The 55328-nt window shown below is 62.7% G+C and carries 60 protein-coding genes and 1 tRNA gene (2 of these 61 running past the window's edge); 43 read left to right on the top strand and 18 right to left on the bottom strand.

What is annotated here, in order from left to right; genetic code table 11:
- Both ASG39_RS14900 and serA read left to right on the top strand, forming a co-directional pair.
- Window positions 1-829, top strand: the 3' portion of a protein-coding gene (locus ASG39_RS14900; RefSeq protein ID WP_062595760.1) for a phosphoserine transaminase. Its footprint begins 350 nt before the window's first position; 829 of the gene's 1179 nt are visible here — the last part of the coding sequence; its start codon lies off the left edge, out of view; the stop codon is at window positions 827-829.
- A gap of 99 nt (window positions 830-928) precedes the next feature.
- Window positions 929-2524 carry a phosphoglycerate dehydrogenase gene (gene serA, locus ASG39_RS14895; protein WP_062595759.1) on the top strand — a complete coding sequence of 532 codons (1596 nt, stop codon included), beginning with the start codon at window positions 929-931 and terminating at the stop codon, window positions 2522-2524.
- A 157-nt stretch (window positions 2525-2681) separates the two neighbouring features.
- Here serA and ASG39_RS14890 read toward each other — a convergent pair whose 3' ends face one another.
- Entirely contained in the window at window positions 2682-3572 is an 891-nt protein-coding gene (locus ASG39_RS14890; RefSeq protein ID WP_062595758.1) for a DMT family transporter, read from the bottom strand.
- A gap of 295 nt (window positions 3573-3867) precedes the next feature.
- Between ASG39_RS14890 and ASG39_RS14885 the strand changes: the two genes are divergently transcribed.
- Complete coding sequence (locus ASG39_RS14885) at window positions 3868-5166, top strand: adenylosuccinate synthase (protein ID WP_062595757.1); 1299 nt, start codon at window positions 3868-3870, stop codon at window positions 5164-5166.
- A gap of 241 nt (window positions 5167-5407) precedes the next feature.
- Window positions 5408-8140, top strand: a complete 2733-nt coding sequence (locus ASG39_RS24250; protein WP_062595756.1) for a hypothetical protein — start codon at window positions 5408-5410, stop codon at window positions 8138-8140.
- Here ASG39_RS24250 and ASG39_RS14875 read toward each other — a convergent pair.
- Window positions 8137-8652, bottom strand: a complete 516-nt coding sequence (locus ASG39_RS14875; protein WP_244481246.1) for a hypothetical protein — start codon at window positions 8650-8652, stop codon at window positions 8137-8139. The two genes, ASG39_RS24250 and ASG39_RS14875, sit on opposite strands and share 4 nt — an antisense overlap.
- 156 nt (window positions 8653-8808) lie before the next feature.
- A complete protein-coding gene (locus ASG39_RS14870; RefSeq protein ID WP_062595755.1) occupies window positions 8809-9561 on the bottom strand; it encodes an outer membrane beta-barrel protein in 753 nt (250 codons plus the stop codon).
- A gap of 311 nt (window positions 9562-9872) precedes the next feature.
- Here ASG39_RS14870 and ASG39_RS14865 point away from each other — a divergent pair, with 311 nt between their 5' ends.
- Together ASG39_RS14865 and ASG39_RS14860 are read left to right on the top strand one after the other, a co-directional pair.
- Window positions 9873-11051 carry an alpha/beta fold hydrolase gene (locus tag ASG39_RS14865; RefSeq protein WP_062595995.1) on the top strand — a complete coding sequence of 393 codons (1179 nt, stop codon included), beginning with the start codon at window positions 9873-9875 and terminating at the stop codon, window positions 11049-11051.
- Between the two features lie 196 nt (window positions 11052-11247).
- Entirely contained in the window at window positions 11248-12324 is a 1077-nt protein-coding gene (locus ASG39_RS14860; protein WP_062595754.1) for a DUF4105 domain-containing protein, read from the top strand.
- 13 nt (window positions 12325-12337) lie between these two features.
- Here ASG39_RS14860 and ASG39_RS14855 read toward each other — a convergent pair whose 3' ends face one another.
- The 4 genes from ASG39_RS14855 to ASG39_RS14840 form a co-directional block, all read right to left on the bottom strand.
- Window positions 12338-12655, bottom strand: a complete 318-nt coding sequence (locus ASG39_RS14855) for a hypothetical protein (RefSeq protein ID WP_062595753.1) — start codon at window positions 12653-12655, stop codon at window positions 12338-12340.
- Between the two features lie 135 nt (window positions 12656-12790).
- Window positions 12791-13504: a class I SAM-dependent methyltransferase gene (locus ASG39_RS14850; RefSeq protein ID WP_062595752.1), complete on the bottom strand. Its 714-nt coding sequence runs from the start codon at window positions 13502-13504 to the stop codon at window positions 12791-12793.
- 336 nt (window positions 13505-13840) lie between these two features.
- Window positions 13841-14050, bottom strand: coding sequence for a KTSC domain-containing protein (locus tag ASG39_RS14845; protein ID WP_062595751.1), 210 nt, complete (start codon window positions 14048-14050; stop codon window positions 13841-13843).
- Window positions 14051-14227: 177 nt separating this feature from the next.
- The gene (locus tag ASG39_RS14840) at window positions 14228-14524 is read right to left on the bottom strand and encodes a hypothetical protein (protein WP_062595750.1); all 297 of its coding nucleotides are present in this window, start codon (window positions 14522-14524) and stop codon (window positions 14228-14230) included.
- Between the two features lie 294 nt (window positions 14525-14818).
- Between ASG39_RS14840 and ASG39_RS14835 the strand changes: the two genes are divergently transcribed.
- Both ASG39_RS14835 and ASG39_RS14830 read left to right on the top strand, forming a co-directional pair.
- On the top strand, window positions 14819-16843 hold the full coding sequence (locus ASG39_RS14835) for a methyl-accepting chemotaxis protein (protein ID WP_062595994.1): 2025 nt from the start codon (window positions 14819-14821) through the stop codon (window positions 16841-16843).
- A 344-nt stretch (window positions 16844-17187) separates the two neighbouring features.
- The gene (locus tag ASG39_RS14830) at window positions 17188-17739 is read left to right on the top strand and encodes an NADPH-dependent FMN reductase (protein ID WP_062595749.1); all 552 of its coding nucleotides are present in this window, start codon (window positions 17188-17190) and stop codon (window positions 17737-17739) included.
- Between the two features lie 889 nt (window positions 17740-18628).
- On the opposite strand, the gene ASG39_RS14825 is transcribed toward ASG39_RS14830, so the two are convergent.
- Window positions 18629-19522: a sensor domain-containing diguanylate cyclase gene (locus ASG39_RS14825; protein WP_162242438.1), complete on the bottom strand. Its 894-nt coding sequence runs from the start codon at window positions 19520-19522 to the stop codon at window positions 18629-18631.
- Between the two features lie 424 nt (window positions 19523-19946).
- Between ASG39_RS14825 and ASG39_RS14820 the strand changes: the two genes are divergently transcribed.
- The 21 genes from ASG39_RS14820 to ASG39_RS23390 all read left to right on the top strand — a co-directional run bounded on the left by ASG39_RS14820 (window position 19947) and on the right by ASG39_RS23390 (window position 35173).
- The gene (locus ASG39_RS14820) at window positions 19947-20867 is read left to right on the top strand and encodes a hypothetical protein (protein WP_062595747.1); all 921 of its coding nucleotides are present in this window, start codon (window positions 19947-19949) and stop codon (window positions 20865-20867) included.
- Between the two features lie 621 nt (window positions 20868-21488).
- Window positions 21489-22742, top strand: coding sequence for a phage portal protein (locus tag ASG39_RS14815; protein ID WP_082477266.1), 1254 nt, complete (start codon window positions 21489-21491; stop codon window positions 22740-22742).
- The gene (locus ASG39_RS24570) at window positions 22735-23082 is read left to right on the top strand and encodes a gene transfer agent family protein (protein WP_062595746.1); all 348 of its coding nucleotides are present in this window, start codon (window positions 22735-22737) and stop codon (window positions 23080-23082) included. Before ASG39_RS14815 ends, ASG39_RS24570 begins: the two co-directional genes overlap by 8 nt.
- Window positions 23079-23909 carry an HK97 family phage prohead protease gene (locus ASG39_RS14805; RefSeq protein WP_062595745.1) on the top strand — a complete coding sequence of 277 codons (831 nt, stop codon included), beginning with the start codon at window positions 23079-23081 and terminating at the stop codon, window positions 23907-23909. Before ASG39_RS24570 ends, ASG39_RS14805 begins: the two co-directional genes overlap by 4 nt.
- A 2-nt stretch (window positions 23910-23911) precedes the next feature.
- Window positions 23912-25084 (top strand): phage major capsid protein, encoded by a 1173-nt coding sequence (locus tag ASG39_RS14800; RefSeq protein ID WP_062595744.1) that lies wholly within the window; start codon window positions 23912-23914, stop codon window positions 25082-25084.
- Window positions 25085-25148: 64 nt separating this feature from the next.
- Window positions 25149-25625, top strand: a complete 477-nt coding sequence (locus ASG39_RS14795) for a phage tail tube protein (RefSeq protein ID WP_062595743.1) — start codon at window positions 25149-25151, stop codon at window positions 25623-25625.
- 16 nt (window positions 25626-25641) lie between these two features.
- The gene (locus ASG39_RS14790) at window positions 25642-26202 is read left to right on the top strand and encodes a hypothetical protein (RefSeq protein ID WP_062595742.1); all 561 of its coding nucleotides are present in this window, start codon (window positions 25642-25644) and stop codon (window positions 26200-26202) included.
- Window positions 26202-26447, top strand: a complete 246-nt coding sequence (locus ASG39_RS14785) for a helix-turn-helix transcriptional regulator (RefSeq protein ID WP_062595741.1) — start codon at window positions 26202-26204, stop codon at window positions 26445-26447. The genes ASG39_RS14790 and ASG39_RS14785 overlap by 1 nt, the downstream gene beginning before the upstream one ends.
- 3 nt (window positions 26448-26450) lie before the next feature.
- On the top strand, window positions 26451-26792 hold the full coding sequence (locus ASG39_RS23395; RefSeq protein WP_082477264.1) for an HNH endonuclease signature motif containing protein: 342 nt from the start codon (window positions 26451-26453) through the stop codon (window positions 26790-26792).
- The gene (locus ASG39_RS14780; RefSeq protein WP_062595740.1) at window positions 26792-27049 is read left to right on the top strand and encodes a hypothetical protein; all 258 of its coding nucleotides are present in this window, start codon (window positions 26792-26794) and stop codon (window positions 27047-27049) included. The genes ASG39_RS23395 and ASG39_RS14780 overlap by 1 nt, the downstream gene beginning before the upstream one ends.
- A 20-nt stretch (window positions 27050-27069) precedes the next feature.
- Window positions 27070-27663 (top strand): hypothetical protein, encoded by a 594-nt coding sequence (locus tag ASG39_RS14775; RefSeq protein ID WP_062595739.1) that lies wholly within the window; start codon window positions 27070-27072, stop codon window positions 27661-27663.
- Window positions 27660-27953, top strand: a complete 294-nt coding sequence (locus ASG39_RS14770) for a head-tail connector protein (protein WP_062595738.1) — start codon at window positions 27660-27662, stop codon at window positions 27951-27953. Before ASG39_RS14775 ends, ASG39_RS14770 begins: the two co-directional genes overlap by 4 nt.
- A complete protein-coding gene (locus tag ASG39_RS14765) occupies window positions 27953-28357 on the top strand; it encodes an HK97-gp10 family putative phage morphogenesis protein (protein ID WP_062595737.1) in 405 nt (134 codons plus the stop codon). The genes ASG39_RS14770 and ASG39_RS14765 overlap by 1 nt, the downstream gene beginning before the upstream one ends.
- Window positions 28354-28653, top strand: coding sequence for a hypothetical protein (locus ASG39_RS14760; RefSeq protein ID WP_062595736.1), 300 nt, complete (start codon window positions 28354-28356; stop codon window positions 28651-28653). The genes ASG39_RS14765 and ASG39_RS14760 overlap by 4 nt, the downstream gene beginning before the upstream one ends.
- Entirely contained in the window at window positions 28643-29053 is a 411-nt protein-coding gene (locus tag ASG39_RS14755) for a DUF3168 domain-containing protein (protein WP_062595735.1), read from the top strand. Before ASG39_RS14760 ends, ASG39_RS14755 begins: the two co-directional genes overlap by 11 nt.
- Window positions 29050-29367, top strand: coding sequence for a phage head closure protein (locus ASG39_RS14750; protein ID WP_062595734.1), 318 nt, complete (start codon window positions 29050-29052; stop codon window positions 29365-29367). Before ASG39_RS14755 ends, ASG39_RS14750 begins: the two co-directional genes overlap by 4 nt.
- A 1-nt stretch (window position 29368) precedes the next feature.
- Entirely contained in the window at window positions 29369-29779 is a 411-nt protein-coding gene (locus tag ASG39_RS14745; protein WP_062595733.1) for a phage terminase small subunit P27 family, read from the top strand.
- Window positions 29779-31419 (top strand): terminase TerL endonuclease subunit, encoded by a 1641-nt coding sequence (locus ASG39_RS14740; RefSeq protein ID WP_062595732.1) that lies wholly within the window; start codon window positions 29779-29781, stop codon window positions 31417-31419. Before ASG39_RS14745 ends, ASG39_RS14740 begins: the two co-directional genes overlap by 1 nt.
- An 11-nt stretch (window positions 31420-31430) precedes the next feature.
- Entirely contained in the window at window positions 31431-34028 is a 2598-nt protein-coding gene (locus tag ASG39_RS14735; RefSeq protein WP_062595731.1) for a tape measure protein, read from the top strand.
- 59 nt (window positions 34029-34087) lie between these two features.
- Window positions 34088-34894, top strand: a complete 807-nt coding sequence (locus ASG39_RS14730) for a hypothetical protein (RefSeq protein WP_062595730.1) — start codon at window positions 34088-34090, stop codon at window positions 34892-34894.
- Between the two features lie 93 nt (window positions 34895-34987).
- Window positions 34988-35173 (top strand): hypothetical protein, encoded by a 186-nt coding sequence (locus ASG39_RS23390; protein WP_082477263.1) that lies wholly within the window; start codon window positions 34988-34990, stop codon window positions 35171-35173.
- 1033 nt (window positions 35174-36206) lie between these two features.
- Here ASG39_RS23390 and ASG39_RS24565 read toward each other — a convergent pair.
- The 4 genes from ASG39_RS24565 to ASG39_RS14705 all read right to left on the bottom strand — a co-directional run bounded on the left by ASG39_RS24565 (window position 36207) and on the right by ASG39_RS14705 (window position 39074).
- Window positions 36207-36572 (bottom strand): hypothetical protein, encoded by a 366-nt coding sequence (locus tag ASG39_RS24565; RefSeq protein ID WP_244481244.1) that lies wholly within the window; start codon window positions 36570-36572, stop codon window positions 36207-36209.
- Between the two features lie 190 nt (window positions 36573-36762).
- Window positions 36763-36839, bottom strand: a tRNA-Met gene (locus tag ASG39_RS14715).
- Between the two features lie 147 nt (window positions 36840-36986).
- Window positions 36987-38222, bottom strand: a complete 1236-nt coding sequence (gene mnmA, locus ASG39_RS14710) for a tRNA 2-thiouridine(34) synthase MnmA (RefSeq protein ID WP_062595992.1) — start codon at window positions 38220-38222, stop codon at window positions 36987-36989.
- 120 nt (window positions 38223-38342) lie between these two features.
- Complete coding sequence (locus ASG39_RS14705) at window positions 38343-39074, bottom strand: helix-turn-helix transcriptional regulator (protein ID WP_062595727.1); 732 nt, start codon at window positions 39072-39074, stop codon at window positions 38343-38345.
- Between the two features lie 685 nt (window positions 39075-39759).
- Here ASG39_RS14705 and ASG39_RS14700 point away from each other — a divergent pair.
- Window positions 39760-40035: a DUF1153 domain-containing protein gene (locus tag ASG39_RS14700; RefSeq protein WP_062474978.1), complete on the top strand. Its 276-nt coding sequence runs from the start codon at window positions 39760-39762 to the stop codon at window positions 40033-40035.
- Window positions 40036-40402: 367 nt separating this feature from the next.
- Here the strand turns inward: ASG39_RS14700 and ASG39_RS14695 are convergent, their stop codons facing one another.
- Window positions 40403-40753 (bottom strand): hypothetical protein, encoded by a 351-nt coding sequence (locus tag ASG39_RS14695; RefSeq protein ID WP_062474976.1) that lies wholly within the window; start codon window positions 40751-40753, stop codon window positions 40403-40405.
- 447 nt (window positions 40754-41200) lie between these two features.
- Here ASG39_RS14695 and ctrA point away from each other — a divergent pair, with 447 nt between their 5' ends.
- Window positions 41201-41899 (top strand): cell cycle two-component system response regulator CtrA, encoded by a 699-nt coding sequence (ctrA, locus tag ASG39_RS14690; RefSeq protein ID WP_056339603.1) that lies wholly within the window; start codon window positions 41201-41203, stop codon window positions 41897-41899.
- Window positions 41900-42133: 234 nt separating this feature from the next.
- Here ctrA and ASG39_RS14685 read toward each other — a convergent pair whose 3' ends face one another.
- Together ASG39_RS14685 and ASG39_RS14680 are read right to left on the bottom strand one after the other, a co-directional pair.
- Entirely contained in the window at window positions 42134-42496 is a 363-nt protein-coding gene (locus ASG39_RS14685) for a response regulator (RefSeq protein ID WP_062595726.1), read from the bottom strand.
- 204 nt (window positions 42497-42700) lie between these two features.
- On the bottom strand, window positions 42701-43345 hold the full coding sequence (locus ASG39_RS14680; protein WP_062595725.1) for a histidine phosphotransferase family protein: 645 nt from the start codon (window positions 43343-43345) through the stop codon (window positions 42701-42703).
- 344 nt (window positions 43346-43689) lie between these two features.
- Between ASG39_RS14680 and ASG39_RS14675 the strand changes: the two genes are divergently transcribed.
- Window positions 43690-44238 (top strand): EipA family protein, encoded by a 549-nt coding sequence (locus ASG39_RS14675; RefSeq protein ID WP_244481252.1) that lies wholly within the window; start codon window positions 43690-43692, stop codon window positions 44236-44238.
- 154 nt (window positions 44239-44392) lie between these two features.
- Complete coding sequence (locus tag ASG39_RS14670) at window positions 44393-45574, top strand: hypothetical protein (protein ID WP_062595724.1); 1182 nt, start codon at window positions 44393-44395, stop codon at window positions 45572-45574.
- 23 nt (window positions 45575-45597) lie between these two features.
- Here the strand turns inward: ASG39_RS14670 and ASG39_RS14665 are convergent, their stop codons facing one another.
- Both ASG39_RS14665 and ASG39_RS14660 read right to left on the bottom strand, forming a co-directional pair.
- Entirely contained in the window at window positions 45598-46422 is an 825-nt protein-coding gene (locus tag ASG39_RS14665; protein WP_062595723.1) for an RNA methyltransferase, read from the bottom strand.
- Between the two features lie 2 nt (window positions 46423-46424).
- Window positions 46425-46817 carry a hypothetical protein gene (locus ASG39_RS14660; protein ID WP_062595722.1) on the bottom strand — a complete coding sequence of 131 codons (393 nt, stop codon included), beginning with the start codon at window positions 46815-46817 and terminating at the stop codon, window positions 46425-46427.
- A 29-nt stretch (window positions 46818-46846) separates the two neighbouring features.
- Between ASG39_RS14660 and ASG39_RS14655 the strand changes: the two genes are divergently transcribed.
- The 4 genes from ASG39_RS14655 to ASG39_RS23915 all read left to right on the top strand — a co-directional run bounded on the left by ASG39_RS14655 (window position 46847) and on the right by ASG39_RS23915 (window position 49765).
- Window positions 46847-47869 (top strand): RluA family pseudouridine synthase, encoded by a 1023-nt coding sequence (locus ASG39_RS14655; RefSeq protein ID WP_062595721.1) that lies wholly within the window; start codon window positions 46847-46849, stop codon window positions 47867-47869.
- A gap of 107 nt (window positions 47870-47976) precedes the next feature.
- The gene (locus ASG39_RS14650) at window positions 47977-48234 is read left to right on the top strand and encodes a DUF2171 domain-containing protein (RefSeq protein WP_062595720.1); all 258 of its coding nucleotides are present in this window, start codon (window positions 47977-47979) and stop codon (window positions 48232-48234) included.
- Between the two features lie 241 nt (window positions 48235-48475).
- Window positions 48476-49381, top strand: coding sequence for an RNA polymerase sigma factor RpoH (rpoH, locus tag ASG39_RS14645; RefSeq protein ID WP_062595719.1), 906 nt, complete (start codon window positions 48476-48478; stop codon window positions 49379-49381).
- 210 nt (window positions 49382-49591) lie between these two features.
- Window positions 49592-49765, top strand: a complete 174-nt coding sequence (locus ASG39_RS23915; RefSeq protein ID WP_156468153.1) for a hypothetical protein — start codon at window positions 49592-49594, stop codon at window positions 49763-49765.
- A gap of 85 nt (window positions 49766-49850) precedes the next feature.
- Here ASG39_RS23915 and ASG39_RS14640 read toward each other — a convergent pair whose 3' ends face one another.
- Window positions 49851-50033, bottom strand: coding sequence for a hypothetical protein (locus ASG39_RS14640; RefSeq protein WP_062595718.1), 183 nt, complete (start codon window positions 50031-50033; stop codon window positions 49851-49853).
- A 186-nt stretch (window positions 50034-50219) separates the two neighbouring features.
- Between ASG39_RS14640 and ASG39_RS14635 the strand changes: the two genes are divergently transcribed.
- The 6 genes from ASG39_RS14635 to ASG39_RS14610 form a co-directional block, all read left to right on the top strand.
- Window positions 50220-51521, top strand: coding sequence for an amidohydrolase family protein (locus ASG39_RS14635; protein ID WP_062595717.1), 1302 nt, complete (start codon window positions 50220-50222; stop codon window positions 51519-51521).
- Complete coding sequence (locus ASG39_RS14630; RefSeq protein WP_244481243.1) at window positions 51518-52006, top strand: VOC family protein; 489 nt, start codon at window positions 51518-51520, stop codon at window positions 52004-52006. The genes ASG39_RS14635 and ASG39_RS14630 overlap by 4 nt, the downstream gene beginning before the upstream one ends.
- A gap of 25 nt (window positions 52007-52031) precedes the next feature.
- Window positions 52032-52943 (top strand): LysR substrate-binding domain-containing protein, encoded by a 912-nt coding sequence (locus ASG39_RS14625; protein WP_244481242.1) that lies wholly within the window; start codon window positions 52032-52034, stop codon window positions 52941-52943.
- A 114-nt stretch (window positions 52944-53057) separates the two neighbouring features.
- On the top strand, window positions 53058-54434 hold the full coding sequence (locus ASG39_RS14620) for an LLM class flavin-dependent oxidoreductase (RefSeq protein WP_062595715.1): 1377 nt from the start codon (window positions 53058-53060) through the stop codon (window positions 54432-54434).
- A 150-nt stretch (window positions 54435-54584) separates the two neighbouring features.
- Entirely contained in the window at window positions 54585-55112 is a 528-nt protein-coding gene (locus tag ASG39_RS14615; protein WP_062595714.1) for a flavin reductase family protein, read from the top strand.
- A 10-nt stretch (window positions 55113-55122) separates the two neighbouring features.
- Window positions 55123-55328: the beginning of an FAD-binding oxidoreductase gene (locus ASG39_RS14610; protein WP_062595713.1), read on the top strand. Its footprint extends 1180 nt past the window's final position; 206 of the gene's 1386 nt are visible here — the first part of the coding sequence; it begins with the start codon at window positions 55123-55125; its stop codon lies off the right edge, out of view.

Raw genomic sequence — 55328 nt, 5'->3', positions numbered from 1 at the left:
CGCCCGCAAGATCACCGCCGATTACGGCAAGCTGCCCGATCTCTCCACGATCGATTTCAATCGCGATGTCGTCTTCACCTGGAACGGCACCACCTCTGGCGTCCGCGTTCCCAACGCCGATTTCATTCCCGCCGACCGCCAGGGCCTGACGATCTGCGACGCGACCTCCGGCGCCTTCGCGCAGGACCTCGATTTCTCCAAGCTCGATGTCGTCACCTTTTCCTGGCAGAAGGTGCTGGGCGGCGAGGGCGGTCATGGCGTGCTCATCCTGTCCCCGCGCGCCGTCGCGCGTCTGGAAAGCTACACTCCGGCTTGGCCGCTGCCGAAGATTTTTCGCATGACCAAGGGCGGCAAGATCGTCGAAGGCATTTTCCAGGGCGAGACGATCAACACGCCCTCCATGCTCTGCGTCGAGGATTACATCGATGCGCTGCAATGGGCGAAGTCGCTCGGCGGCCTCAACGCGCTGATGGCGCGGGCGGATGCCAATGCGCAGGTCATCTTCGATTATGTCGAGAAGACCGACTGGATCGCCAATCTGGCCGACGTCGCCGAGACCCGCTCCAACACGTCCGTCTGCCTCAGGATCGTGGATCCCGCCGTCACGGCGCTTGCGCCCGACCAGCAGGACGCCTTTGCCAAGGGCATGGTGGCACTGCTCGAAAAGCAGGGCGTCGCCCATGATATCGGCGCCTATCGCGATGCCCCCTCGGGCTTCCGCATTTGGGCCGGCGCGACCATCGACACCGCCGACCTCCAGGCGCTGATGCCCTGGTTCGACTGGGCATTTGCAACCCAGAAGGCCGCGCAGCTCAAGGCCGCCGCTTAAAAAAGCCGGCTCGGCAGGGCCGCGCCCCGGCGCGCGGTCCCGTTGCCTTTCACCGCATCATCCGTTTTTTTGAAGACGTTTTACCAGTGGAGGCCTCTCATGGCACCTCGCGTTCTCGTATCCGACGAACTGTCGGAAACCGCCGTCCAGATCTTTCGCGATCGCGGCGTCGATGTCGATTTCCAGCCGCAGCTCGGCAAGGACAAGGACAAGCTCGCCGAGATCATCGGCAATTATGACGGCCTCGCCATCCGCTCCGCCACCAAGGCAACGGAAAAGCTGATCGCCGCTGCGACCAATCTCAAGGTCATCGGCCGCGCCGGCATCGGCGTCGACAATGTCGATATCCCCGCGGCCTCGCGCCGCGGCATCATCGTCATGAACACGCCGTTCGGCAATTCCATCACGACGGCCGAACACGCGATCGCGCTGATGTTCGCCGTCGCCCGCCAGCTGCCCGCCGCCGATACCTCGACGCAGGCCGGCAAGTGGGAAAAATCCAAGTTCATGGGCGTCGAGATCACCGGCAAGACGCTCGGCGTCATCGGCGCCGGCAATATCGGCTCGATCGTCATCTCGCGCGCCATCGGCCTCAAGATGCATGTCGTCGCCTACGACCCCTTCCTGTCCAAGGAGCGCGCCGAGGAAATGGGCGTGACCAAGGTCGAACTCGACGAGCTGCTCGCCCGCGCCGATTTCATTACCCTGCACGTGCCGATGACCGACAAGACGCGCGGCATCCTCAATGCCGAAGCGCTGGCCAAGACCAAGCCCGGCGTGCGGATCATCAACTGCGCCCGCGGCGGTCTGGTGGATGAGGCGGCCCTCGCCGAAGCCATCAGGTCCGGCCATGTCGCCGGCGCCGGCTTCGACGTGTTCGAGACCGAGCCCGCCAAGGAAAGCCCGCTGTTCGGCCTGCCGAACGTGGTCTGCACCCCACATCTCGGCGCCGCCACCACGGAAGCGCAGGAGAACGTCGCGCTGCAGGTGGCCGAGCAGATGTCGGATTATCTGGTCAAGGGGGCCGTCTCCAACGCGATCAACATGCCCTCGATCACGGCGGAAGAAGCCCCGATCCTGAAGCCGTTCATCCGTCTTGCCGACGTGCTCGGCGCCTTCGTCGGCCAGGTCACGGACAGCGCGATCAAGGAAATCGAGATCCTCTATGACGGCTCCACCGCCGCCATGAACACCAAGGCTCTGACGAGCGCGGCGCTGGCCGGCCTCATCCGCAGCCAGGTGTCGGATGTCAACATGGTTTCCGCGCCGATCATGATCAAGGAAAAGGGCGTCATCCTGTCCGAGGTCAAGCGCGACAAGACCGGCGTGTTCGACGGCTACATCAAGCTGACGGTGACGACCGACAACCAGACGCGCTCGGTCGCCGGCACGGTATTCTCGGATGGCAAGCCGCGCTTCATCCAGATCAAGGACATCAACCTCGATGCCGACGTCGGCAGCCACATGGTCTACATCACCAACACCGACGTTCCCGGCATGATCGGCTTCATCGGCAAGACGTTCGGCGATGCCGGCGTCAACATCGCCAACTTCCAGCTCGGCCGCAAGGATGCGGGCTCGGACGCCATCGCGCTCCTCTACGTCGACGGCCCCGTACCGGACAGCCTCCTCCAGACCCTCACCGACAACCCGGCCATCCGCCACGCCAAGCCACTGGTCTTCAACGTCGAGTAAGCCGAAGCGCAAAGGCCTGACGATAGGATTGGAAGCGCCGGATCTTTTGTCAGGTCCGGCGCTTTTGCGTGAAGTCGCGGCGGGACCGCAGAGGGGGCGGGGGATCTGCGGATGGCGATTGCAGCCGGGGAAGCCCCGACGCGGAGACAAAGGCGCCCTAAGCCTGCGCCTTCGGCCGCCCCTTTTCCGCGACCGCGATGCCGACAAGCGCCAGAACCAAAGCGATGACGTGGAAGGTGTGGAGCGTCTCGCCGATCAGCGCGATCGAGAGGAGCGTGCCGAAGATGGGGATGAGGTTGATGAACAGGCCGGCGCGGTTGGGACCGATGAGCTCGACGCCGCGCACATAGAGGATCTGCGAGACCAGCGACGGGAAGATGCCGGCATAGGCGACGATGATCCAGCCGGTGGTGTCGGGCCAGATCATCGCGCCGGCGGTGCTTTCCCAGACCATCAGGGGCACGCTGCTCAGAAGCGCTGCAAAGGCGGAGACGGCGATCAGGCTCTTCCAGTGGATGCCCGGCTTGTAGCGCAGCGTCACCGTATAGCCGGCATAGACGAGCACCGCGAACATCATCAGCGCATCGCCGCGGTTGAGGTCGAGCGCGAGCAGGGTCGAGAGGTCGCCGTGCGAGGCGGTGAGCGCGACCGCAAACAGGGTCAGCACGAAGCCGAACCACTGGGCGATCGACACGCCGGTGCGAAACAGCACGAAATTCATGGCGAAGATCACGATGGGGACCGCCGCCTGCTCGATCACCGCATTGATCGCGCTGGTATATTGCAGGGCGGAATAGAGCGAGGCATTGAAGGCGGTGAAGCCGACGGCGCCGTAGCTGAAGAGCAGCAGCCAGTGACGGCGGATCAGCGGCCAGTCCTTGCGCAGCGCGGGAACGGCGATGGCGAGCAGCAGTGCGCAGGCGATCATCCAGCGCATGCCCGTCAGCAGCATGGGGCTGACATGGCCAACGGCGATCTTGCCGGCCACGGAGTTGCCGCCCCAGATGAAGGTGGTCAGGGCAAGGATCAGATAGGCCTGGATGTTCAAGGCTGAAATTCCATCTCGCACAGGTGGGGCCGAGCGTTTCGCGACGCGCCCTTTCCGCTGCATATCGCGTAAAGCGCGGCGTTGCCATGCAAAAAGCCCTGATTTCCGGGCAAACGGAATAGCTTTTGAAAAAACGAGGCAGTATAGATGCGCGGGTTTGCAGCCCCGGATCATGGGCCGGGATGCAGGACCATGGGTCGGTGCGGGCGCTCATTGCCGGACGAGGCAGGGCGTTTTCGTGCGAGGCGAAGATGAGCGCGGATGAAAACGCGCGCTTGCAGACAGGAAAAACGAAATGACGAATGTCGTGGTTGTCGGATCGCAATGGGGTGACGAGGGCAAGGGCAAGATCGTCGACTGGCTCTCCGAACGCGCCGATGTCGTCGTCCGCTTCCAGGGCGGGCACAATGCCGGCCATACGCTCGTGATCGACGGCACCAGCTACAAGCTGTCGCTGCTGCCCTCCGGCGTCGTGCGTCCGGGCAAGCTCGCCGTCATCGGCAATGGCGTCGTCATCGATCCGCATGCGCTGATCGCCGAGATCGAGAAGCTGGACGGGCAGGGCGTCACCATCACGCCGGAAAACCTGCGCATCGCCGACAATGCGACGCTGATCCTGTCGCTGCACCGCGAGCTGGACGGCATCCGCGAGGATGCGGCCTCCAACAGCGGCACGAAGATCGGCACCACCCGCCGCGGCATCGGCCCGGCTTACGAAGACAAGGTCGGCCGCCGCGCCATCCGCGTCATGGATCTGGCCGATCTCTCGACCCTGCCGGCCAAGGTCGATCGTCTGCTGACCCATCACAACGCGCTGCGCCGCGGTCTTAACGAAGCCGAAGTCAGCCATGCCGCGATCATGGAGGAGCTGTCCTCGATCGCCGCACGCGTGCTGCCGTTCATGGATACGGTCTGGCTGCTGCTCGACCGCCTGCGCCGCAAGGGCGCGCGCATCCTGTTCGAGGGCGCGCAGGGCACGCTGCTCGACATCGACCACGGCACCTATCCCTTCGTCACCTCGTCCAACACGGTGGCCGGCCAGGCCGCTGCCGGTTCGGGCATGGGGCCGGGATCGCTCGGCTATATCCTCGGGATTACCAAGGCCTATACGACGCGCGTTGGCGAAGGCCCGTTCCCGACCGAGCTTCACGACGAGATCGGCCAGTTTCTCGGCGAAAAGGGCCATGAATTCGGCACCGTGACGGGGCGCAAGCGCCGCTGCGGCTGGTTCGATGCGGCGCTCGTGCGTCAGTCGGTCGCCACCAACGGCATCACGGGGATCGCGCTGACGAAGCTCGATGTGCTGGACGGACTGAAGGAGCTGAAGATCTGCGTCGGCTATACGCTCGACGGCGTCGAGATCGACCATCTGCCGGCCAGCCAGGCCAGCCAGGCCCGGGTCGAGCCCGTCTATGTGACGCTCGAAGGCTGGCAGGAGTCCACGGTCGGCGCGCGCAGCTGGGCCGACCTGCCGGCCCAGGCGATCAAATACGTCCGCCAGGTGGAAGAACTCATCGGCGCACCGGTCGCTCTCCTGTCTACAAGTCCGGAGCGCGACGACACGATACTTGTTACCGATCCGTTTGAGGACTAGGTTAACAAGCCTGTAACGGGGTGATGACAAAGGCGAAAAGCGCGGGTTTTGCAGAGATCCCGCGCTTGCGCCGTATCAAGTATCGGCTTAATCACCCCGAAGGGTTGAAAGAAAGTTTTCGATGGCGGATTTTGTAGCAGTTATTCGCAGGACCGTGGACGGCCTGTCCGACAACAGTCCGGACATGCGCTCCAGGGTATACGAAAAGGCCCGAGGCGCCGTCCGCCGTCAGCTTGAAAGCATGAAGCCTCGTCCCTCCGACGAGATGATCGACCGGCAGATGGGCAAGCTCGAAGCGGCCATCACCGAGGTGGAGGCCAGCCACGCCGCAGCGCCGGCAGTGGATGCGGTGCCGATGCCGGTGCCGGTGGCTGCGGCCGCAGCGGTTGCCGCCCCGGCTTTCGCGCCCGTCGACGACGCCCCTCCCGAGAGCGCACTTTCCGAAAATGCGCCAGCAGAAGATACGGCGCCCGAAGAGACGGCGCCCGAATATACGCAGGCCGAAGCCGCTCCCGCCGTCGAGGATGCGCCGGCCGAGGTTGCCTTCCAGCAGCCGCCCGTGCCCTACGACGTCACGCATGTGGCGCCGGACCAGCCGGTCGAAGCCGCGCCGATCGTGCCTGAGCCGGAAGATACGCCGTATTCCGAGCCGGAGCCCGTCGCGGACGTCGCGCCCGAACCGGTCTATGAAGAGCCCGCCGACGAACCTGCGCAAGCCGCAGACGTGCCGGCCTATGAGCCCTATTCCGAGCCGGAGCCTGAGGTTTATCACGCGCCCGAAGCTTACGCCGAGCCCGCCGCCGAACCGGACGCCGATCGGTATCAGCCGGAAGCGGCCTCTACGCCGGTCGAGGATTTTTCCTATCTGCAGGAACCGGTCTCGCACCCGGAAGACGCGGCCATCGAGCCCGTCGATGAGAACGACACGGTCGCCTCCGAAGAGGCCGTCGAGCCCGAGCCGGTCACCGATGAGCCAGAGCCCCTGGAGGAGCCCGCGCCCGTCGAGGAGCCCGTTCAGGATTGGGCCTATCTCCCCTACAGCGCACCGGAGCCAGACGCCGAACCGGCCTCGATCGCGCCGGAGACCATCGAGCCGGAACAGCCGGCGCACGCGCCGGTGTCCTATGAGCCCGCACCCGTCGTGGAGCCGGTCGCAGCGTCGAGCGATGTCAGCGCCATGCCGTCTGCGAGCTGGGATCTGCCGGAATGGAACGAGGCCCCGATTGATCCGGTCGCCGAGCCGGTCGCCGAACCGATTGTCGAGCCAGCCGCGGAACAGCCCGTCGCGGAACAGCCAGCCGAGCAGACGTATGAGCTCGCCGGCGATCATGCCGCCACGCCGGTCACCGGCCATATCGAGCCCGTCTGGACGGAAGCGGTCGAGACCCATCCGGCCGAACAGGCCGCCGATCCCCATGACGACTGGCGGGACGAGACGCTCGCCGATGCCGTGCCGGTCGTCCTGCCGGCCGTGTCCGGTGGGCTGACGCCCGAGGGCGAGCCATCGCATTCCTGGGCGCTGGACGAGACCGATCCCTTCCAGCAGGAGGTCCGCCCCGAGGGACCCGAAAGCGTCGAGCCTGCCGTGTCCGACTGGTCCTGGCCGGTCGATCGCAGCAACGAGACCGAGCGGACAGAGGCCGGCGACGAGCCGCCGCCGCCGCAGAACTGGGACGAGATCGACAGCCTGCTTGCCGCCGGCGGCGCTGCGGCCGCCGCCCAGACCGGCCGTTCGGCGCTCGATCCGACCGAGGCGCCTGCCGCGCCGCGTCGTCCGGCCTCCTATCGTGCCGAGCCGCGCAAGTCGGCCTTCAGCATCAAGCGGATCGTCTCCGTGCTCGTCCTCCTGCTCGTCTTCGGCGGCGGCGGATATGCCTATTGGATGAACCGCGATGCGGTGAACGGCTGGGTGACGGAGACGATCGCCTCGCTCAACACGGCGCCGCCGACTGCGAGCAATGGTGGAGCTTCGGCGACCGGCACCGGCGGTGCGGCGTCGGGAACCGCCGCCAGCGGCAATGCGACGACCGATGTCGCCTCGGCCGAGCCGAACACCAAGTTCACCCAGCGCCTGCAGACGGATGGCAGCGAGGTCGACGAGGGTGCGGCCCAGCCGCCGGCCGGCGAAAGTGCGGCGCAGGAAGGCAAATCCGTGGCCGCCCAGACCGAGGCGAGCCGTCCTGTCGATACGGCCGACGCATCGGCAACCGCGACCCCGCCTGCGGCGGGAACGCAGGCCACGACGCCCGATACGGCGCAGGCCGACCCCTCGGCGACCACGCCCGGCATCGGACCGGAGACGACACCCGAGACCAGCCCCGAGACCACCCCCGGGACCACACCGGCCTCGGATGCGCAGACCCCACCGGTCAGCCCGACCGGCGCGCCGGACGAGGCCACGACCCAGATGCCGGCCGGTGCCCAGAAGATGTTCCTCTATGAGGAGCGTCTCGGCCAGACGGCCCCCACCGCCATCGAAGGTGGCGTGGCGTGGTCGCTCAAGGAGGAAGCGCCGGAAGCCGGGCAGCGTCCCGAGCCGGTCATCCAGGCGCAGATCACCGTGCCGGATCGCGGCCTGACCGCGCTGATGACGATCAAGCGCAACACCGACACGTCGCTGCCGGCCAGCCATACGATCGAGTTCGTGTTCTCGCTGCCGGAGAACTTCGAGGGCGGCAGCATCGACAGCGTCCAGCGCGTCGCCATGAAGCGCAACGAGCAGGATCGCGGCGATCCGCTGATCGCGGTGCCGGCGAAGATCACCGACGACTTCCACATGATCGCTCTCAACGATTTCCCCGAGGCCGTCACCACCAATCTCGACCTGATGCGCACGCGCTCCTGGATCGATATTCCCCTGACCTATCGCAACGGCCGCCGTGCGCTGCTGACGCTCGAAAAGGGGACGGCCGGCACCGAGGCCTTCACCAAGGCGCTCGCCGCCTGGAGCCAGGCACGCCCCGCCGGGAACTAGCCGCCATGGCCGTCCGGGATCGCCTCGCGCGGTCCCGGATGCGGCGCCCGGCCTGACCCGGCTGACGGCTCGATCTTGAAGACGTCGTCGCCCACGAACAGCACGACATAGCCGCCTTTCGCCTCGGCCTCTGCGGCCCAGCGTGCGAGCAGCGCCTTGTAGGGCGCCTGCTGCCAGATCGTGGGGTGATCGGGATCGACCAGCACGGTCGTCTGCGGTCCCTGCTCGTAGACCATCATCTTTGCGACCAGCGGGTCCCATTCCGGTGCGAGATCCGGCCGCGTCATCCAGCCACAGAGAAAGTCCCGGCAGAGGTTCGGGCGCTCGGGATAGATGGTGCAGCCGCGCCCGGCAGCGCAGTGGCGGCACCAGGCATTGGCCGGCTTGTCCAGCGCGTCGATATCCGGCAGGCGGCAGCAGAGCGTGCAGGTCCGGCAGGCGCGACCTTCAACCGAAACGGGGAGGGGCGTCGTCGTCCCCGTTGCGGGCGGCGGAAAGTCTGCGGGTGTCACGAACGGTCGTGCCTTTTCCTGTCGGTCTGTTTGTCGGCAAGCCTGCCCCTCGGTTTTCGATCCAAACTCGACCGGCCGGGCTTTAAAATCAAGACGACACGAAAAAGCCGGCTGGTGGGACCAGCCGGCTTTTTGCAGTCAGGGGGCGAAGAGCCCTTAGAAGGTCTTGCGGAAGCCGACCATGACGGCGTGGCTGCGGAAATCCGTTTCCGAGCGCGAACCGTCGCGGGCCGTGAAGGAGAAGTTGTCGGCAGCGGTGAAGCGGTAACCGATGTCGAACGTGGTGTTGGTCAGCAGGGCGAAGTTGGTGAACAGGCCGAGCTCCTGGATGTTGATGCCGACGCCGGCGTCCAGGTGGTAGGCGAAGCGCGTGTCGTCATCGTCCATCAGCGTGGCGCCGAAGCCGCCGCCGACAGCGCCCTGGCGACGCAGTTCGAGGTTCATGACACCGGCGCCGCCGCCGACGTAAGGCGTGATTGCGGAAAGCGCGCCGCCGAGCGGGATGTCGAGGTAGCCGTTGACATAACCCTGGATGGTGCGGGCATCGCCATAGCTGTCGATGGAGGGGAGGGGACCGATGCCGCGAACGCTGTGATTGTCGACCGACGCGTTGCCCATGCCGACTTCCAGTTCGATGCGGGGCGTGACGAAGCCCATCTCGCCGAAGCTGTAACCGGCGCGAACGCCCGTGTAGTAGCCGACGTCGTAGTCGGTGTTGACGGTAAAGCCACCGACATCGAACGACGTGTCGTCGAGGAAGGTCAGGCTGCTGACCGAGCCGAGGTAGAAGCCGCCACTGGTTTCAACGACGACCGGGCCGACCGGCTCCGTCAGATCGGCAGCGCGGACGATGGAGCCGGAAGCCGCGAGAGCGACGCCAGCCAGCAGGATCTTGGTCAAACGGGTCATGAAGATATCCTTCGGAAAGAGGGCGGCGCCACCAGTCTATGTGCGTCGTGTGATGGGTAAGTAGCCGGATTTTTTTCGGCGTGTAGAGGAGATCCGCGTAAATCACGGCGCACAGGATCTCGAAAAATGGGGCTGTTGCATGAAAGTCACGAATGCGCCCTTGGCGTGTGTCGGAAAATGTTGAGGATGAAAGCGCGAGATGGTCAGGCGGGCGGCATCCCTCTATGGTGCGCGAGACGGTGTGCGCAGCCTTTCTCGGGGTGCGCGCGCCCGCCTGCACAACCATAAGCTTGAACGTTTGGGGAAACCTGATGACCGCGATTCACGCCGGTGCCGCCGCCTTGCCGCGTGTCCGCTTTGCCGTCCGTTTCCTGCTGCTCGCCGTCCTTGCCGGGCTTGCCGGCTGCGCCAACCGGCCACCGGCGGCCGTGCTCGATCCTGTGCCCAATTCCGTGGCCGTTTCGGCCGGGCAGCCGACCAAGGCGGCATCCGGAGCCAGGTCGCTGACGCTCTTTGCCGTCACCAATCGCGCGCGGGACGGCGATGGCTTTGACAGCGGCCGTGCTCGCACACTCACCTATGAGCGCTACCGGCTGTCGATCCCCGCATCGCACAAGCCGGCGGCAATCGAATATCCGTCCACGCATCCGGACCCTGAAAAAACGATGACGGTGCGCGAACGCCGCAGGCTCGACCAGCGCAGCATGGTGGCCGCCATCGTGGCCCAGCCGGGGTTTGACGGCACGGTCGGTCTGTTCGTCCATGGTTTCAACTATCGCTATCAGGAGGGCGTGTTCCGGCTGGCGCAGATGGCGGCGGATTCGCGCAGCAAGGCGATGCCGGTGCTGTTTTCCTGGCCGTCGGAAGGCGCGCTGTCCGGCTACCTCGCCGATCGCGATGCCGTGCTGTTTTCGCGCGACGATCTGGTCTCGCTGATGGCGGCGCTCAGCGAAACGGGAAAGGTGCGCCAGATCCTGCTGTTCGGCCACAGCATGGGCGGCTTTCTCATCATGGAATCGGTGCGCCAGTTGCGGCTGACGGATCGCGGCGATGTGCTCGACAAGCTGTCGGTCGTCCTTGCCGCCCCCGATATCGACGCGGACCTGTTTCGCCGGCAGATGGATGTGATCGGCCGGCTGCGGTCGCCGCTGGTGCTGCTCGTCTCGCCGCAGGACGAGGCGCTCGCGGCATCGAGCCTGCTCAGCGGTGCGCGCCCGCGGGTCGGGCGTCTCGACGTCGAGGATCCCAAGGTGCGGGAGACGGCCAGGGCCTATGGCGTGCTCGTGGTCGATATCACCTCGCTCGATGCGCCGGACGGCCTCGGCCATGATCGCTATGCGAGCCTTGCGGCGATCGCCCCGCAGATCGGCGCGCTCGGCCGGCCCGGTGCGGCGACGCCGACGGATGTCGGTGCCTTCATTCTCGATGCGGCGGGTCAGGTCGTGGCGAGCCCCTTCACCGTCGCCGGCCGCATCCTGTCGCCGCGCTGAGGCGCCTTGATTTGGGGCCTTGATTTTGGGGCATGTCGTCATCGCGAAACCGCGGCCCGCTTTCGCGCGACATGCGCTGGCTCTCTGGTGTCCCGCAGTCTGCGTGGCGGAGGCGACTCCGCTTTGGGGAGACATGCTCTAGTTAAGCCTCTGCGGATGCACCCCATCGGCATCGTCCCTTCACGAGGTTTCCTGCATGCGCCTGATCACGACCCTTGCCACCGGCCTTGTCGGCATCCTTCTGCTCCTGCTGGCGCTGCTCGCCACTGGCTGGACGGCGCTGGCGCTCTGGTACCGCATTCCGGGCGACGGGCTGGTGCGCGGCGGCGCGGTTTGTCTCTGGGTCGTGTTCATTGTCGGCCTCGTGCTGTTCGGCCGGCGGCATCCGCTGCCCGCCATCGGCATCTTCCTCGTCGGGCTGATCGCCGTGGGGCTCTGGTGGCAGACGATCCGCCCGCGGCTCGATCGCGACTGGGCGCCGGATGTGGCCCGCACGGTGACGGGCACGATCGGGCCAACTCAGGGTGACACGGGTGAGGGTGACACGGGTGAGGGCGAAGCGGGTGAGGGCGCTGGGGGGAAAGCGGGCAATCTCGTCACGCTTCACAATGTGCGCAACTTCCGCTGGACGAGCGAGCGCGATGCCGAGCCGCTGTGGGAAACGCGCCGGTACGATCTCGACACCATCACCGGCACCGATCTCATCCTGTCCTATTGGGGCATGGATGCCATCGCCCATACGCTGGTCAGCTTCAGCTTTGCCGATGGCCGGCACGTGGTCTTCTCGGTGGAGATCCGCCGCGAGACGACCGAGGAATTCTCCTCCATCGCCGGATTCTTCAAGAGCTACGAGCTCGCCTTTATCGCCGCGGACGAGAGCGACATCCTGTATCTGCGAACCAATATGCGGCGGGAGGACACCTATCTCTATCCTCTGGCCCTGCCGCGGCAGGCGGCCGCCGCCCTGTTCCTCACCTATGTCAACGCCGCCAATGCGCGGGCCGAGACGCCGCAATTCTACGATACGCTGACCAGCAACTGCACCACCGTGATCTTCGATCTCGCCCGTCTGGTGACGCCCGGCATTCCCATGGACTGGCGCATCCTGCTGTCGGGCTATCTCCCGAGCTATCTCATCGACCAGAATGCCACGCTCTGGAAACTGCCGGAGAAGGAACTGCGCGCGAAAGCCGCCATCAGCGCCAAGGCGCAGGCGCACCCGACCAACGGTCCCGACTATTCCACGATCATCCGCGCCGAGCCCACGCCCTGAGCCTGTTGGTGCGTCAGCGCCGGCGGCGGTAAACGAAGACGGCGATGGCGAGGATCACCAGCGCCGTCGGCCAGAAATCCGTCATCTGGTCGAAGGACCATTTCCACATCTCGTAGCCCTCGAGATGCGGCGGCTTCATCTTCACGCTGACCTCGAAATCGCGCTTTTCCCGGCCATGGAAATGTCCGATGGCGAAGGCCAGACCCATGAGGATCGCCACGCGCCGCTCGAAGAGAATGCAGAGCAGCGCCGCCACGATCCCCGCCATGACGATCGCCTCGACGATATGCCCGGCCCAGTCGAAATTCGCTTGGATATAGGTCCAGTCCATCGGGCGGTCTCGGTGTCTTTGGCTCAGGGCTTAGGGCTCGACAAAGCGCAGTGCCGCATGATCCTCTCTCGAAGCCTGTGCCGATTTAAGCCGCGCCGTTCGTCTCTACGGAGGGGCCCGGACGCTCACACGCCGTCATCGCGACCGTGTGAGAACCATCAGGGACCAGCCGCCGATCATGCGAACCGTGGCATGCGGCGCGAGGGAGAAGGCGAGGCGGCGGGGATAGGCCGCGAGCCGTTTCTTCCAGGTCTTGCCGGATTGGTCGATCGCCCAGGGCGTATAAAAGCTGTCGACGATGTCGAGCCCGCATTCCCGCAGCAGCGCCAGCGCCGACGAGCGGTCGAAGTAATGGAGATGCCCGATTTTCTCCCGGGCCTCTTCCAGAACCCAGCCCCGCCCCACGGCAAGCGCATTCATATCGAGCGGGATGTGAAACACCTGACGATCCGAGATGGCTTTCATCGCGCGGACGAAGTCGAAGGGGGCTTCCACATGCTCGATGACGTCGATGGCCATGCACAGGTCGAACCGCCGGTCGCTTTCAAACGGGCTTCCGAGCGTGAAGGACAGACGCGGCGAAGTCCTTTGCAGGCTTCGCTCGTATGCTGCCGGTGCGATCTCGAACCCCTCGATCGCGGCCGCCGGAAAATCCCGGGCGAGGACCTCGAGAATGGCCCCGGTCCCGCAGCCGACTTCGCAGATGCTCTGCGGATCGACCGCGTTGGCCCGGAGAATGCGGGCGATGTGCCCGGCTTTCCAGGGCGCATCCTCCTCGTGCCAGGTCGGGTTTTCCGCCAGATAATCCGCGCCGGAATATCGCTCGCTGTTGATGCTGGACGTCGACACGGTAACCCCTCGAATGGGCAGTTTCAGCCTGTCTGGGGCGGATGCCCACATATTCGATCTCTCGAATATAGGTTAGGCATCTCGGAAAGCCGTGGCAACCACAAATCGCTGCGACGGGACAGGTGAACTGGCGGCAGTACACCGCGTTTACGCGCAGAAGCCGGAGAGTGCAAGGACAGGCCGGCCGGAGCCTCCGATCTCATCCGGTTTCGGGCCGATCGCGGCCCGCGAAACGGAAGCGAGCGCCATCGAACATCCCTTGCCGGGAGGCCGGATTTTCGATGGGAGGAAGACCGGATCCCGTCTCCGGCACCTCCTGGACGCCGCGAAAACCGATCAGGCGGCCAGTCTCGGAAACTTCGTGCGGATATGGTCGATATAATGCTGGCCCGGCGAGGGAGCCTCGATCATCGCCTGCACATCGGCTTCGGCGACGCCGGTAAAGCGACGCTCCTCGCCGTTCTTCAGCCGCAGATGAAGCTGGCCGTCTTCCGGATTGAAGAAAACCGCGGTGATGATTCTGGAGGTGACTGGAAGCTGCTGCATGAAAGGCGTCCCGCTTTCTGTGTAATCGAAAGCAGGTTGCCCGAAAATCGTTACAGGGCTTCCCATGAAGAATGGTAAAGACACCGTGACGTCGGCGCGCCCGATGCCCATGGCCCCAAACGCGCCGTTACGGATGCGCCGCGCTTTATCCTTGAGGGTCCACTGCCGGCGGCAATGTCAGCGGTTGCCGGAGCGGCCGCTTGCGTAGATGAGACCGCCGCCGCCTGTGCCGCTGATGCCCGAGGGGGTCATATCCACCGGGGGAAAGCAGACCTGCACGACCTCGGTGTAGCGCGGATAGGGAAAGCGATAGTCGATCCGAAGACGCTCGCAATCGACCTGCGTCGCGACGTAGGCCGCACGCGGCTCGTAGCGCTTTGCGGGGTAGTCCTGGATGAGATCGGCCGACGAGGCCACCGTGACGGACAGCAGCGAGCCGCACACGGAGAGGGCAAGAATAAGCGCTTTTTTCACGATGGTCTCCAGACATACAGTTGCAATCTAGAATATGGTTCCCGGGGCGAAAGTCGAGTCCCGCGAGGACGAGAACGGGCGATTCCGAGGGAAATGATCTCGCCATGGAAGCTTTATCCCGGTTTCCGTCTGCTCGCGCGTTGAGATCGGGTTAAAACGCATCCGTCACTTCGCCGCTCGATCGTTAATCGTGAATAAACCGATGAAACGCTAAGGTGCGGCGTCGGCATGAGACGCCGGCAGCTAAGACGTGCAGTGCAGATGAGCTGCCTCCGGCACGCGTCGAGTGTTTTCATGACCCGCCCCAAGATCAAAACCGCTTTGATCATCGTGCTTTCGGTGATCGGTCTCATATTCGCAGGCTTCTCTGCGTTCGCCGTCAGCACCATGGCGAACCTCGACAGAAGCACGGCCGACATTGCCGGCAACTGGATGCCCAGCCTGGGCTTCGCCAAGGATGCCGACACGGCCTTTACCGATGTGAACGTCGCCTTGCGCGATCACGTCATCGCCAGTGCTGAAGATGGCGAAAAGCGGGCAGAAGCCGATCTTGAGGAGGCCAACGCCCGTCTGAGCAAGGCGCTGGCAGACTACGACAAGATCTATACCTATCCGATCGAGCTTGAGATTACGAAGAAGGTTCGGGAAGACTACGGACAATACGCCGAGCTTGCCAAGACTCTCAAAGTGGCGTCGGAAGCCAATGACGATGTCAAGACGGAGAAAATCCTCCTGTCGGATATGAGCGCCCTCCAGGTGAGCATCAGCGATGGCATCGCCAAGCTGGTCGAGATCAATACGAAAGGCACAAACGACGCCTATGAGCTGAGCAAGGCCAATTATGCCCAGGCGCTCATCGTCACGGTCGCGATGCTGATCGCCGCAGCCCTCGTCATTGCCGGCTCCATCTGGTTTGCGATCACCGGGATCGCGCGGCCGATCCAGGCGATCACGGGGTCCATGAACGGTCTTGCCGGCGGCGATGCCGCGACGGCCATTCCCTTTGCGGGCCGCACGGACGAAATCGGCGAGATGGCGGCGGCCGTCGAGGTCTTCCGGGCGAACGCCCAGGCCACTGCCAAGCTGGAAGAGGACGCCGCGACGCAACGGCATCTGACGGAAGAACAGCGGCTGCGCACGGCCGAAGCGGAGCGCACGCGCGCCGAAGCCATGGCGCAGGCGACCAACGGTCTCGCCGACGGCCTGAAGCACATGGCCTCCGGCGATCTGGCCTTCGAGCTGAAGCAGCCCTTTGCCGCCGATTTCGAGAGCCTGCGCGCCGATTTCAATCTCGCCATTTCCCAGCTGCGCACGACGCTTGCCGATGTGGCGAAGGCGGGAAGCTCGATCGACAGCGGCGCCCGGGAAGTCAGCCAGAGCGCCGACGATCTTGCCAAGCGCACCGAGCAGCAGGCGGCCTCGCTGGAGGAAACCGCAGCCGCCCTCGACCAGATCACCGCCAACGTGTCGAATTCCTCCAAGCGGGCGGAAGAAGCACGGTCCGTGGCCGTCCAGGCAAGCACCAGCGCGACGCAATCCGGAACGGTCGTCGCCAATGCCGTCGAGGCGATGCGCAAGATCGAGGCCTCGTCCTCGGAGGTTGCCAACATCATCGGCGTGATCGACGAGATCGCCTTCCAGACCAACCTCCTGGCGCTGAACGCGGGCGTCGAGGCGGCGCGTGCCGGCGAGGCCGGCAAGGGTTTTGCCGTCGTCGCGCAGGAAGTGCGCGAACTGGCACAACGCTCCGCCAAGGCCGCAAAGGAGATCAAGGACCTGATCCGCAACTCCTCCGTGGAAGTGGGAACCGGGGTCAAGCTGGTCAGCGAAACGGGCGAAGCCCTGACGACGATCAGCCAGTATATCGTGACGATGAACCAGCATATGGACTCGATCGCCACCTCGGCCAAGGAACAGTCGATCGGGCTTGCCGAAGTCAACACGGCGGTCAACCAGATGGACCAGGTGACGCAGCAGAACGCCGCGATGGTCGAGGAGGCGAATGCCGCCGGGGCAACGCTTGCCAGCGAAGCCGGCCGGCTGCGCGAACTGATCAGCCAGTTCCAGCTCGGCCAGGGCGCTGGTCACGGCGCTGGTCAGGGTGCTGGTCAGTTTGCGGGTCACGGCGCCGGCAATCCCTCAGCCCAGACGGCCGCCCTGCGCAAGACGGCGGCAACCCTGTCCTCGGCCTCGTCCCGCTCCGCACCGGTGGCCTCGCCCGCCCGCAGCATGGTCGGCAAGATCGCCAAGGCCTTCACCGGCCGCAGCCCCGCCGCCACGGCCGCCGCCCCTTCGACCGACAACTGGGAAGAGTTTTAAGCGAAGGGTTTTGTGCGTGTGACGATCAAGAGCGCTCCCGGCTTGGCTGGGGGCGCTTTTTTTGTTTTGGACGGTGAGTCGATTTCGAAGATGTCGTGGTGTCTGGACGCTGGGGCTTTGCGGCGCGATACGGGGAGGAGAATGGGAGGGCAGTGGCCGCTTTGCGCCTTCATTCTAGACATAGCGTAGCATTTACACACTTCCCCAAAGCGGTACTTCCGCCTTTTATTCTCCTAACGAGCCCGTAGGGGCGGAAAGCAGTCGTAGCTGAGAATGTTGCGTGATGTCCGCTGTGCGGTATAGCTCGGATGTCATGGGAAATTCGGAGTGGTGTAAGGAAGCCGATGAGACTTCTCGCAATATCCGGCAGTGGACGACGGGCTTCGACAAATACAGCGATGCTGCGCGCATTGTCTTCAGCCGTGCAACCAGACCACCAAGTGACCGTCTATGACAGGATCGGCGATTTGCCAATCTTTTCGCCGGACCTCGAAGCTAAGCCATTACCGCGAACCGTCCAGGACTTGGCAGATCTTATCGAACGAAGCGACGGGCTGATCATAGCGAGCCCGGAATATGTCAGAGGGATCCCCGGCGGTCTGAAGAATGCGATCGACTGGTTCGTGTCGCGCAAGGAGATCGTGGACAAACCGATCGTCCTTATGCATGCCTCGCATAGAGGTGATGACATGCTGGCACAGTTGAGGATGGTCCTTTCAACGGTCAGCTCACGTTTCAGCGAAGCCGTGTTCCTTCGATACGGGCTTATGAAGATGTCTCCGGAGGAGATCGCGGCCTTCTTCGAAACGGGCAAACCTCGTGCCGAACTCGCTCGGTTCATCTGCCGTCTTGCCGCGCATTGCAGCCACTGCGAACCCGAAGCAGATTCTCTCTAACCGCTTAGGAGGATCCGCAAAGACGCCGGAAGCGGTCATGCCGAACTTCGGCGCTCTTTGGCAGCTTTATCGCCCAGCTTTCAGGACCGGGTGGTGTGGTATGCGTCTGGCCCCGTCATAGAACCGGAAGCAGTGCATTCTCTCTCTGGCCAATGGTGGCCATAGGCGACCTTAGACCGCTGCGCGGCAATAGGAGACATCGAAGCCCTGGACACGTCTAGGCGGGTCGCGAAGCCGTGCGCAGCTCAACCGAGGTGTAACGTGGACATCGTTATCAAGCTGTCGAATGTTGTGATACGTTCAGGTCGGGAACGTGAGGTAACGTGTGCTGGAGTGAAAGCTGTTGGGACCTATCGACGTTGTAGTCGACGTGCTGTGGGAGTGGCTCGGGCGGCGCGATCGCAAACGCTGGGTAACGTGGTTAGGGTGTATTGCTACCCTCGGTCTGGTCGGACTGAGTTTATTCCTGCATTTTCGCTGAGAGCGACAGCGCGCGTTCAACGTACCCTTCGACGGCTTCGGCCGACGGGGGCGGCGGCATGAGTCCGATCCGAATCAACAGGAAGGAATGCCTCTCTGGGTGTTTATCCCGACTTCGGTCGGGACGTTCTCGTCGTCGTGATGGTACCTCGGCCCGTTTTCACTGGGTGCATTCGCCATCGCCTAAGATGCATCTGCAGCAACACGCATGCTGATCGGAAAGCTGTTCCGGATCGATGGATAGGTGGCGGTCGGCGTCTCGTCAGCAAAGAAGTTTATCGGTCCACCCACGCTTTAAGAACACGTGGACCTGAGACGCAAAAGGTCGCGCCCGATTTCGAGGATGAATTTTCGCACGAACGACGATCTCTTCAAGCGCAGACCGAAGCCCTTGCAGGAAAAGCGGGTATCAGAGAGCGGATACCCGGTTGCGACCGGTCCGTTTCGAGAGATACAAGCCCTCGTCGGCACGTTTGAGGATATCGCTGGATAAGCGGTCCGGTTGGCTGAATTCACTGACGCCGCCGCTGATCGTAGCGTCGTAACGCAGGTTCTCCCGAAAGACTGCCGGAACACACCCGCGCAGCTGCTCTGCAATCTCCAGTGCATCGCTACGATGGGTGCCGGGCATCACGACGACGAACTCGTCTCCGCCAAGACGGGCGATCACATCGCTCTGGCGCAATTGTTGCCGGCATATGCGGGCAATTTCCACCAGAGCGGCATCGCCCGCGTGATGTCCCAACTCGTCATTCAGCCGTTTAAAATTATCGAGATCGAAAACAATGACGGACGTCTGGAATTTTTTTTCTCTGTATATCGCAAGCTGTTGATCCAGGGTTTCGACGAGCTTGCGTCGGTTGTATAACCCCGTCAGGGCGTCCGTTTCGCTCAGTTGGCGTAGCTTTTGCTGAACCTCGTTCTTGCCGGTGATATTGCTCGCCACCCAGACGACAGCAGCCTCGCCGTCGACTTCAAAACCGAGCGCCTGAACGCGGCCTTCAAACCAGATGGAATGACTTGGGCCGTCGCCGGCTCCCTGCACATCACTGCCGCTAAGCTCGTATTCAACAATATGGAGCTCACCACCGTCCAAAGCCTTCTCAATTTCGGCAGCGAACCACTGTGCCTTTTCCTCCTTCAGCACGTCGAAAATGCTGAGCCCCACAAGACCGCTGCCGTCATGATAATGCCGGAGATCCTTTCCCCCGAATATGGCTGCATACCTGCCACTACGGGTCAGGATGAATGCGGGGTCCGGAAGCGAGGAAAGGATCGACATCAATTGCTGTTGCGTGAACAATACATCGCCTCCCACATTCTCGACGTTCGACATATTGCTACAACAGCATTTCGTTTTTCTAAATGCCCGCCCTTTTCCGAGAAAGCGTTACAGTTCACTCGGCCTGACAATCCGCAAACCGAGACCTTCCGGTCCGCCACCGCGATACACGGGCTCAAGCCGTCTACATCGACTGCCACGCCATCATCAAAATCGAAGGAAATTTGGTAGCGGGAGACCGAAACAAACGACACGGCCCCACATGGAACTTCGATGCAAATGGGTGTCCGAAGAAGCCCCGCGCATAAAGTAAAACCCCCGGTGCTGGCACACCGGAGGCTTCGAAGTCTGGGACCGCCAACAGAGGGGAAGGGGCACCAACGCACCCCCACCTTATCACGGCTCTCAGGCGATACAACAAAATGTTATCGGTGAGGCACTACCTATGTACAAGATTGATGGATGGCTTGCTGCCAGCACTCAGAAGGCAAGACCTAAATACAGAAGCGAGATCAACCGCGACAGGCTGGTAGGCATGACGGAGGCAAATGCAGAGGCGCATTTGAAAGACCTCATCAGCCCCGACACCAAGCTCCGCCTTTGGCATCGGACATCTACCACGCTGGTGGCAGCTCATGAGACCCCGACCAAAGCCGCTATCTTGCCGAAGTCGCTCGCTGCTCATAGTGACCTGCCTCGGGTAGAGGGCTGGAAAAAAATCCTTATGCAGATCGCCAAAGAAACCGGCTGCCGCGATGTCGCGTTCGTTGCAGACTTTCTGTTGGATATCGAGTTCCAGCATCATCAATCGACTAATGGTCGCTGGAATTCCGAACTGGAGCGCTGGGAACGCTACGCCGTTCGCTCTGTAGAGGATTGGTGCAAGTCTGGCATCAATAATGCCAAAGAGCGGAGGGACGCACCAAAACGGGTTTCCGAACGTACCTTGCGCAACATCAAGACGAAGCTGGAAGCGGCTGGTCTCATAGACGCTAGGACACATCTTTGGAACGGTGACAACCACCTCTGGATAAAACCTTCCGATAAGCTGTCCCGAATGCTGTTCGAGGAGGGCCACTCGCAGAGTACCCAACAGAGCCCGGAACCCGCACCGAAGGTCAAGAAATTGCGTCCTCGGGGCATGAGCGCAAAGCATGCAAAGGTTGAAGAGGAGAACCGCGAACTGTACCGGCAAGCTATCACTGGGCAGTTGAATGGGCTGGATAAGAAGATGCTTTGGCTAGTCTGGGACAGGCTTACCAAGCCCTACGCCATCACCGACAACATCATGAAAGCTCCGTATGCCGCCGATGGATCGTCCCGCAGGAAGCGGCTTTATGCTGCCCTTGGACTAACGCACGTCTGACCGTTTAGACTTCCGAAGTTGCCGTTTGCTCAAACGCAAAATGAGGGTGAAAACAACCTTACCCTCGCAGCGGTTTTATTGAAATCATTCAACATTTTTCTAAAAGCTGCCGTTCCAAACAATTAGAATAATATATAAGCTATAAGAACTAAAATAATTGAAGATGGAGACTGCAAGTTGGGCAAAGCCCTCGTTGCGTTCCCGGGAAGTGAGAAAGACAGCTTTCGGGAAGAATAGGGCTTCGCCCGAAGGCGCTCACTCCCCCAAGCCCCTCGCTCATCCGCCGCCCTTGCGGATGGCTGTCCCGCACCAGCGGAATAGCCGACGAACTCAGAAGGCGCTTTCTGCCGGAACCAGATGGGCGAAAAGTAACTCGATGCTACTGCAATCAATTTCACTTCGGAAATGAGACGTTAATCACAAACTAAATTTAAATTCGGGCTCACGGTTGGCCCGGAATGCTTACAGGTTATTGTCCGTGCGCGTTGACGGACTACCACGGCCCGACTATTATCACGCCAGCTTCATTGACCTGCACCTGTCGAGGTGCCTAGAGCGTCAATAACAGCGGGAAGGCACCACCCCGCAAGCGATCCCTCAATCGCTCGCCTTGGTGTCAACATGTGGCCTTTCTCAAAACACGAAACCTCTGCCAGCCCGGCGCGTGAACCGCAGGCATCCGTTCAGCCGGTAGCGGAAACGCGTGCCTCGATTGCATCGCCTGACGAATGGCTTCTCGAATTGTTCGGCGCTGCACCGGTCATGTCGGGGGTGTCCGTCACCCCTCAGAACGCAATGCGTTGCACCACCGTCCGTGCTGCCGTTGAGGCCATTGCCGAAGCCATCGGCGGGCTTCCTGTCCACATCTACCGCCGCGACGGCGATGCTCGTGAGCGGGCCCCGGAACATCCCGCCTACGGGCTTCTCCACGATCAGGCCAACGATTGGACCCCGGCATCTGCCTTCCTTGAACAGATCACCCGGGACGCGCTCCTCCATGGAAACGGCTATGCGTTCATTAACCGCGTTGCCGGTGACCCCCGCGAACTGATCCGCCTACGCCCGGAGGCTGTGACGGTTGAACTCGACAGCCGCACCGGGGAACCTGTCTACAAGATCAGCGAAGCCACCAGCCAGCGCGTCATCGACCGCCGCGACATCCTGCACATCGCCGCACCGAGCCTTGATGGCGTGAGCGGTGCTTCCCCCGTTCAGCAGTGCCGTGAAGCCATCGGCCTCGCAATGACCATCGAAAGCCATACGGCTCGTTTCTTCGGGCGTGGTGCCAAGCCCTCCGGCGTCCTCTCCACAGCAGGCAAGATCAGCCCGGAAGCCGGAAAGAGGATGATGGCGAGCTGGCGCGCAGCTCATGGCGGCAGCAACTCCGGTGGCACGGCACTGCTCGAAGAAGGCACCAAGTTTGAAGCCCTCACCCTGTCCAGCGTTGAAAGCCAGACGCTTGAACTCTGGCAGCATGCCATTCTCGAAATCTGCCGGGCATTTCGCGTGCCGCCTCACCTCGTGTTTGAGCTGGGCCGCGCCACGTGGGGGAATGCATCCGAGATGGGCGCTTCCTTTCTTCGCTTCACCCTCATGCGCTGGATAAAGGCATGGGAAGGCGAAATCCGCCTGAAGCTGATCAGCCCTGAAGACCGCGCTGAGTTCTACCCCGAATTTCTCGTGGACGATCTCCTCCGGGCCGATCTCGCTGCCCGTGCGGACAGCTATGGCAAGCTTATCGCCGCTCGCGTCCTGAACCCGAATGAGGTTCGCGCCATGGAAAACCGTGCGCCCTACGCCGGTGGCGAAATCTTCGCGAACCCCAACACGACCAGCACCACACCGGCCACCCCGGAGACCAAGCCCGATGCATAAGCAATTCTTCGGGGATGCGGAGCACGCCTTCCGTCTCGACCCCGGCATGACCCTTGAGCTGGAGCGCATCGTCGGTTCCGGCATCGGTGCCATCTCCCGCAGGTTCTTCGCCGGAGACTTCAGCTTTTCCGAACTCACCGAGACCCTTCGCCTTGGCCTCGTGGGCGGTGGCATGGACCCGAAGGAAGCCGCCGCGCTGGTCATAACCTATGCCGACCGGATGGCCGTCACCGATCTTTACGCCAAGGCGCTGCCGGTAATTGAAAAGCTCATGTTCGCGGACCCTGCCGAAAAAGTCCCTTCCACGAAATTTATTGCAAATGGCGAGGACACCCTATGACCGGATACGTGCAAGCCTACGTCCACCAGCTATTCGAAGCCGGTAATGGTCTCCGCTGGACCGCCGTCGAAATCGCCAGCGCCTTCTATGGCGTCGAAACACCTTCGGCAGATCAGATCAAGGTTGTCCGTCGTGTTGCTGATCATGTTGCACCACTGCACGGCTGGGACCGCCGAATGATCAAAGGGCGGGTAACCTACCTCTACCCACACAACCGGCAGCGGGCCAAGGAATTTGCCGCGCTGAGTGCCGCAGTCGAGATACGCAGCGGTTGCGCATTTGAGGCTCGTGGTGCTGCGGGCGGCGATGTCCTCGACATGCTAGAGGTTCGTTTCGCTACGCCGGGCGAGGACGGCGACTTCGAAGGGATGGCCGTCCGCTTCGATACACTCGACAGCTACGGCACCACGTTCGACCGCCGCGCCTTCGCATGGGACGGCAAGAGCCTCCCGCTCCTATGGTCCCATGACCCCAGCGCCGTTGTCGGTTCAGTGCGCACCGTTCGGGTAGAGAACAACGGCCTGAAGATCACCGGCAAACTGAACCTAGAAGTGCAGCGTGCCCGCGAAGTCCGCTCGATGCTTCTCGCAGGTGACATCTCTGGTTTGTCCATCGGCTTCAGACGTTTGAAGCAGGAGAGCCGCCCTAAGGGCGTACGTCACATCACTGAAGCTCGCATCCACGAAATCAGCTTGGTTGCCGTTCCGAGCGTCCCCGGTTCAGGCGTCACATCCGTCCGTATCGCCAATCCCGAAACAGGCCGTGAAAGCGCAGCGGCCTTTGTGTCTGCATGCCGCAAGGCCGCGCTGTCTTTGAAAAGGAAGTGAGAATGACCCACCACACCAAGATTGAAACGCGTTCCGCCATTCCGCTGGAAACGCGCTCCGATGACACCACCGACCCGCTCGCAACGGCAACCGCAGCCGTCGAGGAAATGCGTGCCGCTGCCGAAGAACGGCATGCTGCACACCAGACGGAACTCCGCGCCGCACTTGAGCGAGTTGCTACGCTCGAAACCCGTCTCAATCGTCCGGGCAACCAGCAGAACGAACAGCGCAACGAACCTTCGGTCGAGACGCTTGCATTCGGAACCTACCTCCGCCGTGGTGCCGCTGCACTCAATACCGACGAAAAGCGCGCCCTCACTGTCGGCAACGATGTATCGGCGGGCTACCTCGCTCCCCCGGAATACGGCAACGAAATCCTCCGCACGGTGGTCGATTACAGCCCTATCCGCGCCTATGCCCGCGTCATGACGATTGCCGGGCCGGAAATCCGGTATCCAAAGAAGCTCACGAGCACGAACGCTCAGTGGGTTTCCGAGATCGAAGATCGCCCGGAAAGCACGCTCACCTACGGACAGGTCACGCTGACCCCATACGAGCTGGCAACGTTCGTAGACGTGTCCAAGCAGCTTCTGGAAGATGCCGCTTACGATGTCGAAGGCGAACTCCGCATGTCCTTTGCCGAAGACTTCGGCGTCAAGGAAGGTATTGCGTTCGTCAACGGTGACGGCAACGGCAAGCCGAAAGGCATCCTTCAGGCCACCGGCATTGCGCAGGTTGTGACCGGCGCTGCCGCCACGCTCGGCACCAATCCCGCTGATCTCCTCATCGATGCCATGGCCAAGCTTCCGAGCCTCCACGCTCAGAACGGCGCGTGGCTCATGAACCGTCTTACGCTCGCTGCCATGCGAAAGCTGAAGGACGGACAGGGCGCGTACCTTTGGCAGCCATCCATTCAGGCGGGCCAGCCTGCAACGCTCCTGGGTCGGCCCGTGATCGAAGCCGTTGACATGCCGAACATCGGTGCAGGCGCAACGCCCATCGTGTTCGGTGACTTCTCCGGCTACCGGATCGTTGACCGCGTCGGCGTCTCCGTGCTCGTGGACCCCTTCTCCAAGGCCACCAACGGCATCACCCGCTTCCACGCCCGCAAGCGCGTAGGCGGCGACGTGACCCATCCCGACCGCTTCATCAAGGTCAAGGTCGCAGCGGCCTAACCCATCGAAGGTGGCGGGGAAACCCGCCGCTTTTCCCTCCTCATAAGATCGAAAGGAAACCCAGATGGGTATCACCACAACTGCCCTCACCACCGTAGCCATCGGAACCACCGCTGCTTTCGCCACCGCTGTTGCCTATGCCGGTGACACGTGGAAGCCGATTGCCAACATCGAAGATGTCGGTGAAGCCGGTTCCGAAGCTGAGATCGTCGTCGGCAAGTTCGTTGACCAGCCCTACACGCGCAAGCTCAAGGGCTCTCGCGACAACGGTTCCATGGAACTGGTCATTGCCCGTGACAGTGCCGACGCTGGCTATCAGGCCCTCATCGCGGCGGAGAAGACCTCCTCGGCTTGGAACTTCAAGGTGGAGCTGAACGACAAGCCCTCTGCCGGTGCCAGCCCGAAAAACTCCGTGTTCTACTTCAGCGCCATCGTCGCCAGCGCCAAGAACAGCTTTGCGGGTGCCGACGACATCGTGAAGACGACCTTCTCGCTCGCCATCTCCGGCCCGATCATCGAAGTCGCGGCATCGGCCACCTAAGCCCGGAGATACGACCATGAAGCTGGCCGAAGAAATCTGGATCACGGTGGCAGACGAAGAGATCGAGCTTCGGCCATCCCTTCGCTACGCCATCCAGTTGGAACGCCGTGATGGCAGTTTCGGCCAGCTCCTCCGTGAGGTGCAGGAAGGCAGCTTGACCGCTGCCCTCAGCATCATCGAACCCCATGCAGACGCGATGCCCTATCTTGAGAACCGCGTCTTTGATGCCCTGCCGACCCTGAAGGCTCCGCTCATCGCGTACCTTTTGGCATGCGCCGGTATCGATCCTGACGACGCGCCGAAGGCCAGCAAGGGCAAGTCGGGAAAGTCCGTCCCGTTCAAGGATCATCTCATCGAACTCTACAAGCTTGGCACCGGCTGGCTGGGCTGGACACCGGACGTAACGCTTGATGCGACCCCGGCAGAAATCACCCTGGCCTATGCTGGTCACATGGACATGCTCCGCGCCATCCATGGCGGCGGGAAGGCTGAGAAGCCGAAGGACGACCGTCCGCTAGACCAGAAGTTCCGCAGCATCTTCGCTGGCATCGGCACACAGAAGCCGGAGGCCGCGTGATGACCGATTGGCGGCAGATCATTCGCGACTTGAGCAAGGAGAAGAAGCTGTCAATTCGTAAGCTGTCCATTCAGTCAGGGGTAGCGCGTTCTACTATCAAGCGCTTCCTTAGCAAGAAGGCATATCCTATTCGCATTGATAACTTCGAGCGCTTGCTTGTTCCTCTTGGACGGGAGCTTGACGCATTTGAGAGGGATAGCAGCGCACCACGTTTAGAACTGACAACTCCAGAACTGGAGGGCTAACGGATGCCTTATAGCGCGCCATCCCTCCGAGCATGCGGGTGCGTCGTCGCCTCCGGCAGCAAGTGTCAGCATGGTCTTGCCCGTGACCGTGAGCGCAAGGCCGCATTCGACCAGCAGCGCCCCTCAGCGCGTGAACGTGGGTACGACAGCAAGTGGGACAAGGAGCGTAAGGCCTACCTCCTAGCGCACCCCACGTGCGCCACATGCGGCGAGCCTGCCACCGTCGTGGACCACGTCATTCCCCATCGTGGCGACAAGAAGCTCTTTTGGTCGCGGTCCAACTGGCAACCCCTATGCACCCCCTGCCACAGCAGCACAAAACAGCGCCTCGAAAGGAAAGCCTAATGGAACTCGTAACCCTTCCTCCCGGCGTATGGACGCAAGTGAATGCATTCATCGCAATCCAGCCGAAGAGCAACCAGACCGGCCTTCGCATCCACTACGGGGAAGAGATGCCACCCGTGGACACGGAAGTGTTCTTCGTCGTGCCCGACTTCGCCACGAGCCCGTTCCGTCTTCCCGGCGTGGCTAAGTTCTCAGCCGGGGTCAACGTTTACATGATGCCCGACGAGGACCAGCCCGTCGCCATCGTCACGTTCTGAGCATGTGAGGAGAAGCGATCATGACCCCGGCAGAACGCGCCCGTCTCGTTGATCAGGAAGAGTTCGCAGCCGAATGCGCAGCCATCCGGCAGCGGGCCTATGCTGCTGTTGTTCAGCGACAGGAGGCATTGAAGGCCAAGCTAGACCGGTGGCTTGACCGAACCAGCATGACCACCACTCCGGCACAGAAGCCCAAGCCCTTATCAGCAGTGACAGAACCAAAGCGCGAGCGGCGCAAGCCGGGAACGAAACCTAGGCTCTACACGGCGTTTGGTGTTTCGAAGTCGCGCAGCGAATGGGCGGCAGACATGGGCGTGAGCGTGGATACTCTTGCGACCCGCATGCACCGCCTCGGCAGCTTGGAAGCTGCACTGAACGACATGGCGTCACGTCCGACCGGTAATCGGCAACGCATCGCGGGGATCGTATCCGCGTTCAGGTCGATCAGGAACCGCGTCCTCATACAGCGCATCACCAGCACCTTCCGCCCCCATACCCCCGGGTACGTCCAAACTTCGAGCCAAACCCTAGGGACCGGCCTGGGTAGTCGCGCTGTAGAGCGAGGCCATTTGGAAATTTCACTTCGAACAGAAAATCAGAGGGCCACGGCATGACCAACATCGTCACCATCGTAGAGGCCAAGGCGCACCTGAACATCACAGACGATGCGGATGACGCGCTGATCAGCAGCAAGGTCGAAGCGGCTGAGGCCTTCGTCGGACGCTGGACGCTGCTCCCGCTCGCATCCATGGCCACCGTCCCGGCTGACCTCCGGCAGGCCGTGCTGATGCTCACCGGGCACTTCTATGAGAACCGGGAAGCTACCCTCGTGGGCGTCTCGGCAGACGAGGTTCCGTTCGGCGTCTGGGACCTGATCAATCCGCACCGGGAATGGAGCTTCTGATGAGCAAGCAAACGGACCGTTTCAAGCGTCGGCTGGACGCCATCCCGAAGGCCGTAAAGGCGGCAGTCGTTCCGGCTCTTATCCAGTCTGGAAACGAGCTTGCCGACCTTCAGCGCAGCCTTGCACCCGTCGATAGCGGCGATCTCCGCGATAGCATCCACGTCACGCGCCCCGGTGAGGCTACCCCGGCCTACAGCCAGCCCGGAGGCAGTACCGTGGCCGGTGAAAATCAGGTGCTCGTGACCGTGGGCGATACCGCTGTCCGCTACCCGCACCTTGTCGAGTACGGCACCGCCAATGCCGCAGCACAGCCCTTCTTCTGGCCCGCGTTCCGTCTGAAACGGAAGCGCCTCACCAACCGCATCAAGCGTTCAATCTCCAAAGCAGTGAAGGAAGCAAAATGAGAATTTCAGTTGATGAAAACGATGCGGGTTTCGAGGCCTACGCGACAGCATTCGAGGATGGTCGGGTCTTCGACGTGCTCTTGGACGGTCAGCGGATAGACGATGTCGTTACCGCAGACGAGGTTGAGGGTTTCCTTATCCGCGTCGTGCCCACCCCTTCCTGCTGGGGGATGCCGTTGGAAGAAACGCTCGCGGGTACGGTTGAGATCATCGCCAAATCAAAGCCTTGGGCGGCGGATAACTTCCGCAAGATGATCGACGCTCTGAAACCGGTGGAAGGTCCCCATGGAACCTAACCTCGCCCTTCAGGCCGCTATCCGTGCCCGTCTGGTTGCCTCGACTGCCGTGGTTGCGCTTGTGCCTGCCACGTCCATCAAGGATGCCAACGGCGTCCCGGCCACGTTCCCGTGCATCCTCCTCGGTGAGGGCCAGACCGTGCCCGGTGGCAACATCGCCCGGACCAGCCACGAGGTCTTTGCCGACCTGCATATCTGGCAGAAGGAAAGCGGTCTTGCCTTCTCGAAACAGGTGACCGGTGCCATCCGGGGAGCGCTCACCGACAGCCGCTGGAACGTCCCCGGCCTGCATGTGGCTGACCTTCACGTGACCAGCTCCCGCTTCCTCCGTGATCCCGGAGGCCAGCATTCCCACGCGGTTCTCAGCCTGTCCGCAATCGTACTGGAGACCGCACCATGAGGGCCGGAAAGCTGGACAAGACCATCACCATCGAACGCCGTGGGGAGACCGTGGACGACTACGGCACCGTGTCGGAAGGCTGGACCACGATTGCCTCCGTCCGTGCGCAGGTCATCCAGTCTTCGACGGAGGAGTTCCTAAAGGCGGCGGGCACGACTTCTGAGCAGGCCACCGTCTTCCGCCTCCGGCACCGTGACGGCATCCAGCCCGAAGACCGCATCACCTACGCGGGACAAGCCTTCGACATCAAGGAACTGAAAGAGCTGGGACGCCGTGAGGGCTTGGACCTCCGTTGCGTGGCAGCGGGGGAATGACATGGCACACCACGGCGTAAAGCCCGCATTGAAGACGATAAAGGGAGGCCTGAGCGGCGTTCCCGCACTGCCCGCGTCCGTGCCCGACTGCATGCGGGAGGAGTGGCAGACGGTGGCCATAGACCTTCGGGACCGGAAGCTTCTCACACAGGCGTGCCTTGGCGCGCTCGAAAGCTACGTGGTCGCGCTCTGGTCATGCCGTGAGGCGACCAAGGCTATCGAGAAGCATGGCCTTCTGGTCAGTTCCGCCCATGGAATGCTGAAGAGCAATCCGGCGTCCGCGCTCCTCACCAAGTCGCAGGTGATCGTTGCGCGGCTGGCGGCGGAACTCGGCATCACCCCGGCATCCCGTTCCCGTGACGGCATGGGTGCTGAGAAGCCCGACGCCGAAGATGATGATTTGGGGTTGTGATGGTAAAGCTCATCCTGAAAAAGAAGATAGCGCCGAAACCCGCCACGAGCTACCCGGCGTGGGTCTTTGACGACAGTCCGATTGCGGACCCGTTTGGCTACGGGGAACGTGCGGTGAAGTTCCTCCGTGCCTTGAACCACCCGAAGAACCCGCTCCCCGGCCATCCTTTCCAGCTCGACAAGTGGCAGGAACGCATCGTCCGCGCCATCTACGGGCCGCGCAATCCAGACGGCACCCGGATAGTGAAGACCGTTGTCCTTCTCCTCCCTCGTGGATCGCGCAAGACCAGCCTCGCGGCAGCGCTCGCTTTGCTACACACTTGGGGACCTGAAAGGACGCCGGGAGGAGAAGTGCTATCCGCCGCATCTACCCGGGAACAAGCGAAAATTGCTTTTGAGGAGGCGGTGAGCATCATCCGCGCCGTCCCCAAGGTAAACGCGATTGCGCAAATTGCCGACCATAAGCACCGGGTAAAGAACAAGACGCACGGCAGTTTCTACGTATGCGTGTCTAACGATGGAGCAAGTGCCCACGGCCATACCCCCGTGTTTGCCCTGATTGACGAAATCCACGCGTGGAAAAAGCGTGACCTATGGGATGCGATCCGGTCTGGCATGGCCAAGACACCCGGCTCCCTCATGGTCATCGCCACCACGGCGGGACGCGGGCAAGAGAACCTTGCCTTTGAACAGATCGCCTACGCACGGAAGGTGGCCAAGGGCGAAATCCTCGACCCCGCCACGCTGCCGGTCATGTTCGAAACCCCGCAGGATGCGGACTGGGAAGATGAAGCCGTGTGGCAACGGGCTAACCCCGGCCTGTCATACGGCTATCCTGACCTTGAAGGGCTTCGGCAGATGGCCAAAGAGGCAAAGGAACGGCCCGGAGACCGTGACGCCTTTCGGCAGTTCCACCTAAATTGCTGGCTAGACCACTCCGAAGCGCCCTTCGTGGAGATGCCGATTTACGATCTCGGCGCAGCTCCCGTTGATCTTGACAGGTTGAAAGGCGAACCGTGCTGGATCGGCGTGGACCTTTCCAGCAACAAGGACCTTACGGCTGTTGTCGCAGCATGGCGCGATGGCGATGGCGGTTACATCGTCCACCCTTGGTACTTCTGCCCGAAAGAAAACCTCCGCAGGCGTTCGGAGCTTGACGGCGTTCCGTACACGACGTGGGCGGAGCTGGCGCTTATAACCCCCACACCGGGCAACGTTGTCGATTACGAATATGTCGAAGAGCGCATCCGCGACCTTTGCCGGGAGTACGACGTTCGCGAGATCGCATTCGATCCTTGGAACGCTCAGCGCACACTCAGCAAGTTCGTGGACGAAGGCCTCCCCGCCATCGAAATGAGGCAGGGCTTCAAGACCATGAATGCGGCATGCCGAGAACTGGAGCGGGCCATTCTAGGTCGCAAATTCCAGCACGGCGGGCACCCGATTTTGCGATGGAACTTCGACAACGTCTCAGTCGTGACCGACGCTGCCGAGAACATCAAAATGGACAAAGAGAAGTCCCGTGAGCGTATCGACGGAGCCGTTGCAACAGCTATGGCCGTCTCCCGTGCAGCAACCGGCGAAGATACCCGCTCAATCTATGACACCGACGAACGGGCCGAAGGGCTCCTCATCTTCTGAAAGGATCACCCATGCCTGCAAATGACACCGAACGGCTGTTCATCTCTCTTGAAGCTCGCACCCGTGACCTAGAAAAAGGCATGCAGCGTGCGCATCGGCTAGTCAGCACGAACTTCGACCAGATCGAACGCCGCGCCAAGCAGGCCGCATCCCGTCTCGAAGCGAGCATGGGCCGTTCGGGCTCCGTTATCGGTCGCGCCTTCGGACAAGCTGAAACCCGCGTGGGTGAGTTTGGACAGCGTATTGCTGGCGCATTGGCAGGAGCCGTCGCCCTGAAACAGGCTCAGCAGCTTGTGGACGCCGCGACCCGGATCAAGAACGCCCTGAAGGTGGCCGGTCTTGAAGGCGAGCAGCTTGAAGGGGTGTATCGGCAGCTTTATGCGGCAGCGCAGGAAAACGCCGCGCCGCTGGAAAGTCTTGTTACCCTCTACGGGCGGTTGTCGCTCGTGCAGAAGGAACTCGGCGTCAATCAGCAGGAGCTTATCCAGTTCTCGAAAAACGTCTCGCTGGCACTCCGAGTGGGTGGCCAATCGGCGGAAGAGGCATCCGGCGCGCTCTTGCAGCTCTCGCAGGCCTTGGGCGGTGGCACCGTTCGGGCCGAAGAGTTCAATTCCGTCTTGGAAGGTGCGCCCACCATCGCACAGGCGGTTGCCGCTGGCCTGACCGAAGCGGGCGGCTCCGTTGCCAAGCTCCGCAACCTTGTGGTTGACGGGAAGGTTTCCTCTCAGGCGTTCTTCCGTGCTTTCGAAGTCGGGGCTGTAACCCTTGAAGAGAAGGTGGCCACATCTTCTATGACTGTCGCACAGAATTTCGTGCGGCTGCAAAACGTCTTGATCGACACGGCGGGGAAAATCGACACTGCGACAGGTGCATCGGGGAAATTCGGGGGAGCCCTGACCGACCTTGCCACCACCATCCAGCAGTTCGGTGCAATCGTGGTGAAGGCGTCCGACAGCGATCTCGGCAAGTTTGTCGGCTGGCTGTCCAAGGGCGTAGACGCTGCGTCCGAGTTCAAGAAGATCATGGGCGGCATACCCGGCATCATCGACAAGATGGGCTCGCTCAATAGTGATATCCTCCAAGGCAAGCCGCTCGGCAGTAGTCTGAAGGCAGAAGCTATTCAGAGCAGGATCAATCAGGCTTTCGATTATCCCGCAGCACCGAAGTCGGGCCGTCTACCGGCCAACACCGGCACCCCAAAGCCGCCCACCGTTCCCCGCGTGTCGATCAACGATTACCCCGCACCCGACAGCGTGAAGGACGGCGGCAAGGTCAACGTGAAGATCGACCTTTCAAAGTACCTGACGCCCGGGAAGGATGCCTCACATATCTCGGGCATGTCCTCCGCATTTGAGGGGAAGCTAGAAAAGCTCTTGGGCGCGCTGCCGAAAGAGATGGCAGGCCAGATCACCATCACCTCCGGCTTTCGTTCTGTCGAGCGGCAGCAGCAGTTGTGGCAGCAGGCGCTTGCGAAGTATGGCTCCGTGGCCGAAGCCCGGAAATGGGTGGCCCCTCCGGGCAACAGCCAGCACAACAAGGGCAACGCGGCTGACCTCGGCTACGGTTCGGACGCTGCCCGCAAATGGACGCATGACAACGCGAGCCAGTTCGGCCTTCAGTTCCCGCTCTCTAACGAGAACTGGCACATTGAGGATGCCGACGCCCGCGCCGGGATGATGGCCGACAAGACGAAGGACCTTGAGGATCGTGGTCAGGCCTATGATGACCTGCTGATGAAGGCCCGTGAGTTCGTGGCGGAACAGGGCACGGAACAGCAGGCGTTCGGCTTGACTGCACAGAAGGCGGCAGCGCTTCGTTACGAACAGCAGATGCTCAGCGAAGCGCAGCGCGCTGGCATCGCCCTGACACCTCAGCAGCGTGCGGCTATCACCGGCTTGGCGCAGGACATGGCAGCAGCCGAACAGGCGACCACCAATCTCGCAACCTCTCAGCAGCAAGCGCAGGACGTGGCGAACTATTTTGCGTCTGCGACGGGGGATGCCATCACCGGCCTCATTGACGGCAGCATGACGGCAGAACAGGCCATTCAGGGCCTCATTGCCAGCATCGCCAAGGCGCTCGTGCAGGCCGCGCTTCTCGGTGAAGGACCGCTAGGCTCGCTCATGGGCGGCAGCGGGGGATTGCTCGGATCGTTCTTCAAGATGATCATTCCCGGCGCTGGTACGGTGGCTGCGAAGGACGGCGGGGAAATACAGGCGTTCGCCCGTGGTGGCCGTGTTCGTGGCCCCGGCACCTCCCGTTCCGATAGCGTGCCCGCTTGGCTGTCAGACGGTGAGCATGTCGTAAATGCCAAGGCTGCTGGCCAGAACCGGGAGCTTCTGGAAAGCATCAACTCCGGCAGGCGTCCCCGGCTGGCTAAGCTGAAGCTCGGTGGCGGCGGTGGAAGCCGTTCCGTCAATCAGGTGTCGAATGTCTTCTCCCCAACCATCCCCATAACAGTCCAGGCATCGGGGAATAAGGAGACGGACGCGGCCTTGAGCGACCGCATGGCAAACGAGCTGGACACGCTTCTGGATACAAAAATGAACGAGTTTGTGGCCAAGCAACAGCGCTCTGGCGGCACTCTGAACGGGAAGAGGTTCGTCTGACCACGCTGGACAGCGATTGCTATCATGTGTTGTATTCCCCCTCGGTTACGGGGAAGCTCATGAAATTCTTAAAGACAAACTGGCAGGCGTTCGTGTTCGCGGCTGTCGGTTTCTTTGCGCTCTATCATTTCTACCGCTTACTAGAGGATGGCAAGGTGACAGATGCCGGAGTGGTGTTCGGCATCGCGTTCCTCAGTTTTCTCTATGCCAATCTATCGCGGTTCAAGAAGTTCAGCGGATTGGGATTTGAGGCTGAGCTTTGGGAAGACAAGCAGCGAGAGGCGTCTGACCTTATCGACCGGTTGAAAAACGTCGTGTCCATCTACACCCGTGAGATCGTGCTTTCGGCGGTGAAAGAAGGCCGTTGGTCGGACGGGCGAAGCTGGAAAGAGCACTGGAAACTCTATGATGAGCTTGTTTCTCAGCACGACGCGCTCGGTCAGAAAATCGACTTTACTGCTCTCAAAACCGAGATGGACGCATATTTTCTACTGGATATGTGCTTTGCGGTGAACGACAGCTTACGTCGCGATATTGATACTGCGAGGAGTAAGGCCCTTACGCAAATCAGCACCAAATACGGGAAATATGTCACCACTGGCGATGAGCGAGCTAAGCTTCTAATAAATTTGGAAGGCGTCACTCCGTACTACTCAGTGTCGTTGGAATTAGCCAAGCATGGCAACATCGGCGCGCATATGCTCGAATTTGCCGAAAACAACAGTCACATTCTGGAGGCACATTTCGGCTTCCCCGTAGACTTCAATCCTGACGTAATGGCAAGGCTGCGCAAGGTTGCGAAGCTTGCAGGCAACCGGCCAGTGCCAGTGACGGATGAAACTCTGGCCTTAACCCGCCCGGTTTAGCACAAAAGAACGTCCACACGCTTGGCTTGCTAGACGCGATAAGTGATATCGCATATCCTCCTTGTACTGATCTTATCAACGCAAGGACTGGCCATGGTAGACAAGCTGAAACGTGGACCCGGACGCCCTTCACTGGATTTGACGCCTGTACTGGTCCGTCTTCCCACCGGCCTGCCGGAGCAAATCGACAACCTCGTGGGCAAGAACCGCAGGGCGGAGTTTATCCGGGATGCAGTCTTGCGCGAGATTGCACTTCGGGAGGGCAGCTCCAATGCATGAGCCTGTCAGAGCGGCGATCTATGCCCGGTTCTCAACCGAACTACAGAACGAACGGTCGACAGAGGATCAGTTTGACCTTTGCGTAGCATATGCGCGCCGGGAGAATTTCCGCGTCGTCGCTAGCTTTGAAGACAAAGCCCGTTCTGGCGGCTCGATGCACGGGCGCGATGGGCTTCGGGAGATGTTGCACGCCGCGCGGGCTGGCGAGTTCGAAGTGATCATCGTGGAGTCCTTGGACCGTATCAGCCGCGACATGGAAGACATGTCGGGCATTCACAAGCGTTTGCTCTTTGCTGGAGTGAAAATAATCCAAGTTCACGGTGGTGAGGCTAACACCCTCACGGTCGGGCTTCGTGCGGTGATTGGGCAAGTGTTTCGCGAGGACACTGTCCACAAGGTACGGCGAGGCATGACCGGTCTCATCAAGCAGGGGCTGACCGCTGGAGGCCGTGCATACGGGTATCGGCCCGACCCCGCAAATCCGGGCAAGCCTGTCATCGTGGAGGAAGAGGCCAGCACGGTTCTTCTCATATTCCAAGAGTATGAGAGAGGCACGTCACCGAAGGCCATCAGCCGTCGCTTGAATGCAGCATACATCAAGCCGCCCCGGGGTGCCTTGTGGTCGCCATCGGCGCTCATCGGCTCGGAAGAACGTGGGTCAGGCATTTTACGAAACCCCATCTATGCAGGCCGGATCGTTTGGAACAAGGTCCGCATGGAGAAGGACCCCGACACGGGCAAGCGCGTATCCCGACCGAACCCGTCAAGCGAGTGGCAGACGGCAGAGGCCCCGGAACTGAGGATCGTTTCAGACGAACTCTTTGAGAGCGTACAGCGCCAGATGCAGTCGCGTTCCTACACAAAGCAGGAAGGAAACATGGCCGTGCAGCGGCGTCCTAAGCGGCTGCTGTCCGGTCTCCTCCTCTGCGCGGCTTGTGGTTCGGGCATGAGCGTTGCGGGTGTGGATAAGTCGGGAAAGACGCGTTTGCGTTGCTCAGCGCACACCAACAGCGGTGCATGCCCTGACCCGAAATCATTCTACCTTCAGGACGTGGAGGAGATGGTTATCAGCAGCCTGACGAAGGAACTCGCCAGCCCCGATCAAATCTTCAGCTACGCGAAAGCGTACATGGAAAAGCGCCATGCTGAAGCCGTCCATGAGAACCGCCGCCGCACCGAGATCGAAGCTCGGGTCAAGGGCATCGAGAAGGACAACGACCGCTTGCTGGATTGGATGCTGAAGGGCGTGGGTGACGGTGACGCGCTTGCAGCCAAAATGAAAGCGCAGGGCGAGGAAAAGAAGAGATTGCAGGTAGAGCTGCAAAGCATGCCGGAGGCGAGCAAGGTTGTCGTCCACCCGGCAGCTATCAGCAGCTTCGCCCAACGCCTTCAGGCCCATCGTCCGAAGCTGGAGATGGCCTTGCACATGCTGGATGACATGGGGGAGCTATCCCGCCTCATCCGTGAGGTCATCAAGTCCATAACGCTCGACAAGAGCGAGGACGGCGCAATTAAGCTCGCTGTAGAGGGATGGCTTACGCCGTTTCTGGAAAGCGATGACAGCAGAATGAAACGGGGGGCTGTTCCGTTGGTAGCGGGAGAGGGACTCGAACCCCCGACACGCGGATTATGATTCCGCTGCTCTAACCACCTGAGCTACCCCGCCGCCGGATGCGACCTTTGGTCGGTCGCTTGCGGTGGGCGGCTTATAAGATGGGGGTCAGGGGGGTGTCAAGCGATGGTGGAAAAAAAGGGGGGATGAGGGGAAAGCGGGTCCGGGTGCCGGGAATGCAAGGCTCCGGCGCCGCCGGTTTCAGGCGGCGGCGGGGGCTTGCAGCAGGTGGCGGAGCGCCTGTTCGGCGGCCGGTTCGCGCTCGGAGCGCAGGATGAAGCCGCCGCCATAGACGCGGGCGTCTTCGCCGGGGCCGGAATAGAGCGCGCAAGCCTGGCCGGGGGCGATGCCGGCTTCGCCTTCCATCAGCTCGACGGTGATGCCGGCGGCATCGACCTTCAGCAAAGCCGGGGCGGGGATGCGGGTGGAGCGCACCTTGGCATAGCAGGCGAGGCCCTCGGCCGGCAGGTCTTGAAGGGCGACGTCGCCCAGCCAGTTCATGTCGCGCAGCGCGACGCGGCGCGTCTCCAGCGCCTCGCGCGGGCCGACGATGACGCGGCAGGAGCGTGCGTCGAGATGGACGACATAGAGCGGCTCGCCGGTGGCCACGCCGATGCCGCGGCGCTGTCCGATCGTATAATGCAGGATGCCCTCGTGGCGGCCGAGCACGCGCCCGTCGAGATGGACGATATCGCCGGCGAGCGCCGCATTCGGCTTCAGCTTGGAGACGATATCGCTGTACTTGCCCTGCGGCACGAAACAGATGTCCTGGCTGTCGGCCTTCTTGGCGACGACGAGGCCCATGTCCTCGGCCAGCGACCGGGTTTCCGCCTTGGTCAGGTGGCCGAGCGGGAAGCGAAGGTAGTCGATCTGCTCCTGCGTGGTCGCAAAGAGAAAATAGCTCTGGTCGCGGTCGGCATCCGCCGGGCGATAGAGCGAGCGGCGGCCGGGAAAGCCGGGCTGCGGATTGGCGCGCGAGCGGATGTAATGGCCGGTCGCCAGCGCATCGGCGCCGAGATCGCGTGCGGTGGCCAGCAGGTCGGCGAACTTGACGGTCTGGTTGCAGGCAACGCAGGGGATCGGCGTTTCCCCGGCGATGTAACTTTCGGCAAACGGGTTGATGACCGTCTCGCGGAAGCGCTGCTCGTAGTCGAGCACGTAATGGGGAATGCCGAGCACCTCGCAGACGCGGCGGGCATCGTCGATGTCCTGGCCGGCGCAGCAGGAGCCGGCGCGATGCACGGCCGCGCCATGATCGTAGAGCTGCAGCGTGATGCCGAAGACGTCGTAGCCCTCCCGCTTCAGGATGCCCGCGACGACGGAGCTGTCGACGCCGCCGGACATGGCGACCACGACGCGGGTATCTTCAGGCTTGCGGTCGAAATCGAGGCTGTTCACGAGAGATGGTCCGATTCTGTCGGATGATCGGTGCGGCATCTGCGCCTGCACCTTGCTCATCGCAATATAAAAGGTCGCGGGCGCGTCTACAAGCGCTGCGCGGCATCCTGTGGTGCCGGTTCCAGTGTCGGTTCCGGTGCCAGAGCCGGCACGGGACGATCAGATGATCTTCAGGCGCATGGCGCGGGCGATGGCCTGCATGCGGTTGACGGCGTCGAGCTTGCGGGCGGCCGTCTTGAAATAGCTGCTGACCGTATAGGCGGAGATGCCGAGGATGATGGCGATCTCGTCGCTGCTCTTGCCGGCCGCGGCCCAGCGCAGACATTCGATCTCGCGGGCCGAAAGCCTTTCGCGGGTGGTGGCGCCGGCATCCATGGCGCGCTCCAGCCGCTCGAACAGCTGCAGCAGCACGTAATAAAGCTCTGCGGCCTCCACGCCTTCCGGGGCGTCGCGGCTTCCCGAAAGCGTGACGATGAAGGGATCGGCATAGGTCGTGTGCAGGAGCACCGCCAGGGTGAAGGCCATGGACGGGGCGATGCCGAGCGCTGTCACGGGCTTGCCGCGCAGACCGAGAAAGGCGGCGGTTTCCTGAAAGACGGGCAGCTTGGTGTGGCGCAACTCTTCCACCAGCCGGCTCAGGCGGAAGATGTCGAGCGCGTCGTAGCCGCGCACGAGGTCGGCCGGCCAGCTGCTGACGACGAGGCGCTCGGCGAAATTCTGCTGGTCGCCGGTGGGAACCCGCACGATCATGAAATTGTCGAAGCCGAATTCGGCGGCGCATTGCCGCATGAGACGCAGCACCTCATATTCCGTCTGAACGGCGGATGGATCGGAGTGCGCAGACAGCAGGCTCGATTTCCTGCCGCTTACCGTTTCATCGACGTCAGACATTGCGTTATCACCACCGCCGGCCGCACCGGCTCCTTGTTTTCTGTCTGTCTCCCGATCTGCTTTTCCGCCCGCCGGGCAAAACGACCCTGCTCTCCGCACCGCGCCGTGAACGGGCGCTTTGCTGGCACTGAGGGCGTGCAGTCTAGCGGAAAAACGATCTGAAGGCACCCGTGGGTGCGCATGAGAGACATCCCGAAGCCCCGCGGCCCTCGAGACACACTCTGCCGTGTCCCGACGCTGTGCCCCAAACGCTTCGCGGGGGCGATCCGCGCCCGGTGCAAGGAAAAGAGGGGGTATAACGTCGGCCCGCGTGCGTCGCACGCCTCAGCATTGCATCATTTTATATTTAAAACTTACGAGTTTTGAAACCCGTCTCTTTCGCATGGCTGCCATGCGGGGAGGAGGGCCGTCTTTGCCATGCCGGGGGCGATACTGGGGCCGGGCCGGCCCGTCCTGGGAAGGCCTTTTCCCGGCTTCCCCAGCTTTTCCGTGTGCCCTGTCGCGATACAATCGAAATTTGCGGCCGGGCGTTGCGAGCGAAAAAGCCTGTTCTTTCAGCACCGGATTGACCTTTTCCGGCAAGCCATTCGAATGATGGATAAATTGTGTCGTGGAGCTTAGGCAAATCTTAAATGTGGCAGGCTAGGCTCGCTGAATATGGTCTTGAGTATGTGTAGAGAGTCCAATGACCGAAATGGTACGACCCCGCGTGAAGTATGTCATCGGCCCGGATGGCAGTCCACTGACGATCGCCGATCTTCCTCCGGCGAACACGCGGCGCTGGGTAATTCGACGCAAGGCAGAAGTGGTGGCGGCCGTTCGCGGTGGCCTTCTCAGCCTTGAAGAGGCGTGCGAGCGCTACACGCTGACGGTGGAAGAGTTCCTGTCCTGGCAGGCCTCGATCAACGATCACGGTCTTGCCGGACTGCGCACGACGCGCATCCAGCAGTATCGCCACTGATCCGCAAGGACGTCAGGCGTCAGGTTTGTTCAATGAGCGGTCGCGGCTTACGTCGCGGCCGCTCATTGGCGTTTTGAGACCGGTCGATCGGTCGTGTCGGGACAGGGGACGCGCCGTCTCCACATATGCGTCCGGCGCGCCGTGCTTTTCCACGGCCGGCAACCGCGGGACGAAGCGGCGGGCAGGCTTCGCGCAAGCTCCTTGGCTTACCAATCATCCCCTGTGTCGATCTTTGCGCGCGAGGAGCGCGATCGTCGGCGAGAGACTTGAGCTGAAAGCAAAACGACGACAGCCGCGCTTCGAAGCGAGGCGCGGTGTCGTCGGTCAGTCTGGTTTGCCGGTCAGGTTCGACTGCCGGCAGAACGGATCAGGCGCGCAGCCGCACGAGACCGTCGCGTTCTTCGAGTGCGGAGGCCTTGGCAAACTCTGCCTGGACTTCTTCCAGGGCGAGTTCGGCCGCGTCCTGCTGGACTTTCAGTTCCCGTACCGACACTTGCAGATTGTCGGCCCGCTGGCGGGCCGCCTTGGCAAAGGTCGGATAGGCAAAATGGGACGGATCCGAAATGCCAGATTTTTTCTCCTCGAAGGCGATCTGATGCTCCAAATCCTTGGTCATCCTTTCGAATTCGGCCATCATCATCTGAAGCTGCTTCAGTTGACGCTGTTTGTCTTTCACCTGAAATTCCTTCAGGCGGACAAGGCTCTCACGTGACTTCATACGCAATACTCCCGCGGTGCGAGACCCGGCATCTCACTTGCAACCCTTGCCGAAGGCTCATGCCTGCAGCGCCGCGAAAAAATCCCAGCGATCTTAACAAATGCCTACCGCTGGTAACGTTTCGTTTACGGGCATAGTTAATCCTAGGGACGATCATTTAAGGCCCGGTAAATGCCCAGTGCGAAATGTGATGCTTTGGTGATTTGACGAGTCTGTGGAATCCGATAGGGCGGTTGCCTCACCTTCAGGGTGAGAAGGCCGCATTATCAAAATCGAACAAAATCAAGGGGCTGACAAAAATATTTAACAAAGCATGTGCACCTTGCCAGAGGGAATCAGAATTTGTTAACCATTTGATGGCAAGCTCCAAATCAGGCAACGACTGGATCCGTTTCGCGTCAGGCAGCCTTGCACTACCTTTCGACGGCGGAAAAGGGGACAAAAATCATGCGGGTTCTGCTTATCGAGGACGACAGCGCGACAGCGCAGAGCATCGAGTTGATGCTCAAGTCCGAGAGTTTCAATGTGTACACCACCGATCTCGGTGAAGAGGGCGTCGATCTCGGCAAACTCTACGATTACGATATCATTCTTCTCGACCTCAACCTGCCCGACATGTCGGGCTACGAGGTGCTCCGGACGCTTCGCCTGTCCAAGGTGAAGACGCCGATCCTGATTCTCTCCGGCATGGCCGGCATCGAGGACAAGGTTCGCGGACTCGGCTTCGGCGCCGACGACTACATGACCAAGCCGTTCCACAAGGACGAGCTGGTGGCGCGCATCCACGCGATCGTGCGTCGCTCCAAGGGTCATGCCCAGTCCGTCATCTCGACCGGCGAGCTGATCGTCAACCTGGATGCCAAGACCGTCGAAGTCGGTGGCCAGCGCGTCCACCTGACGGGCAAGGAATACCAGATGCTAGAGCTGCTTTCGCTCCGCAAGGGGACGACGCTCACCAAGGAAATGTTCCTGAACCACCTTTATGGCGGCATGGACGAGCCGGAACTCAAGATCATCGACGTGTTCATCTGCAAATTGCGCAAGAAGCTGGCCAATGCCGCCGGCGGCGCAAATTACATCGAGACCGTCTGGGGCCGTGGCTACGTGCTGCGCGAACCGGAAGGCGATCTGGCCGAAAGCGCCTGATCTCCCGGATGTTTTGAGCGCCATCGGCGATCATGCATCCCGCAGTGCAGGATCGCCGACATCGGTGCCGACCGACCCGCCCTCGTGGCGGGTTTTTCGTTTTCGGCGCCAGAGTGCGTGAGAGAGAGCCGGGCATTCCCGACCTTTGACAGCGCAAACGACAAAGGCCGCCTTTGCGGGCGGCCTGCTGCGGACATGGGGGATGTCGGGGAGGGAGGTCTAGAAAACCCGAGGTCAGGCTGCGGCGGCGTAGGCGCCGAACACGCTCGTCAGGATCTTGCGGTCGAACGGCTTCAGCAGGAAGTCGTCGGCACCGGCGCGCTTGCCGGCCATCATCTTGCGCAGGTCCGCCTCGATGACGCAGTAGTAGATGCGAACGGACTTGCCTTCGGACATCACGCGAATGTTGGCGATCAGCTCCAGCGCGCCGTCGAGCCCGGCATCGACGATGATGATGTTCGGCAGCTCCGCCTCGCACCGCGACAGGGCTTCCAGGCCGTTGGCGGCCTCGGAGACGAGGAAACCCATGCCGGAAAGGATGCGCTTGCCGACCTTGCGCACCACGTCGGAATCGTCGGCGATCATCAAGCGCTGCATGGGTGCTCCTTGTCCTTCCATTCCCGCGATCCGAGCCCTCGACCGTGGGCCGCGGGCGGAAACCGCCCCGGCGCTTCGTCAACGTCCGGTTGCGCGCCCTCCGGGATCCGTCAGTCCGGATCCGGGGGTTGCGCTGTTCTCGGGAATATTAGGCGCCTTTGGCAAACAAACCGTTACCGTGACGGCAAGGAGGCGAGATCTGCGTTACGAAACCGTGGAAGCCATGAAGACGATCTCTTCCGGTGTCGGCAGGATCTCGATCTTCATGCCGGCTTCGTCCGCCAGCAGCACCGTGTAATAGGGCTGGATCGTGTGGGCATCGACCGCTTCCTCCAGCGTGCCGGAGAGCAATTCGACAAGCTTAGGTGGTACCCGCATCATCTTGCCGCGCACGACCAGCTTGAAGACCGCGTCGTATTCCGGGTTTTCCAGCGTCACGTCGAGCGAGCCGCCGCGCGGAATGGCGCCATAGGCGATGAGGAAGAGGTTCAGCAGCAGCTTCACGCGGTTCTTCGGAATGATGACGCGCGGGCCGGTCCAGCTGATCTCGGTCTTCTTTTCCACCACGGCGAAATCGCGCGCCGCCTTTTCCGCTTCGCCGGTGTCGATCGACGCGCCGACCGAGCCGGAGGCGCCGAAGGCGAGGCGGGCGAACTTCAGGCGGACGGCCGCGTTGAGCGCGCTGGTGCGGATGAGGTCCATCGCATCGGCATCGGCGCCGCCTTCGTCCAGAAGCTCCAGGCCGTTGTTGATGGCGCCGACCGGGGAAATGATGTCGTGGCAGACCCGGCTGCATAACAGGGCGGCAAGATCGGGGCCGGTCAGGGTGAGGTTCGGATTCTTTTCCATCGTCGTGTCCTTCAAGGGTCGTCCCTGCCGATCATCCCGGTGCGCGACGCGTTCGCGCAGGGTCGTTTCCGGGGCGTGTTTAGAGGGTGAAGATTGCGCGGACGTGGCGCGTCCCGTTCAGCCATAATGACACCATGTTTGGTAAACCAATTGTTAAGATGATGGGTTCAGAGTGGCGGAATCCCGGGCCGGGGCGCGCGGACAGGCACGGCCTGCTCCTGCCGACACCCATCGGCCCTGCGAAAACGGAGGATGCGATGCTGCCGAGATCGAAATTTGCGCGCGCGACGGATGTTGCCGCGCGCATGCCGCGGCGCGGCCTGCTGTCTGTCGTCAAGGCCGTCATGCTCGGCGCCCTTGCACTCTGCGTCGCGGTTTCCACCGCGTCCGCGCAGGCCGCCGACGGCTCGTCGCAATATACCATTCAGGAAATCGTCGATGCCGGCCACGGGTTCTTCGGCTCCACCTCCGGCGGTCTGGCCAAGGTGGTCGAGCGGGCGTTCCAGAGCTATGGCCTGCCGAACGGCTATATTCTCGGCCAGGAAGGCTCGGGCGCCTTCGTCGCCGGCCTGACCTATGGCGAGGGCAGCCTCAACACCAAGAATGCCGGACAGCACGGCGTCTACTGGCAGGGCCCCTCGCTCGGCATCGACGCCGGCGGGCAGGGCAGCCGCATCATGATGCTGGTCTACAATCTTCCGAGCGTGCCGGGCCTCTACAAGCGCTTCGGCGGCGTCTCCGGTTCGGCCTATGTGGTGGCCGGCGTCGGCATGACGGTGCTGACCGACGAGCATATCGTGCTCGTGCCGATCCGCACCGGCGTCGGCGCCCGCCTCGGCATCAATGTCGGTTATCTCAAGCTGACGCAGCAGCCGACCTGGAATCCCTTTTAAACCTTTTTCGGCCTGAGCTTTTTCGGGCTGTCCAGCCGCGTGTCTTAAGCATCGCGGCGTGTCTGCCGCGCGCTTGCCAAGTCCGGGCCGAGCGCGAATAATGATGCGCAAGGGGATGATGCCCTTGTCCAACCGCCTGTGAAGTGACCTCCGCGTGATTGAATTTGCACTGCTGTTCGCCCTGGGCTTTCTCTCCGCGGTCCTCCTCGGTGCGCTGGTCGCACCTGTCGTCCATCGGCGGATCGTGCGCTTTGCGGAAGACCGGCTGAAGGCGACGACGCCGCTGTCGCAACAGGAGGTGCGCGCCCAGAAGGATGCGGCGCGGGCGATCTATGCCGCCGAAAACGTGCGCACCAGCCAGACGCTGAAGCGCGAGCGCGACAAGGCGATCTCCCTGATGCTCGCCCGCGAAAAGGCAGAGACCGAGATGCGCGCCGTGCGCGCCGAGAACGACGACCTGCGGGCGCAACTGGACGTGATGAACGGCGAGGCGGGCGACCTTCGCTCCGGCATCCGGCTGCTGGAACAGCATATCGAGCGGTTGAAAGAGGCGCTGGCGGCGCTGGAGACGGACTACGCGTCGAAGACCGAGCAGGCCGCGGTGCTCGCGCGCCAGCTCGATCGCGTTTCCGGCGAGCTGGACGAGGTGCGTGTCGTATCGGCCGCCGAAGCGCTGCATGTCGACGAGCTTCATGCCCGCGCCGGCAGCCTGCGCGACGAGCGCGAGACCTTGCGCGACGAGCGCCGCCGCGAAAGCGAGAAGGCGAAGGCCCTCGAGCTGAAGCTGGCGCAGCAGGAGATCCGGGCAAAGCAGCTCGAATCCCGGCTGACGACGGCCAATGCGCTCTTGGCCGACCGCGAAACCAACCTCGAACGCGGCCGGTCGGAAATCGATCGCCTCACCACCCGGGTGCGCGAGATGACGGCGGAACTGGCGACCGCCCTGCAGGCCCTGCGCGCCGCCGGGATCGAGCCCCGGCTGCCTGCCGGCGAGGAAACAGGCGGTGCCGGCCCGCTTCCCGTTGCACAGGAGACGGCGATTGCCGTGCCGGCATCCGAGGATATCCTGCTTCTCCCATCGAACGGCCTTCCCTCGCCGGATCGATTGCGGGCGGAAGCCGGCGCGTTCCTCGATCGCCTCGTCGCGGCCGATCCGTCGGAGGATGCGGCGCTGCGCGACGAGATGCTGCGGATCGCCGCCGGCATGACGGCGCTGACGGCGCGAGGCGAAGGCGCGGCCTCGCCCATTCCGGCGCTTCTGGCGCGGGAGACGGAAGAGGCCGGCACGACGACGCTCGCCGCCCGCACCCGCGCGCTCCTCGCGTCGACCTCGTAAGTCGGATCGGACGGGTTCGTTCGTTATACAATGCCGTTGAGCTGCGCGATCCGGTGGAGGGCGATGCCGGTGGCGGTGGCGACGTTGAGGCTGTCGAGGCCGGGCTTCTGCCGGATGCGCGCGGTCCGGATCGCGGACAGGATGGCGGGCGGCAGGCCCTCGCCCTCGGCGCCGACCACGAGAGCGGTGCGGCGGGCCGGCGGGATGGCATCGAGATCGGTTTCCCCGCGCGGCGACAGTCCCCAGAGCGCAAAGCCGCGCGCCTCGATGGCCGCGAGCAGATCGCCGGCCGTGCCCTCCCGCACGAAGGGAACGCTGAGCACCGCGCCGACGGAGACGCGGATCGCCTTGCGATAGAGCGGATCGCAGCAGGTCTCGTCCAGGAGCACGGCGCTGGCGCCGAAGGCGGCGGCGTTGCGGAAGATCGCGCCGACATTGTCGTGATTGGACAGGCCGCAGGCGGCGAGGATCAGGGCTTCGTCCGGCAGGGTCGCAAGCACGTCCGCGAGCGTCTGCGGTCTCTGCCGCAGGCCGATGGCGAGCACGCCGCGATGCATGTCGAAGCCGGCGATCGCATTGAACACCGTGGCATCCGCGACGAAGACCGGCACCGTCTCGTCGAACTGCGCGAGAATGTCGGCGACGCCGGCCATCCGGTTTTCGAGCAGCAGGATCGCTTCGGCCGTAAACGGCCCGCCGCCGGCTGCCGATGCCGCCAGCATGCGCAGCACGACGGTGCCTTCCGCGATGAAGCGGCTTTGGCGCCCGGTCAGGTCGCGCTCGCGGATCGAGACGAAGGCGGCGATGCGCGGATCGGCCGGATCAGTGATGCGCTTGACCTTCGCCACGGTCAGTTCGCGGAAACGGTGATGTCGGCCACGATGCGGTTGGCGGCGATGTCGTAGACCAGCGCCTTGCGGACGCCGGACAGCGTGCCGTAAAACAGGATCTGCCCGCCTGAAAGGGAGGTCCCGGCGATCTCGAAGCCCTGCGGAAGCACGGCGGTTGCCGCCAGCGGCGCATCGCTCGGCACGCCGGTCCCGTTATAGGCCGGGGTGCTTGCCAGAGACGGGGCGGTGCTCGGACGCGTGACCTTGTAGACAATCGCGCCCAGCACGGCCATAAGCATGACCAACATCACACCCGCCGAGACCAGCTGCAGGCGGATCATCTTGCGGCGAACGTTTTCCATAACCGGATCGAGCGGCTTTTCGTCCTGTTCGTCGGGTTCCTGGAGCGACATGGGCGGTTTGACCTCACGGATTGAGCATTATGAACGACCCCTTTAAACAAGCGGCAGCCCCAAGGAAAGTCCTGACGGCAGACGAGGATGCATCCGGACGCATGGATGCCTGGCTGACCGAGCAGATGGACGGCCTTTTTTCGCGCAACCGCCTCAAGGCGCTGATCGAACAGGGCGCGGTGCGCGTCAATGGCAAGCCGGTGCTGGAGCCCAAGCGCAAGGTGCAGCCGGGCGACGTGTTCGAGATCGGCATGCCGGAGCCGGACGATCCCGAGCCCAAGGGCGAGGATATCCCGCTCGACGTGCTTTACGAGGACGACGACGTGATCGTGCTGATCAAGCCGCCCGGCCTCGTCGTGCATCCCGGCGCCGGCAACTGGACCGGCACGCTGGTCAATGCGCTGATCCACCATTGCGGCGACAGCCTGTCGGGTATCGGCGGCGTCAAGCGGCCGGGCATCGTCCACCGTCTGGACAAGGACACGAGCGGCGTCATGGTGGTGGCGAAAAACGATCTGGCACACCGGCACCTCTCCGACCAGTTTGCCGACCATGGCCGCACGGGGCCGCTGGAACGCGCCTATGCCGCCATCGTCTGGGGCCGGCCGCGCGGCCTTCGCGGCACGATCGACGCGCCGCTCGGCCGCGCCGGAGACCGGATCAAGCGGGCGGTGAAGAAGCACGATGCGGACGATGCGCGCGAGGCGATCACCCATTACGAGGTGACCGAGCGCTACCACGAAAAGCCGGACGCGACGGCACTCGCCGCCATGGTCGAATGCCGGCTGGAGACGGGGCGGACGCACCAGATCCGCGTCCACATGGCCTATATCGGGCATCCCCTTGTCGGCGATGCCGATTACGGCGCAGCCTTCCGGACGAAGTCGAACCTCCTGCCGGAGGCTGCCAAGGCCGTGGTCGACCGGTTTCCGCGCCAGGCGCTGCATGCCTTCATGCTGGCGTTCGAGCATCCGGCAACCGGGGAAACCATGCGCTTCACCTCGCCGCTGCCGGCCGACATGCTGGAACTGGCAGCCGCGCTCAAGGCCTGAGCATTTCTGCGCGCGGCGAAATCTTGATGCGTCCATGCATCCTTTTGCCGAGGCGGGCGTTTTTCCCTCATCGTTCACCAGAACATCGATCACCAGGGAGAAGCGTCATGATCAATGCCAGCCATATCAAGGAACATGCCGAAGTCATCAGCGCCGATGGCGTGCATGTCGGAACCGTCGACGGTGTCGAGGGCGATCGCATCAAGCTGACGAAGAAGGACAATCCGGTCGGCCACCAGGATCATCATCATTTCATCGCCCTGTCGCTGGTCGACAGCGTCGATGAAAACAGGGTGCGCCTCAGCGCGAAAAGCGACGAAGCGTTCCTTTCCGAGCAGGAAGACGACGGCGGCGCGATCCACTGAGATCGTCGCCCGCAGGCTTCGCCTTCGCGTGAAAGCAGCCGGAAAATACGGCGCGAGGGGTTGATTTCAGCCCTTTCGTGCCGATCTAACCGAGATATCCCGAAGCCCAAGGATGGGGTCGCAATCGCGCGGCTGCATCCTTGAATCGTGCGCGGCGCGTTCTTATCTTGGTAACCTGTGGGGTCGAAGGACCCACATGCCGGCTGGCCAGATGGAAGCCGGAACGAGAAAGGGGTGCACAATGGCCCGGAGTACGATGCCGACACTGACCGCAGGCGAAGGTGGTCTCAATCGATATCTCGATGAAATTCGCAAGTTTCCTATGCTGGAGCCGCAGGTCGAGTACATGCTTGCCAAGCGCTACCAGGAGCATGACGACCGCAAGGCCGCCCACCAGCTCGTGACCAGCCATCTGCGCCTCGTGGCGAAGATCGCCATGGGCTATCGCGGCTACGGCCTGCCGATCGGCGAAGTGGTGTCCGAAGGCAATGTCGGCCTGATGCAGGCGGTGAAGAAGTTCGATCCGGAGCGCGGCTTTCGTCTTGCGACCTATGCCATGTGGTGGATCAAGGCGTCGATCCAGGAATATATCCTGCGCTCGTGGTCGCTCGTGAAAATGGGCACGACCGCCAATCAAAAGCGGCTGTTCTTCAACCTGCGTCGCCTCAAGGGCAAGATCCAGGCGCTTGATGACGGCGACCTGAAGCCCGATCAGGTCAAGCAGATCGCGACGACGCTGAAGGTGTCGGAGGCCGAGGTCATTTCGATGAACCAGCGCCTGTCCGGTGACGCGTCGCTGAATGCGCCGATCAAGGCCGGCGAGGGCGAATCCGGCCAATGGCAGGATTGGCTCGTGGACGACCATGAGAGCCAGGAAGACATCCTGATCGAGCAGGATGAGCTGGAAAACCGCCGTTCGCTTCTGTCGGGTGCGATGGCCGTGCTGAACGACCGCGAACGCCGTATCTTCCAGGCCCGTCGCCTGACGGAAGATCCGGTCACGCTGGAAGAGCTTTCGACCGAGTTCGATATCAGCCGCGAGCGCGTCCGCCAGATCGAGGTTCGCGCCTTCGAAAAGGTGCAGGATGCGGTGCAGAAGGCGGCCCTTGCCCGGGCCCAGGCCCTGCGGGTCGTCGAAGAGGCTTAAAGCACACGGTATCGTGACAGGAATGAGGAGCCCGGCTTGCATCTGCAAGCCGGGCTTTTGCGTTACCCCATTAGATGAAATGCGCAATTGCGTAAAATGCCGTGGAAGCGATTAGCGGTTTGATGCCGAAAGATCGCTAGATGTCTTCATCATCAGGCACCGAGCGGATTTCACGTCTCGGCGTCACGATGCAACGGGATGAGGCATGTCATGCAGAACACGATAGGGAATATCGGTGTGCCGAGATTGCAGCCCCGGTCGTTTGCCGGGAAGCAGACGCCGGCCAAGCACCCGACATTGAGGCTCGTTGCGCTGGTCTGCGCATCGCTCGTCTCGATTGGGCTCTGGATCGGCATCGCTTTGCTGGTGCGGCTCGCGCTGTAGGCGCACATGCCGCATGGTTGAACCCGCACGCGAGAGGCGGGCGGGTTGGAACATCCGATCGAGACGTAGAGGCCTAGGTCTCCGCTCAGCCGGCGAAGCGTTCCATGACGAAGCTGTCCGGTGTGCCCGTGATCACGCGGTTGGTCTTGCCGAGCGAGATGGAACTCATCGAGACCGTCGGCGCGTCCGTCTGCGACAGCACGGCGGCGGTCATGAAGGTGGCGGTGAGGGCGATATAGGCTGTCAGGGCTGCAAATCGTATCGACATGGCATCTCTCCTGGTTTTGCGCACAACGTCCACACATCTCCAAAGTTCCCTGACGTTCCGAGAGGCGCGCCGAAGGCGGCGATAAGGCCTGAACTCCGGCTTTGCGCGCTTGCCGGGCCTGTGCGACCGTTTAAGATGCTGACCGTGAGATCGCTGGCGGGAAAGCCTGCACGTACGGAGCCGACAATGACGTTCGATACCATCATCCGCCATGCCAATCTTGCCGATGACCGGGAGGATGTCGATATCGGGATCCGCAAGGGGCGGATCGTCGCGGTAGAGCCCGACATCGCGGCGGAGGCGGGTGAGGTGATCGATGCGGGCGGCCGGCTCGTCAGCGCGCCGTTCATCGATATCCACTTCCACATGGATGCGACGCTGTCGCTCGGCACGCCGCGGCTCAACCGGTCGGGCACGCTGCTCGAAGGCATCCAGCTCTGGGGCGAGCTGAAGCCGCTCCTGACCAGAGAGGCGGTGATCGAGCGGGCGCTGCGCTATTGCGATCTCGCGGTGGCGCAGGGACTGCTCGCCGTGCGCAGCCATGTCGATGTCTGCGACGAAAAGCTCACCGGCGTCGAGGCGCTGCTGGAGGTGAAGGATCTCGTGCGGGACTATCTCGACCTGCAACTCGTGGCCTTTCCGCAGGACGGCTATTTCCGGTCGCCCACGGCCGCCCGCAATCTCGAGCGCTCGCTCGACATGGGCGTCGATGTCGTCGGCGGCATTCCGCATTTCGAGCGGACGATGGAGGATGGGCGACGCTCGGTGACGGCGCTCTGCGAGATCGCCGCGAAACGCGGGCTGCTGGTCGATCTGCATTGCGACGAGACCGACGACCCGATGTCGCGCCATATCGAAACGCTGGCCTGCGAGACGCAGCGCCTCGGGCTTCAGGGACGGGTGGCCGGCTCGCATCTGACGTCGATGCATTCGATGGACAATTACTATGTCTCCAAGCTGCTGCCGCTGATCGCCGAGGCGGAGATCCACTGCGTCCCCAATCCGCTGGCCAATATCGTGCTGCAGGGGCGGCACGACACCTATCCCAAGCGGCGCGGCATGATGCGGGTGCCGGAGCTGATGGCGCTCGGCGTCAATGTCGCCTATGGGCAGGACAGCTGCATGGACCCCTGGTATTCGTTCGGCAATGCCGACATGCTGGATGTCGCGCATATGGCGGTTCACACCGGCCACATGACGAGCCCGGCAGCGGTCAGGGCCTCGTTCCGCGCGGTGACGGAGAATGCGGCCCGCACCTTCGGGCTCGACGGCTACGGCATCGCGCCCGGCTGCCATGCCGATCTCGTGCTGATCGAGGCGCGCGACGCGGCCGAAGCCGTGCGCATGCGGTCCAACCGGCTGATGGTGATGCGGCGCGGCAAGATCATTTCGCAGACGCCGCCGCGCACCGCGACACTGTCGCTTCCCGGGCGGCCGGGAACGCTGGAGCCCTGGCGGTATGCGCCGGTCGAGGCGTCGGCATCGTGAGCCTCGACCTGCCCCCACCCCGCCTCGACCAGAGCGCGCGCAACGCCTCCGACAGTGCAGGCGAACTGCCGGCCGGCGGCTTCAACGCGCTGGTACCGGAGCTCGACGTGACCGATCTCGGCCGCAGCCTCATCTTCTGGTGCGACCTCCTCGGCTTTACCATCGCCTATGAGCGGAAGGCTGCGAACTTCGCCTATCTGCAGCGCGAGGGCGCGCAGGTGATGCTGTCGCAGATCAATGGCGCCTGGGTCACCGCACCGCTGGAGCCGCCGCTCGGCCGCGGCATCAACTTCCAGGTCGAGGTCTCGGATCTCGCGGTCGTCGCGGCCCGGCTGGCGCAAGTGAGCTGGCCGCTGTTTCGCGGCATTCAGGATGCCGTCTACAAGGTCGGCGGAGAGGACAGGGCGTCGCGCGAACTGCTGGTGCAGGATCCGGACGGCTATCTCGTGCGTCTGGCGCAGAGCCTGCCGCTCGGCCAGGGTTAGCGGAAAAGCGGGGCGAGAGATGTCGATGATCGCCCTCCGCGCGCTGCAGGCCTTTGACGCGGTGGGGCGGCTCGGCAGCGTGACGGCAGCAGCGGGCGAACTCGTCGTTTCCCCCGGTGCCGTCAGCCAGCATCTGCGCAAGCTCGAAGCGCATCTCGGCGTAAGCCTCCTCGAGCGGCGAGGCCGGCGCATCGCGTTGACGGCGCTCGGGCGGCTCTACCACGCCGAAATCGCCAAGGGTTTTCTGCAGTTCCAGGAGGCGGAGAACGTCCTGTCGCGGGCGCGCAACGGCAGCGGCCTGACCCTGTCGGCGCTGTCCTCCGTCGTCAACAAATGGATCGGCCGCCGCATCTTCGACTGGCAGGGCCTGCATCCCGATGCGCAGCTGCGCCTTCTCGGGCAGGACGCGGAGCCGCGGCTCGGCATCGACGAGGTCGATTTTCGCATCACCTATGGCCAGCGTGGCAGCCAGCATCCCCACAGCACCGCGCTTTTTCGCGACTGGGTGGTGCCGGCCTGCGCGCCGGCGCTGATTGAGGCGCAGGCCGGGCCTGTCGGTCCCGCCGAGATCCTGCGCCATCCGCTGCTGCATGTCGCCTGGGAGCCGCATTTCTCGACCTTCCCCCACTGGCGCGACTTCGCCCGGGCGGCCGGCGTCGATTTTGCCGAGGGCGGCCCCGGCCTGTCCTTCACGCTCTCCTCCAGCGCCATCGATGCCGCCGTCAACAAGCGCGGCTTCGTGCTGGCGCAGATGTCGATGATCACAGACGAGCTGGCCGCAAATACACTCGTCGTACCGTTCGACCTGCGGCTGCCGCTACCGGAAAGCTACTTTCTCGCCTGGGACCGTTCCGCGCTCGACAAACCGCATGGGCCGGCGTTTCACGCCTGGCTGACCGCGCTCGGCCGACGGCAGGGGCAGGCCTCGGCCCCGTGATCGGCCTTTGCTCCAGCACTGTTTAGAAAAACTCACATAGAACGTCGTTCGCCGGGCTTGTCCGCCGACCCGTTCCCGCCATACTCCGGGACAGATGATAAGAGGAAAGTTGGCATGGCGCGGCAGGACAAGCTCAAGCTCGGGACGTTCGTCTATACCTTCGGCTTCCACCCCGCGAGCTGGCTGCACCCGGACAGCGACGTCAACGGGGCGAACGACATCGCGCATCTGAAAAAGGTCGCCGAGATGTCGGAGGCGGCCAAGTTCGACTTCCTGTTCATGGCGGATTCGCCGGCGGCCGGTATCGGCGATCCCGATGCGCTGGCCCGCAGTCCCACCAAGATGAACCGTTTCGAGCCGCTGACGCTCCTTTCGGCGCTGGCCATGGTGACGGAGCGCCTCGGTCTCGTCGCCACGGCATCGACCAGCTATTACGAGCCCTTCAATATTGCCCGTATCTTCGCCTCCATCGACCAGCTGTCGAACGGGCGGGCCTGCTGGAACGTGGTCACCTCGGATCACGACGAGACCGGCTATAATTTCAACCGCACCGGGCTCGATCCCCACGACCTGCGCTACGAGCGATGCCGCGAGTTCGTGGATGTCGTCTTCGGGCTCTGGGACAGTTTCGAGGCGGATGCGCTGCTGCTCGATCGCGACAGCGGGCTCTATTACGACAAGACCCGGCATCACATGCTCAACCATGTCGGCAAGCACTATCAGGTGCGCGGGCCGCTCAACATCGCACCCTCGGCGCAGGGCCGGCCGGTCATCGCGCAGGCCGGCGGGTCGGAAGCGGGCATGGACCTTGCGGCGCGCACGGCCGAGATCGTCTTCAGCCTCGCCTCCAACATCGACCGCAACCGGGCCTTCTATGCCAACGTCAAGGGCCGGATGCCCGCTCTCGGGCGCGATCCCGACGACCTGAAGATCATGCCGGGCGTGGTGCTGAACGTCGGGGAGACCGAGGCCGAGGCGCGGGCGAAGGTGAATTTCCTGATCGACCGGCTGCATCCCGATGTCGGGCGGCTGATGCTGTCGGAATTCCTGGAGGCCGACCTGCGCGGCGTGCCGCTCGACCAGCCTTTCCCGATGGACCGGCTGCCTGCGCAGCCGAAGGGCTCCAAGGCGCTGTTCGAGGAGCTGACCGATTTCGTGAAGAAGGGCCATACGGTGGGCGAACTGATCCGGCTCTATGCCGAAAAGCACACCGGCAACGGCATCACCGGCACGCCGGTGCAGATCGCCGATTTCATGGAGGAATGGTTCGAGACGCGCGCTGCCGACGGTTTCATCCTGATGTTTCCGACCCTGCCGGCGAGCCTCGAGGATTTCGTGCGGCTGGTGCTGCCGGAGCTGCGCCGGCGCGGCCTCTTCCGGGAGGACTACGAAGGCGCGACGCTGCGCGAGAACCTCGGACTGTCCAAGCCGGTCAATCGCCATACGGCGGCGCGGCAAGGGTCAGGCGTGCCGCACGTTCAGCCTCGGTAAAGCATAAGCGAAGATCGCGGCCCGTCGCTTGCGTCCCGTCTCCGATGGACCGAAGATGTAAGTGAGATGTTCAGGGGAGTCGCGTAGACAGAAAGCCCCGCCCGCCGCGATGCTGTCGCTCGTGCGTGTCCATTTGCGAGGTGTCGAGACATGACTTCTGCCGTTCATCCGTCGCCCGTGGCGGCCGCCGCCCCCGATGCCGCTGCCTTCAAGCTTTCCATGCGCCATCTCGCAGGCGCCGTCTGCGTCATCACGGTGGGCGACGGGGAGGGGCGGACCGGATTTACCGCGACGTCGGTCACCTCGCTGTCCGCCGACGTGCCGTCGGTCATCGTCAGCCTGAACCGGACCTCGTCGTCCTGGCCGGTGCTGGAGCGCAGCGGCCAGTTCTGCGTCAATGTGCTGGCGGAAGGACAGGAAGGCATCGCGAAGGCCTTTGCCGGGGCCGACGGACGCCGCGGCGCCGAGCGCTATGCCGGTGCCGAATGGACGAAGCTCGACAGCGGCGGATGGGCGCTCGCCGATGCGCTGACCGTCATCGATTGCGGCCTCGACGAAGCGCTGCATCGCCATACGCATGCGGTGCTCATCGGCCGCGTCCGCAGCGTGCATGTCCGCCAGGGCGTGGCGCCGCTGCTCTACTTCAACGGCGGCTTCCGCACGCTGCTTCCCGAATAGGACCATCCGCATGCCCGATATCGACGCCGTCCTCGCCGCCATTACCGCGGCCGTTCCCGACGTCGATATCCGCACCGGCGTGGCGATTGCGGCGCTGCATCCGGGCGAACATCCCGACAATCTCGGCGCCGCCGCCGTCCTCGCGCCGCGCGATGTCGCCGCGCTCTCGACCATCGTTTCGATCTGCGCCGCTGCCGGCATCGCCATGGTCACGCA

It is taken from the genome of Rhizobium sp. Leaf371 (genome assembly GCF_001424045.1).
GTDB lineage: Bacteria > Pseudomonadota > Alphaproteobacteria > Rhizobiales > Rhizobiaceae > Ferranicluibacter.
The sequence above is the reverse complement of the archived record's forward strand: the minus strand, read 5'-3'. Positions and strand labels throughout refer to the sequence as shown.

Coding starts and splice junctions, on each gene's coding strand:
- serA (WP_062595759.1), top strand. CDS start 929: ATGGCACCTCGCGTTCTCGTATCCGACGAACTGTCGGAAACCGCCGTC.
- ASG39_RS14885 (WP_062595757.1), top strand. CDS start 3,868: ATGACGAATGTCGTGGTTGTCGGATCGCAATGGGGTGACGAGGGCAAG.
- ASG39_RS24250 (WP_062595756.1), top strand. CDS start 5,408: ATGAAGCCTCGTCCCTCCGACGAGATGATCGACCGGCAGATGGGCAAG.
- ASG39_RS14870 (WP_062595755.1), bottom strand. CDS start 9,561: ATGACCCGTTTGACCAAGATCCTGCTGGCTGGCGTCGCTCTCGCGGCT.
- ASG39_RS14865 (WP_062595995.1), top strand. CDS start 9,873: ATGACCGCGATTCACGCCGGTGCCGCCGCCTTGCCGCGTGTCCGCTTT.
- ASG39_RS14860 (WP_062595754.1), top strand. CDS start 11,248: ATGCGCCTGATCACGACCCTTGCCACCGGCCTTGTCGGCATCCTTCTG.
- ASG39_RS14855 (WP_062595753.1), bottom strand. CDS start 12,655: ATGGACTGGACCTATATCCAAGCGAATTTCGACTGGGCCGGGCATATC.
- ASG39_RS14845 (WP_062595751.1), bottom strand. CDS start 14,050: ATGCAGCAGCTTCCAGTCACCTCCAGAATCATCACCGCGGTTTTCTTC.
- ASG39_RS14835 (WP_062595994.1), top strand. CDS start 14,819: ATGACCCGCCCCAAGATCAAAACCGCTTTGATCATCGTGCTTTCGGTG.
- ASG39_RS14830 (WP_062595749.1), top strand. CDS start 17,188: ATGAGACTTCTCGCAATATCCGGCAGTGGACGACGGGCTTCGACAAAT.
- ASG39_RS14820 (WP_062595747.1), top strand. CDS start 19,947: ATGTACAAGATTGATGGATGGCTTGCTGCCAGCACTCAGAAGGCAAGA.
- ASG39_RS14815 (WP_082477266.1), top strand. CDS start 21,489: ATGTGGCCTTTCTCAAAACACGAAACCTCTGCCAGCCCGGCGCGTGAA.
- ASG39_RS24570 (WP_062595746.1), top strand. CDS start 22,735: ATGCATAAGCAATTCTTCGGGGATGCGGAGCACGCCTTCCGTCTCGAC.
- ASG39_RS14805 (WP_062595745.1), top strand. CDS start 23,079: ATGACCGGATACGTGCAAGCCTACGTCCACCAGCTATTCGAAGCCGGT.
- ASG39_RS14800 (WP_062595744.1), top strand. CDS start 23,912: ATGACCCACCACACCAAGATTGAAACGCGTTCCGCCATTCCGCTGGAA.
- ASG39_RS14795 (WP_062595743.1), top strand. CDS start 25,149: ATGGGTATCACCACAACTGCCCTCACCACCGTAGCCATCGGAACCACC.
- ASG39_RS14790 (WP_062595742.1), top strand. CDS start 25,642: ATGAAGCTGGCCGAAGAAATCTGGATCACGGTGGCAGACGAAGAGATC.
- ASG39_RS14785 (WP_062595741.1), top strand. CDS start 26,202: ATGACCGATTGGCGGCAGATCATTCGCGACTTGAGCAAGGAGAAGAAG.
- ASG39_RS23395 (WP_082477264.1), top strand. CDS start 26,451: ATGCCTTATAGCGCGCCATCCCTCCGAGCATGCGGGTGCGTCGTCGCC.
- ASG39_RS14780 (WP_062595740.1), top strand. CDS start 26,792: ATGGAACTCGTAACCCTTCCTCCCGGCGTATGGACGCAAGTGAATGCA.
- ASG39_RS14775 (WP_062595739.1), top strand. CDS start 27,070: ATGACCCCGGCAGAACGCGCCCGTCTCGTTGATCAGGAAGAGTTCGCA.
- ASG39_RS14770 (WP_062595738.1), top strand. CDS start 27,660: ATGACCAACATCGTCACCATCGTAGAGGCCAAGGCGCACCTGAACATC.
- ASG39_RS14765 (WP_062595737.1), top strand. CDS start 27,953: ATGAGCAAGCAAACGGACCGTTTCAAGCGTCGGCTGGACGCCATCCCG.
- ASG39_RS14760 (WP_062595736.1), top strand. CDS start 28,354: ATGAGAATTTCAGTTGATGAAAACGATGCGGGTTTCGAGGCCTACGCG.
- ASG39_RS14755 (WP_062595735.1), top strand. CDS start 28,643: ATGGAACCTAACCTCGCCCTTCAGGCCGCTATCCGTGCCCGTCTGGTT.
- ASG39_RS14750 (WP_062595734.1), top strand. CDS start 29,050: ATGAGGGCCGGAAAGCTGGACAAGACCATCACCATCGAACGCCGTGGG.
- ASG39_RS14745 (WP_062595733.1), top strand. CDS start 29,369: ATGGCACACCACGGCGTAAAGCCCGCATTGAAGACGATAAAGGGAGGC.
- ASG39_RS14740 (WP_062595732.1), top strand. CDS start 29,779: ATGGTAAAGCTCATCCTGAAAAAGAAGATAGCGCCGAAACCCGCCACG.
- ASG39_RS14735 (WP_062595731.1), top strand. CDS start 31,431: ATGCCTGCAAATGACACCGAACGGCTGTTCATCTCTCTTGAAGCTCGC.
- ASG39_RS14730 (WP_062595730.1), top strand. CDS start 34,088: ATGAAATTCTTAAAGACAAACTGGCAGGCGTTCGTGTTCGCGGCTGTC.
- ASG39_RS23390 (WP_082477263.1), top strand. CDS start 34,988: ATGGTAGACAAGCTGAAACGTGGACCCGGACGCCCTTCACTGGATTTG.
- ASG39_RS24565 (WP_244481244.1), bottom strand. CDS start 36,572: ATGGGCCTGAAGGCGTTGGGCGAAGCTGCTGATAGCTGCCGGGTGGAC.
- mnmA (WP_062595992.1), bottom strand. CDS start 38,222: ATGCCGCACCGATCATCCGACAGAATCGGACCATCTCTCGTGAACAGC.
- ASG39_RS14705 (WP_062595727.1), bottom strand. CDS start 39,074: ATGTCTGACGTCGATGAAACGGTAAGCGGCAGGAAATCGAGCCTGCTG.
- ASG39_RS14700 (WP_062474978.1), top strand. CDS start 39,760: ATGACCGAAATGGTACGACCCCGCGTGAAGTATGTCATCGGCCCGGAT.
- ASG39_RS14695 (WP_062474976.1), bottom strand. CDS start 40,753: ATGAAGTCACGTGAGAGCCTTGTCCGCCTGAAGGAATTTCAGGTGAAA.
- ctrA (WP_056339603.1), top strand. CDS start 41,201: ATGCGGGTTCTGCTTATCGAGGACGACAGCGCGACAGCGCAGAGCATC.
- ASG39_RS14685 (WP_062595726.1), bottom strand. CDS start 42,496: ATGCAGCGCTTGATGATCGCCGACGATTCCGACGTGGTGCGCAAGGTC.
- ASG39_RS14680 (WP_062595725.1), bottom strand. CDS start 43,345: ATGGAAAAGAATCCGAACCTCACCCTGACCGGCCCCGATCTTGCCGCC.
- ASG39_RS14675 (WP_244481252.1), top strand. CDS start 43,690: ATGCTCGGCGCCCTTGCACTCTGCGTCGCGGTTTCCACCGCGTCCGCG.
- ASG39_RS14660 (WP_062595722.1), bottom strand. CDS start 46,817: ATGTCGCTCCAGGAACCCGACGAACAGGACGAAAAGCCGCTCGATCCG.
- ASG39_RS14655 (WP_062595721.1), top strand. CDS start 46,847: ATGAACGACCCCTTTAAACAAGCGGCAGCCCCAAGGAAAGTCCTGACG.
- ASG39_RS14650 (WP_062595720.1), top strand. CDS start 47,977: ATGATCAATGCCAGCCATATCAAGGAACATGCCGAAGTCATCAGCGCC.
- rpoH (WP_062595719.1), top strand. CDS start 48,476: ATGGCCCGGAGTACGATGCCGACACTGACCGCAGGCGAAGGTGGTCTC.
- ASG39_RS23915 (WP_156468153.1), top strand. CDS start 49,592: ATGCAGAACACGATAGGGAATATCGGTGTGCCGAGATTGCAGCCCCGG.
- ASG39_RS14640 (WP_062595718.1), bottom strand. CDS start 50,033: ATGTCGATACGATTTGCAGCCCTGACAGCCTATATCGCCCTCACCGCC.
- ASG39_RS14635 (WP_062595717.1), top strand. CDS start 50,220: ATGACGTTCGATACCATCATCCGCCATGCCAATCTTGCCGATGACCGG.
- ASG39_RS14625 (WP_244481242.1), top strand. CDS start 52,032: ATGATCGCCCTCCGCGCGCTGCAGGCCTTTGACGCGGTGGGGCGGCTC.
- ASG39_RS14620 (WP_062595715.1), top strand. CDS start 53,058: ATGGCGCGGCAGGACAAGCTCAAGCTCGGGACGTTCGTCTATACCTTC.
- ASG39_RS14615 (WP_062595714.1), top strand. CDS start 54,585: ATGACTTCTGCCGTTCATCCGTCGCCCGTGGCGGCCGCCGCCCCCGAT.